At 64.8% G+C, this 57,671-nt stretch carries 51 protein-coding genes; 26 read left to right on the forward strand and 25 right to left on the reverse strand.

Annotation, left to right across the window (positions count from 1 at the left end; all coding sequences use genetic code 11):
• The first annotated feature begins 56 nt into the window (after nt 1-56).
• The gene (gene trmB / locus AC1DRP_RS03965; protein WP_476767838.1) at nt 57-761 is read left to right on the forward strand and encodes a tRNA (guanine(46)-N(7))-methyltransferase TrmB; all 705 of its coding nucleotides are present in this window, start codon (nt 57-59) and stop codon (nt 759-761) included.
• On the opposite strand, the gene AC1DRP_RS03970 is transcribed toward trmB, so the two are convergent.
• The gene (locus AC1DRP_RS03970) at nt 736-1,824 is read right to left on the reverse strand and encodes a DUF2336 domain-containing protein (RefSeq protein WP_476767839.1); all 1,089 of its coding nucleotides are present in this window, start codon (nt 1,822-1,824) and stop codon (nt 736-738) included. The genes trmB and AC1DRP_RS03970 overlap by 26 nt on opposite strands.
• A 297-nt stretch (nt 1,825-2,121) precedes the next feature.
• On the opposite strand from AC1DRP_RS03970, the gene rimP reads away from it, so the two are divergent.
• The 6 genes from rimP to truB all read left to right on the forward strand — a co-directional run bounded on the left by rimP (nt 2,122) and on the right by truB (nt 9,498).
• The gene (gene rimP / locus AC1DRP_RS03975; RefSeq protein ID WP_441492022.1) at nt 2,122-2,802 is read left to right on the forward strand and encodes a ribosome maturation factor RimP; all 681 of its coding nucleotides are present in this window, start codon (nt 2,122-2,124) and stop codon (nt 2,800-2,802) included.
• Nucleotides 2,803-2,807: 5 nt separating this feature from the next.
• Nucleotides 2,808-4,397 carry a transcription termination factor NusA gene (nusA, locus tag AC1DRP_RS03980; RefSeq protein ID WP_476767840.1) on the forward strand — a complete coding sequence of 530 codons (1,590 nt, stop codon included), beginning with the start codon at nt 2,808-2,810 and terminating at the stop codon, nt 4,395-4,397.
• A 14-nt stretch (nt 4,398-4,411) separates the two neighbouring features.
• Nucleotides 4,412-5,140 carry an RNA-binding protein gene (locus AC1DRP_RS03985; RefSeq protein ID WP_441492023.1) on the forward strand — a complete coding sequence of 243 codons (729 nt, stop codon included), beginning with the start codon at nt 4,412-4,414 and terminating at the stop codon, nt 5,138-5,140.
• On the forward strand, nt 5,137-7,995 hold the full coding sequence (infB, locus tag AC1DRP_RS03990; RefSeq protein ID WP_476767841.1) for a translation initiation factor IF-2: 2,859 nt from the start codon (nt 5,137-5,139) through the stop codon (nt 7,993-7,995). The genes AC1DRP_RS03985 and infB overlap by 4 nt, the downstream gene beginning before the upstream one ends.
• A gap of 146 nt (nt 7,996-8,141) precedes the next feature.
• A complete protein-coding gene (gene rbfA / locus AC1DRP_RS03995; protein WP_441492025.1) occupies nt 8,142-8,573 on the forward strand; it encodes a 30S ribosome-binding factor RbfA in 432 nt (143 codons plus the stop codon).
• Entirely contained in the window at nt 8,560-9,498 is a 939-nt protein-coding gene (truB, locus tag AC1DRP_RS04000; protein WP_476767842.1) for a tRNA pseudouridine(55) synthase TruB, read from the forward strand. Before rbfA ends, truB begins: the two co-directional genes overlap by 14 nt.
• A 342-nt stretch (nt 9,499-9,840) precedes the next feature.
• Here truB and AC1DRP_RS04005 read toward each other — a convergent pair whose 3' ends face one another.
• Nucleotides 9,841-10,452, reverse strand: coding sequence for an NAD(P)-dependent oxidoreductase (locus AC1DRP_RS04005; protein WP_441505096.1), 612 nt, complete (start codon nt 10,450-10,452; stop codon nt 9,841-9,843).
• Nucleotides 10,453-10,574: 122 nt separating this feature from the next.
• Here AC1DRP_RS04005 and AC1DRP_RS04010 point away from each other — a divergent pair, with 122 nt between their 5' ends.
• From AC1DRP_RS04010 to AC1DRP_RS04025, 4 genes are all read left to right on the forward strand, one after another.
• Entirely contained in the window at nt 10,575-10,961 is a 387-nt protein-coding gene (locus AC1DRP_RS04010) for a winged helix-turn-helix transcriptional regulator (RefSeq protein ID WP_441492028.1), read from the forward strand.
• A gap of 153 nt (nt 10,962-11,114) precedes the next feature.
• Nucleotides 11,115-11,384 carry a 30S ribosomal protein S15 gene (rpsO, locus tag AC1DRP_RS04015; protein WP_043239192.1) on the forward strand — a complete coding sequence of 90 codons (270 nt, stop codon included), beginning with the start codon at nt 11,115-11,117 and terminating at the stop codon, nt 11,382-11,384.
• Between the two features lie 318 nt (nt 11,385-11,702).
• Nucleotides 11,703-13,877, forward strand: a complete 2,175-nt coding sequence (pnp, locus tag AC1DRP_RS04020; protein ID WP_441492029.1) for a polyribonucleotide nucleotidyltransferase — start codon at nt 11,703-11,705, stop codon at nt 13,875-13,877.
• A 134-nt stretch (nt 13,878-14,011) separates the two neighbouring features.
• Nucleotides 14,012-14,647 (forward strand): pyridoxamine 5'-phosphate oxidase family protein, encoded by a 636-nt coding sequence (locus tag AC1DRP_RS04025; protein ID WP_476767872.1) that lies wholly within the window; start codon nt 14,012-14,014, stop codon nt 14,645-14,647.
• Nucleotides 14,648-14,764: 117 nt separating this feature from the next.
• Here the strand turns inward: AC1DRP_RS04025 and AC1DRP_RS04030 are convergent, their stop codons facing one another.
• The 5 genes from AC1DRP_RS04030 to AC1DRP_RS04050 form a co-directional block, all read right to left on the reverse strand.
• Nucleotides 14,765-15,763 carry an adenosine kinase gene (locus AC1DRP_RS04030; RefSeq protein ID WP_441492030.1) on the reverse strand — a complete coding sequence of 333 codons (999 nt, stop codon included), beginning with the start codon at nt 15,761-15,763 and terminating at the stop codon, nt 14,765-14,767.
• A gap of 67 nt (nt 15,764-15,830) precedes the next feature.
• The gene (locus AC1DRP_RS04035) at nt 15,831-16,205 is read right to left on the reverse strand and encodes a helix-turn-helix domain-containing protein (protein WP_113515708.1); all 375 of its coding nucleotides are present in this window, start codon (nt 16,203-16,205) and stop codon (nt 15,831-15,833) included.
• Nucleotides 16,202-16,759: a Smr/MutS family protein gene (locus AC1DRP_RS04040; RefSeq protein WP_441492031.1), complete on the reverse strand. Its 558-nt coding sequence runs from the start codon at nt 16,757-16,759 to the stop codon at nt 16,202-16,204. Before AC1DRP_RS04040 ends, AC1DRP_RS04035 begins: the two co-directional genes overlap by 4 nt.
• A gap of 3 nt (nt 16,760-16,762) precedes the next feature.
• The gene (mltA, locus tag AC1DRP_RS04045; RefSeq protein ID WP_476767843.1) at nt 16,763-17,938 is read right to left on the reverse strand and encodes a murein transglycosylase A; all 1,176 of its coding nucleotides are present in this window, start codon (nt 17,936-17,938) and stop codon (nt 16,763-16,765) included.
• The gene (locus AC1DRP_RS04050; RefSeq protein ID WP_441505102.1) at nt 17,935-18,666 is read right to left on the reverse strand and encodes a Tim44/TimA family putative adaptor protein; all 732 of its coding nucleotides are present in this window, start codon (nt 18,664-18,666) and stop codon (nt 17,935-17,937) included. Before AC1DRP_RS04050 ends, mltA begins: the two co-directional genes overlap by 4 nt.
• 245 nt (nt 18,667-18,911) lie before the next feature.
• On the opposite strand from AC1DRP_RS04050, the gene secB reads away from it, so the two are divergent.
• Both secB and AC1DRP_RS04060 read left to right on the forward strand, forming a co-directional pair.
• A complete protein-coding gene (secB, locus tag AC1DRP_RS04055; RefSeq protein WP_069878580.1) occupies nt 18,912-19,409 on the forward strand; it encodes a protein-export chaperone SecB in 498 nt (165 codons plus the stop codon).
• 183 nt (nt 19,410-19,592) lie between these two features.
• Nucleotides 19,593-20,333, forward strand: a complete 741-nt coding sequence (locus tag AC1DRP_RS04060) for a TerC family protein (RefSeq protein WP_476767844.1) — start codon at nt 19,593-19,595, stop codon at nt 20,331-20,333.
• 30 nt (nt 20,334-20,363) lie between these two features.
• Here AC1DRP_RS04060 and dnaQ read toward each other — a convergent pair whose 3' ends face one another.
• Genes dnaQ through AC1DRP_RS04085 form a run of 5 tightly spaced genes read right to left on the reverse strand, consistent with a single transcriptional unit; the run spans nt 20,364 to nt 24,011 of the window.
• Nucleotides 20,364-21,071, reverse strand: coding sequence for a DNA polymerase III subunit epsilon (gene dnaQ / locus AC1DRP_RS04065; protein WP_476767845.1), 708 nt, complete (start codon nt 21,069-21,071; stop codon nt 20,364-20,366).
• Nucleotides 21,064-21,690: a dephospho-CoA kinase gene (coaE, locus tag AC1DRP_RS04070; RefSeq protein ID WP_476767846.1), complete on the reverse strand. Its 627-nt coding sequence runs from the start codon at nt 21,688-21,690 to the stop codon at nt 21,064-21,066. The genes dnaQ and coaE overlap by 8 nt, the downstream gene beginning before the upstream one ends.
• Nucleotides 21,691-21,705: 15 nt before the next feature.
• Entirely contained in the window at nt 21,706-22,539 is an 834-nt protein-coding gene (locus AC1DRP_RS04075) for a shikimate dehydrogenase (protein ID WP_476767847.1), read from the reverse strand.
• Nucleotides 22,540-22,557: 18 nt separating this feature from the next.
• Nucleotides 22,558-23,184 (reverse strand): Maf family protein, encoded by a 627-nt coding sequence (locus AC1DRP_RS04080; protein ID WP_476767848.1) that lies wholly within the window; start codon nt 23,182-23,184, stop codon nt 22,558-22,560.
• Entirely contained in the window at nt 23,181-24,011 is an 831-nt protein-coding gene (locus AC1DRP_RS04085; protein WP_441492038.1) for a pyruvate, water dikinase regulatory protein, read from the reverse strand. Before AC1DRP_RS04085 ends, AC1DRP_RS04080 begins: the two co-directional genes overlap by 4 nt.
• A 458-nt stretch (nt 24,012-24,469) precedes the next feature.
• On the opposite strand from AC1DRP_RS04085, the gene hemE reads away from it, so the two are divergent.
• From hemE to rho, 3 genes are all read left to right on the forward strand, one after another.
• Nucleotides 24,470-25,501 carry a uroporphyrinogen decarboxylase gene (gene hemE, locus AC1DRP_RS04090; protein WP_476767849.1) on the forward strand — a complete coding sequence of 344 codons (1,032 nt, stop codon included), beginning with the start codon at nt 24,470-24,472 and terminating at the stop codon, nt 25,499-25,501.
• A gap of 13 nt (nt 25,502-25,514) precedes the next feature.
• The gene (gene hemJ, locus AC1DRP_RS04095) at nt 25,515-25,940 is read left to right on the forward strand and encodes a protoporphyrinogen oxidase HemJ (protein ID WP_476767850.1); all 426 of its coding nucleotides are present in this window, start codon (nt 25,515-25,517) and stop codon (nt 25,938-25,940) included.
• Nucleotides 25,941-26,164: 224 nt separating this feature from the next.
• Nucleotides 26,165-27,430 carry a transcription termination factor Rho gene (rho, locus tag AC1DRP_RS04100; RefSeq protein WP_069878589.1) on the forward strand — a complete coding sequence of 422 codons (1,266 nt, stop codon included), beginning with the start codon at nt 26,165-26,167 and terminating at the stop codon, nt 27,428-27,430.
• A 110-nt stretch (nt 27,431-27,540) separates the two neighbouring features.
• Here the strand turns inward: rho and AC1DRP_RS04105 are convergent, their stop codons facing one another.
• A complete protein-coding gene (locus tag AC1DRP_RS04105) occupies nt 27,541-29,544 on the reverse strand; it encodes a thioredoxin domain-containing protein (protein WP_476767851.1) in 2,004 nt (667 codons plus the stop codon).
• 50 nt (nt 29,545-29,594) lie between these two features.
• On the opposite strand from AC1DRP_RS04105, the gene mnmE reads away from it, so the two are divergent.
• The 5 genes from mnmE to AC1DRP_RS04130 all read left to right on the forward strand — a co-directional run bounded on the left by mnmE (nt 29,595) and on the right by AC1DRP_RS04130 (nt 35,287).
• The gene (gene mnmE / locus AC1DRP_RS04110) at nt 29,595-30,911 is read left to right on the forward strand and encodes a tRNA uridine-5-carboxymethylaminomethyl(34) synthesis GTPase MnmE (RefSeq protein ID WP_441492042.1); all 1,317 of its coding nucleotides are present in this window, start codon (nt 29,595-29,597) and stop codon (nt 30,909-30,911) included.
• A gap of 92 nt (nt 30,912-31,003) precedes the next feature.
• The gene (gene mnmG / locus AC1DRP_RS04115; RefSeq protein ID WP_441505110.1) at nt 31,004-32,893 is read left to right on the forward strand and encodes a tRNA uridine-5-carboxymethylaminomethyl(34) synthesis enzyme MnmG; all 1,890 of its coding nucleotides are present in this window, start codon (nt 31,004-31,006) and stop codon (nt 32,891-32,893) included.
• Between the two features lie 3 nt (nt 32,894-32,896).
• The gene (gene rsmG / locus AC1DRP_RS04120; protein WP_441492044.1) at nt 32,897-33,544 is read left to right on the forward strand and encodes a 16S rRNA (guanine(527)-N(7))-methyltransferase RsmG; all 648 of its coding nucleotides are present in this window, start codon (nt 32,897-32,899) and stop codon (nt 33,542-33,544) included.
• Nucleotides 33,541-34,374 (forward strand): ParA family protein, encoded by an 834-nt coding sequence (locus tag AC1DRP_RS04125; protein ID WP_441505111.1) that lies wholly within the window; start codon nt 33,541-33,543, stop codon nt 34,372-34,374. Before rsmG ends, AC1DRP_RS04125 begins: the two co-directional genes overlap by 4 nt.
• A 34-nt stretch (nt 34,375-34,408) precedes the next feature.
• Nucleotides 34,409-35,287 (forward strand): ParB/RepB/Spo0J family partition protein, encoded by an 879-nt coding sequence (locus tag AC1DRP_RS04130; RefSeq protein ID WP_476767852.1) that lies wholly within the window; start codon nt 34,409-34,411, stop codon nt 35,285-35,287.
• Nucleotides 35,288-35,309: 22 nt separating this feature from the next.
• On the opposite strand, the gene holA is transcribed toward AC1DRP_RS04130, so the two are convergent.
• From holA to leuS, 3 genes are read right to left on the reverse strand one after another with little or no spacing between them, the layout of a single operon-like run.
• Entirely contained in the window at nt 35,310-36,341 is a 1,032-nt protein-coding gene (holA, locus tag AC1DRP_RS04135; RefSeq protein ID WP_476767853.1) for a DNA polymerase III subunit delta, read from the reverse strand.
• A 15-nt stretch (nt 36,342-36,356) separates the two neighbouring features.
• Complete coding sequence (locus AC1DRP_RS04140) at nt 36,357-36,923, reverse strand: hypothetical protein (protein WP_476767854.1); 567 nt, start codon at nt 36,921-36,923, stop codon at nt 36,357-36,359.
• Nucleotides 36,910-39,534: a leucine--tRNA ligase gene (leuS, locus tag AC1DRP_RS04145; protein ID WP_476767855.1), complete on the reverse strand. Its 2,625-nt coding sequence runs from the start codon at nt 39,532-39,534 to the stop codon at nt 36,910-36,912. Before leuS ends, AC1DRP_RS04140 begins: the two co-directional genes overlap by 14 nt.
• A 204-nt stretch (nt 39,535-39,738) precedes the next feature.
• On the opposite strand from leuS, the gene AC1DRP_RS04150 reads away from it, so the two are divergent.
• Complete coding sequence (locus tag AC1DRP_RS04150) at nt 39,739-40,404, forward strand: YggS family pyridoxal phosphate-dependent enzyme (protein WP_441492049.1); 666 nt, start codon at nt 39,739-39,741, stop codon at nt 40,402-40,404.
• Between the two features lie 90 nt (nt 40,405-40,494).
• On the opposite strand, the gene AC1DRP_RS04155 is transcribed toward AC1DRP_RS04150, so the two are convergent.
• Entirely contained in the window at nt 40,495-41,163 is a 669-nt protein-coding gene (locus AC1DRP_RS04155) for a L,D-transpeptidase family protein (protein ID WP_476767856.1), read from the reverse strand.
• Here AC1DRP_RS04155 and AC1DRP_RS04160 point away from each other — a divergent pair.
• Both AC1DRP_RS04160 and AC1DRP_RS04165 read left to right on the forward strand, forming a co-directional pair.
• Complete coding sequence (locus AC1DRP_RS04160) at nt 41,146-41,832, forward strand: response regulator transcription factor (RefSeq protein ID WP_069882335.1); 687 nt, start codon at nt 41,146-41,148, stop codon at nt 41,830-41,832. The genes AC1DRP_RS04155 and AC1DRP_RS04160 overlap by 18 nt on opposite strands.
• Before the next feature lie 6 nt (nt 41,833-41,838).
• Nucleotides 41,839-42,303: a cyclic nucleotide-binding domain-containing protein gene (locus tag AC1DRP_RS04165; protein ID WP_476767857.1), complete on the forward strand. Its 465-nt coding sequence runs from the start codon at nt 41,839-41,841 to the stop codon at nt 42,301-42,303.
• Between the two features lie 9 nt (nt 42,304-42,312).
• Here the strand turns inward: AC1DRP_RS04165 and xth are convergent, their stop codons facing one another.
• The 6 genes from xth to tesB all read right to left on the reverse strand — a co-directional run bounded on the left by xth (nt 42,313) and on the right by tesB (nt 50,034).
• Entirely contained in the window at nt 42,313-43,128 is an 816-nt protein-coding gene (gene xth, locus AC1DRP_RS04170) for an exodeoxyribonuclease III (RefSeq protein WP_441492052.1), read from the reverse strand.
• A 155-nt stretch (nt 43,129-43,283) separates the two neighbouring features.
• Nucleotides 43,284-44,114: an outer-membrane lipoprotein carrier protein LolA gene (locus tag AC1DRP_RS04175; RefSeq protein ID WP_476767858.1), complete on the reverse strand. Its 831-nt coding sequence runs from the start codon at nt 44,112-44,114 to the stop codon at nt 43,284-43,286.
• A gap of 178 nt (nt 44,115-44,292) precedes the next feature.
• Nucleotides 44,293-46,866 carry an FtsK/SpoIIIE family DNA translocase gene (locus tag AC1DRP_RS04180; RefSeq protein WP_476767859.1) on the reverse strand — a complete coding sequence of 858 codons (2,574 nt, stop codon included), beginning with the start codon at nt 46,864-46,866 and terminating at the stop codon, nt 44,293-44,295.
• 211 nt (nt 46,867-47,077) lie between these two features.
• Nucleotides 47,078-48,556, reverse strand: a complete 1,479-nt coding sequence (locus AC1DRP_RS04185) for an ammonium transporter (protein WP_441493289.1) — start codon at nt 48,554-48,556, stop codon at nt 47,078-47,080.
• Nucleotides 48,557-48,590: 34 nt separating this feature from the next.
• Entirely contained in the window at nt 48,591-48,929 is a 339-nt protein-coding gene (locus AC1DRP_RS04190) for a P-II family nitrogen regulator (protein ID WP_043236992.1), read from the reverse strand.
• 238 nt (nt 48,930-49,167) lie between these two features.
• Entirely contained in the window at nt 49,168-50,034 is an 867-nt protein-coding gene (tesB, locus tag AC1DRP_RS04195) for an acyl-CoA thioesterase II (RefSeq protein ID WP_441509090.1), read from the reverse strand.
• A 150-nt stretch (nt 50,035-50,184) separates the two neighbouring features.
• Here tesB and AC1DRP_RS04200 point away from each other — a divergent pair, with 150 nt between their 5' ends.
• A complete protein-coding gene (locus AC1DRP_RS04200) occupies nt 50,185-51,435 on the forward strand; it encodes a ubiquinone biosynthesis hydroxylase (protein ID WP_441509089.1) in 1,251 nt (416 codons plus the stop codon).
• A gap of 172 nt (nt 51,436-51,607) precedes the next feature.
• On the opposite strand, the gene AC1DRP_RS04205 is transcribed toward AC1DRP_RS04200, so the two are convergent.
• Nucleotides 51,608-51,811 (reverse strand): Trm112 family protein, encoded by a 204-nt coding sequence (locus AC1DRP_RS04205; RefSeq protein ID WP_441493292.1) that lies wholly within the window; start codon nt 51,809-51,811, stop codon nt 51,608-51,610.
• Between the two features lie 9 nt (nt 51,812-51,820).
• Nucleotides 51,821-56,665, reverse strand: a complete 4,845-nt coding sequence (locus tag AC1DRP_RS04210; protein WP_476767860.1) for an NAD-glutamate dehydrogenase — start codon at nt 56,663-56,665, stop codon at nt 51,821-51,823.
• Nucleotides 56,666-56,889: 224 nt separating this feature from the next.
• On the opposite strand from AC1DRP_RS04210, the gene AC1DRP_RS04215 reads away from it, so the two are divergent.
• Entirely contained in the window at nt 56,890-57,438 is a 549-nt protein-coding gene (locus AC1DRP_RS04215; protein WP_476767873.1) for a peroxidase-related enzyme, read from the forward strand.
• The last annotated feature ends 233 nt before the right edge of the window (nt 57,439-57,671 follow it).

Raw genomic sequence — 57,671 nt, forward strand, 5'->3', positions numbered from 1 at the left:
TCTCGCTTCTCGCTCCGGCCTTTTGCTTTCGCCGGTGACGACGGGGTTTTGGGATCATGAGCGAAGAACGAGACCTGGAGAGAGATCTCGAACGAGCCTTCTTCGGCCGGCGCAAGGGCAAGCCTCTACGCGAAGGTCAGAGCGTGCTGATCGAGGGCACCCTGCCACGGCTGCGCCTGCCCGAAGGCGCGATCCTGGATCTGAAGGCATTGTTTCCCAAGCCGGTCGAGGCGGTGCGGCTGGAGATCGGCTTTGGCGGCGGCGAGCATCTGCTCTCCCGCATGCGAGAGAGTCCGGAGATCGGCTTCATCGGCTGCGAGCCCTTCGTCAATGGCATGGCGAAGTTCCTGGCGGTGATCGAGCGGGAAGGCCTCACCAACGTCCGGCTCTGGGATGGCGATGCCGCGCTGATGCTGCCGCGCCTGCCGGAAGGCGGCCTCGATGCGATCGACCTGCTCTATCCCGATCCCTGGCCGAAGCGCAGGCAACGCAAGCGCCGTTTCGTCTCGGAGCGGACGCTCGCCCTGTTCGCGCGGGCGCTGAGGAAGGGTGGGCGTTTCCGCTTCGCCAGCGATATCGACGACTATGTCGGCTGGACCTTGTCGCGGCTGCTGCACTCACCGGATTTCGACTGGGCCGATGAGCGCGCCGACGACTGGCGCCAACCCTATCCGGGCTGGATCCGCACGCGTTACGAGGCCAAGGCCATCGCTGCCGGGCGCGTACCGAGCTATCTCACTGCACGCCGTCGCGCATCCTGAGGAAGCCGAGCACCCGCTGCGCCGTCACCGGCGTCAGGTTGCGGAAGTTCTGGCGGGCCCGCTCGACCGCAGGTGCCGATTTGCCATCGCCCTTGCGCAGGGTGATCAGGGCGCGAGTAGTCTCCCAGGACCAGCCAAGCCCCCGGCCGACGAGCAGCACCGCGTCGCGATCCGGGCCGAGGATGATCTGCTCCGTCGCCTGCAGGCCGAGCCTCGCCAGGATGGCGACGCCGCAGATGGCGTGTTCGATTGCGCCCGAAGCGGCGAGCTCGGCGACCTTGGCCTCGTCGAGTCTGCCCACATCATGGAAGGCCTTGATATCGGCCAGCGCAGCGCTGAACTTGCCGAGATCGTCCTGAAGCTGGTCTTGTGCGGCGACCGCATCGGCGCTGCGCTCCACCGCGCGGTCGACGGCTCCGCCCATTGCCGGCTCGAACGTCGCAGCGAGCCTGCGACGCGCCGAATTCTTCGCAGCCAACGTCAATTGCTCGACCAGCTCTGCCGGGATGTCGCTCCGGGTTCCCAGCGTCGCCTGCAAGCCGTCATCCTGGACCGCACGCATCACCAGCACGCCCATGCCATGCCGCGAGAAGCGGGCGGATTGGTTGGCCGCAACCGCGTGGGTCACGACACGACCGCCCCGCAGGATCAGGAAATCAGTCACCGGCTCGGCGAGATACGGACGCTCGGTGATCGCGAGCATATGGTCGCGCCCCTTTGCGGCGGAGATCGCAACCAGATCCTGATCGGACAGCACGGGTGAGCCCACCAGAACCGGCCGCGCAACCGCGATCTCGTCGAGCGCAAGCTGGCGCACCACGCCGCCTGGCGCATTCGGCACGATGGACAGCCGCTCGGACAATTCGACCCGCGCGCGGGTTTCAATGGCGCGGGCAAGCCTGCCGATCACCACGTCGAAGACGCTGATCTGGTCATCGCCCATCGTCGCGGCCGTGCTGACGAAGAGATCGGTCAGACGCATCAGGATCTGGACGCGCTCATCGCCCKAGCCTCGCGACATCGTCGCTTCAAGATCACGCAACAGCGCGCTGACCGAACTCATTACGCAACCTCTTTACGCACCATTGGCCGACGCTAGACGAGAAGAATGACCAGCCGGTTAGCGCAATTGCATAAAGCCGGGCGCGGAATGGAAGCACCATTGCCGTTACATGGCGTTCCTTTCGACACCCTGCTCCCTGCCAGGGCAGCTTTGATCTTGCATGCCCGGCCGTTGCGGACTAAATAGCGACGCAACAGCTCTGGTTTCGGTGTAAGCCGATGATCAAGAGCGGGCCGGCCGGCCCGCTCTTTTTTGTTGGCCGCAAGCCCTGCCGGAGCGAAGGCAGGCAGTCCGAACATGAACGAGCCGACAGCAGCAGATCAGGACAGGCGCGTAGTGACCGAAAGCGGTGTGGCCGCGCGTGTCGCTGCCATCATCGAGCCGGCGATCATCGATCTCGGCTACAGGCTGGTGCGCGTGCGCGTCTCCGGCCAGAACGGTTGCACCGTGCAGATCATGGCCGAACTCCCGGACGGCACGATGACCGTCGAGGGTTGCGAGGCGGTGAGCCAGGCGGTTTCGCCGGCGCTCGACGTCGACGATCCCATCCAGGCCGCGTATCATCTCGAGGTGTCGTCGCCGGGGATCGACCGGCCGCTGGTGCGCCCGAGCGATTTTGCGCGCTGGTCCGGTCACCTTGCCAAGATCGACACGCACGAGCTGGTCGGCGGCCGCAAGCGCTTCCGCGGCATCCTGCGCGGCGTCGAGGGCGATACGGCCCTGCTCTCGCGCGACGATGCGAAGACCGAGGAAGAGCGCGACGTCGCGATTCCGATGAACGCCATTGGCGAAGCGCGGCTTGTTCTGACCGACGCCCTGGTCACCGAATCACTGCGGCGGGGCAAGTCTGGCCTGCCGCCCGAGATGCCGCCGGCGGACGAGATCGCCAGCCCGAAGAAGGGCAGGGGCAAATCACTGGGACCGCGCCCGGGCACACAGCCCAAGCCGGCTCCGCAGAACGACAACGAAGAGGAGTGAGCGTCATGGCTGTTAGCGCCAACAGGCTCGAACTGCTGCAGATCGCGGATGCCGTCGCCCGCGAGAAATCGATCGATCGGCAGATCGTCGTCGACGCGATGCAGGACGCCATCGCCAAGGCCGCTCGCTCGCGCTACGGCGCCGAGACCGACGTTCATGCCGAGATCAACACCAAGTCGGGCGAACTTCGCCTGGCGCGCCACCTGCAGGTCGTTGAGCAGGTCGAGAACACCTCGACCGAGATCACGCTCGCCGAAGCCAAGCGCCACAATCCGGCAGCCCAGGTCGGCGACGTCATCTCCGATCCGCTGCCGCCCTTCGATTTCGGCCRCATCGCCGCTCAATCGGCCAAGCAGGTCATCGTGCAGAAGGTGCGCGAGGCCGAGCGCGATCGCCAGTATGACGAGTACAAGGATCGCATCGGCGAGATCGTCAACGGCGCAGTGAAGCGCGTCGAGTACGGCAATGTCTTCGTCGATCTCGGCCGCGGTGAAGCCATCATCCGTCGCGACGAGATGATCCCGCGCGAGACCTTCAAGGTCGGCGACCGCGCACGCGCCTATGTCTACGACGTGCGCCGCGAGCCGCGTGGCCCGCAGATCTTCCTGTCGCGCACGCATCCGCAGTTCATGGCCAAGCTGTTCGGCCAGGAAGTGCCGGAGATCTATGACGGCATCGTCGAGGTGAAGGCTGTCGCCCGCGACCCAGGCTCGCGTGCCAAGATCGCCGTGATCAGCCGCGATTCCTCGATCGATCCCGTCGGCGCCTGCGTCGGCATGAGGGGCTCGCGCGTGCAGGCCGTCGTCGGCGAGCTGCAGGGCGAGAAGATCGACATCATTCCGTGGTCGCCGGATGTCGCGACATTTGTCGTCAATGCACTGCAGCCGGCTGAAGTCGCGAAGGTCGTGCTCGACGAAGAGGCCGACAAGATCGAGGTCGTGGTTCCCGACGAGCAGCTCTCGCTCGCCATCGGCCGCCGCGGTCAGAATGTTCGCCTCGCCTCGCAGCTGACCGGCTGGGATATCGACATCCTGACCGAGGCCGAGGAATCGGAGCGCCGCCAGAAGGAATTCCTGCAGCGCACCGAGACCTTCATGAACGCGCTGAATGTCGACGAGACCGTCGGCCAGCTGCTGGCCTCGGAAGGCTTCCGTTCGGTCGAGGAGGTCGCTTACGTCGACCTCGCCGAACTGGCCACGATCGAAGGCTTCGACGAGGAAACGGCGGGCGAGATCCAGTCGCGCGCTCAGGAATACCTGGCGACGGTCGAAGCCGAGCTCGACGACAAGCGTCGTGCTCTGGGTGTCGAGGACGCATTGCGCGAAGTCGAGGGCATCACCACATCGATGATGGTCGCGCTCGGCGAGAACGATGTGAAGTCCGTCGAGGATCTGGCGGGCTGCGCGACTGACGATCTCGTCGGCTGGACCGAACGCAAGGATGGCGAGAGCACACGCCATTCCGGCTATCTCGACGGGTTCGACCTGTCGCGCCAGGATGCAGAGGCCATCATCATGGCCGCGCGCATCAAGGCGGGCTGGGTCGAAGCTCCCGCTGAGGAGCCCGAGGCCGACAGCGAAGCGGCCGAGGCCTGAGTCAGGCGCGCGTGATGAAAAGGCCGGAATCGGCGCGGCCCGCGCACAAGGACGGCCCTGAGCGCAGCTGCGTCGTGACCCGCATGGTCAAGGCGCCGGAGGATCTGATCCGGTTCGTGGTCAGCCCCGACGGGGTTCTCACGCCGGATTTGCGCCGCAAGCTTCCGGGCCGCGGCGTCTGGACGAGCCTCAGCGCGGCCACGGTCGCCGAGGCGATCAAGCGCAAGGCCTTCGAGCGCTCGCTCAAGACCAAGGTCATGATACCGCCTGATCTTGCGGCTATGATCGATGGCTTGATGCATCGCGATGCAGTCCAGGCGCTGGCCATGGCCAACAAGGCGGGACTGGTTTCGTCCGGCTTTGCCAAGGTCGAGGCTTCTATCGGATCGGGGCGTCTCGCCGCGGTGATCGAAGCCAGCGATGGCGCCGAGGATGGCCGACGCAAGATAGGACAGGCTCTCAAGCGGGTTGCGGCAGCGCGAGCCGAGGATGGGCTGAAGGTCCGAAACACACCTGTCGTCGCGGAATTCGCGGCGGCTGATTTGGAATTGGCGTTGGGGCGGTCACATGTGATACATGCGGCCCTTGCTCCGGGACCGGCGGCCGAGGGTTTCCTCTCCCGCTGGCGTCGGCTCGTCCGTTACCGGATGGGCGATGCCGGTGCGTTGGGCCCGGAAAGCCCGACGGATTTCGACGAGACAGACGAACACACGACCGAACCGGCAGGACCGAAAGCGGAATGAGCGATACCAAAAACCCGGGCGACAAGACTTTGACGGTCAGCCCTCCGAAGACCCTAACGCTGAAGCGGCCGATTGAGCAGAGCACGGTTCGGCAAAGCTTCTCGCATGGGCGCTCGAAGCAGGTCGTCGTCGAGGTCAAGCGCCGCGTCGGTGGGCCCGAAGTCAAGGAAGCGCCGGTGGCTCGTGCGCCGCAGCCCGCGGTGCAGCCCGCTGCCCCGCGTCCGGTCGTACCCCAGCCGGCTCCCGCAGCTCCGAAGCCAGGCGGCATGCTGCTGCGCACCCTCTCGGACGACGAGAAGGATGCGCGTCAGCGCGCCCTGTCCGACTCGCGAGCCCGTGAGCTCGACGAGCGCCGTCAGGCCGAAGAGGAAGCCCGCCAGCGTGCGCTTGTTGCAGAACGCGAACGGGCCGAGCGCGAGGCAGCTCTTGCTCGCCAGCGCGAGGAAGAAGAGCGCCGTCGTCAAGAAGACGAGCAGAAGCGTCGCGCCGAAGTCGCCGCTCGTCAGCGCGATGATGCCCAGGCCGCCCGTCCGGCAGCCCCCCAGCAGCCGCGTGAGCAGGTCTCGGCCCCGGCTCCATCCGCTCCGCCGCAGCAGCAGGCGCAGCCGTCCCAGCCTTCAACCTATGCTCCCGCCGCACGGCCCGCATCCGGTCCGCGCGAGTTCGGTGGCGCACGTCCGCAGATGCGCGACGTCGGTGCACGTCCGCCGCGGCTCGACTCGCGTCCTGCCCGGGTCGACGCACCGCGTCCCCCCCGTGCCGGTGATCCGAGCGCTCCCGCAGAGCCGGCCGTCGTCCGCCCGGCCCGTCAGGCCCCTTCGGCCGGCGCCCCGCGCAGCCGCCCCGATGATGGTGAGGCCAGGCCCGCGTTCCGTCGCCCCGGCGGCGCTCCCGGCGCTGCCAATCGCGGCGCGCCGACTCCCGCCCCGAAGACGCCCAAGGCCGGTGAGAAGCCGCGTGGCCGCCTGACGCTCTCGACCGCTACCGGCGGTGATGACGAGCGGACACGGTCGGTTGCAGCCTTCCGCCGTCGCGTCCAGCGCATGACCGGGCACCGTGCCTCGGACGTCGCCAAGGAACGCGTGATGCGCGAGGTGATCATCCCCGAGACGATCACCATCCAGGAACTCGCCAACCGCATGACCGAGCGTGGCGTCGACGTCATCCGCCTGCTGATGAAGCAGGGCGCGATGCACAAGATCACCGACGTGATCGACGCCGACACTGCTCAGCTCGTGGCCGAGGAAATGGGCCACACCGTCAAGCGCGTCGCCGAATCCGACGTCGAAGAAGGCCTGTTCGATACGCCCGACACCGATGAGATGCTGATCCAGCGTCCCCCGGTCGTGACCATCATGGGCCATGTCGACCACGGCAAGACCTCGCTGCTCGATGCGATCCGCCAGACCCATGTCGTGACCGGCGAGGCCGGTGGCATCACCCAGCATATCGGCGCCTATCAGGTGACGACGCCGACCGGCTCGAAGGTGACCTTCATCGATACCCCGGGCCACGCCGCCTTCACGGCGATGCGTGCCCGTGGTGCCAAGGTGACGGAYATCGTCRTYCTCGTGGTGGCGGCCGACGACGGCGTGATGCCGCAGACGGTCGAGGCCATCAACCACGCCAAGGCGGCCAAGGTCCCGCTGATCGTGGCGATCAACAAGATCGACAAGCCCGACGCCAACCCGGACCGCGTGCGGTCCGAGCTGCTGCAATACGAGATCCAGGTCGAGACGCTGGGCGGCGAGACGCTGGAAATCGAGGTTTCGGCCAAGACCGGCCAGAACCTCGACAAGCTTCTCGAGGCTATCTCCCTGCAGGCTGAACTGCTCGATCTCAAGGCCAATCCCGATCGCGCTGCCGAAGGCACCGTGATCGAGGCGAAGCTCGATCGCGGCCGCGGCCCGGTCGCGACCGTGCTCGTCCAGCGCGGCACGCTGCGCACCGGCGACATCGTCGTGGCGGGCTCGGAATGGGGCCGGGTGCGCGCCCTGATCGGCGACACCGGTGCCCAGATCAAGGAGGCGCCCCCGTCGCTGCCGGTCGAGGTTCTCGGATTCAACGGCACGCCTGAGGCCGGCGACCGCGTCGCGGTTGTCGAATCCGAAGCGCGTGCCCGCGAGGTCACCGATTACCGTGAGCGTCAGAAGCGCGACCGGATCGCAGCTCGTGGCGGTGGATCGGCAGCGGGCCGCTCGCTCGCGGAGATGATGCGCGACCTCAAGGAAGGCGCTGGCCGCAAGGAATTCCCGCTCGTCGTCAAGGGCGACGTGCAGGGTTCGGTCGAGGCCATCGTCGGCACGCTCGAGAAGGTCGGCAACGACGAGGTGCGCGCACGCGTGCTGCAGTCGGGTGTCGGCGGCATCACCGAATCCGATATCACGCTCGCCCAGGCTTCCGGCGCGGCTGTGATCGGCTTCAACGTGCGTGCCCACAAGGAAGCGCGCGAGGCGGCCGAACGGGCCGGCGTCGAAATCCGCTACTACAACATCATCTACAACCTCGTGGATGACGTGAAGGCGGCGATGTCGGGCCTGCTGGCTCCGACCCTGCGCGAGACGATGCTCGGCAATGCCCAGATCCTCGAGATCTTCAACGTCTCGAAGGTCGGCAAGATCGCCGGCTGCCGCGTCACCGACGGCACGATCGAACGCGGCGCCAATGTCCGCCTGATCCGCGACAATGTCGTGGTCCACGAGGGCAAGCTCTCGCAGCTCAAGCGCTTCAAGGACGACGCCAAGGAAGTGGTTGCCGGCCAGGAATGCGGCATGTCCTTCGAGAATTATCAGGACATGCGCGCTGGCGACGTGATCGAGTGCTATCGCGTCGAGGAGATCAAGCGGACGCTGTGATCCGTCGCGGCCGGGCTTGTCCCGACCGCCTGACGATCACGAGCGCCCGCTCCTTCGCAGAACCTTGACGTCATGGCCGGGCCAAGCCCGGCCATGACGTTTCTACGATCCACGCTCATCCGGTCCGAGTCCGGAGATCGAGAACCATGGCAAGACCAGCAAAACCCAGCGGCCCCTCGCAGCGACAATTGCGCGTCGGCGAACTCATCCGTCACGCACTGGCCGAGATGCTCGCCCGCGGCGACATTCACGACGACGTGCTGGCGAAGCATGTCATCACCGTGCCGGAGGTGCGCCTCTCGCCCGATCTCAAGCTCGCGACGGCCTACATCATGCCGCTCGGCGGCAATGACATCGCGCCGGTCCTGAAGGCGCTCGATGGCCACAAGCGCTATATCCGGGGCGAGATCGCCCATCGGGTGAACCTGAAATACGCGCCCGATATCCGCTTCCGCCAGGATGAGAGCTTCTCGGAGGCCGAACGCATCGATGCGCTGCTCGATTCCGATTCGGTGCGCCGCGACACGCTGCGCCAGCCCCTGAAGATCGACCAAGACGACCATCATGACGACGAATAGCGAGACAGTGGCGCCTCCGCACGCGCAGCAGCCCCGCCCGAAGAAGCGCGACGTGCATGGTTGGGTGGTGCTCGACAAGCCCGTCGGCATGACCTCGACCCATGCGGTCAGCGTGGTGAAGCGCGCCTTCAGCGCCAAGAAGGCCGGCCATGCCGGCACGCTCGACCCCCTCGCTTCAGGCCTGCTGCCGATCGCGCTGGGCGAGGCGACCAAGACAGTCCCCTTCGTCATGGATGGCCGGAAGGCCTATCAGTTTACCGTCGCCTGGGGCTCGCAGACCGAGACCGACGATACCGAAGGCCGTGTGATTGCGACCTCGGAGCTACGCCCGCAGGAATACGCCATCGCGGCCCTGCTGCCGCGCTTCACGGGCACGATCCTGCAAACGCCCCCCAAATACTCAGCCATCAAGATCGCCGGCGAGCGCGCCTATGACCTCGCCCGGGATGGCGAAGAGGTGGTGCTGCAGCCCCGCCCGGTCGAGATCGATGCGCTGTCGATCGTCAGCCATGACGGCGCGACGACGACGTTCGAGGCCGAATGTGGCAAGGGCACCTATGTACGCGCCATCGCCCGCGATCTCGGCGTTGCGCTCGGCTGCCTCGGGCATGTCGCCCATCTCAGGCGCACCCGCGTCGGCCCCTTCACGGTGACCGAGGCGACGACCGTCGAGACGTTGCGCAGCAGCCAGGAAGAGGCCGAGGGCGCACTCCGGCCGGTCGCAGCAGCGCTTGAGCTCATTCCGGAGATCGTGGTCCATCGCGATGCGGCCCTGCGGCTGAAGCGTGGCCAGAGCGCACTATTGCGCGGTCGCGATGCGCCGATCGAAGCCGAGGCTGTCTATGCGACCAGCGGCGGCGTGCTCATCGCCACTGGCTCGATCAGCAATGGCGAGCTGGTGCCGCACCGGGTCTTCAATCTCTAATCCATGCGGTCGGATCCCGTATCCAATCCCATGATTCAACCCCCTGGGTTTGCGTCGGCCTTTCCGAAAGCCGCAATCCACTTTTCGGGCCGATGCTTCAGGCCGGGACGAGACTGAACTGCGTGGCGCGCAAGCGTGCAGCGTCACGCAGGGGCGGTGCTCCGAACAGGCGACTTGTACTTCCAGCTGAACTGCGGCGGGCTTTCATAGCCCGCCCTGAAGCCCGCCAAGGCGGCATCGAACAACTCCGGCCTAGCCGGGTCCGGCATCATGCCGGAGCCAGGCGGCGGCCTGCATCTCGGCCGCCGCCGCTACCAGAAAGCCTGAATTGCTCGCGATGGTTCAGTAACCGACCGTGAAGCGCTGGCGCGAGTGGGCAGGCTTCTCCAGTTCGTCGACCAATGCGATCGCGTAGTCCTCGGCCGAAATCGCGCTCTTGCCCTGCGCATCGACCAGAAGCTGATCCCTGCCGAGGCGGAACTTGCCGGTGCGCTGGCCGGGCTGGATCAGCGCCGAGGGTGACAGGAACGTCCAGTCCAGTTGGCTCTCACCCTTGAGCAGCTCGAGGAAGGCGCCGCCCTTCTTCGCCTCTGCCAGATAGATCGCCGGGAACTCCGGCGTGTCGAACAGCTGCTTGCCTGGCGCGACCTCGAGACTGCCCGCGCCACCGACGACGAGATAGCGCTTCACGCCGGATTGCTTGACGGCGGCCAGCAGAACCGCCGGGTCGCTCGCGGTGAAATGCACGGCACTGATCACCGCGTCATGGCCAGCGAGCACGCTGGCCAGCCCGTCGCGATCGAAGACGTCGCCTTTCAACGGCGTCACACCAGTCGCCGCTGCGACCTTTCCGGGGTTGCGGGTGATCGCCGAAACCGCGTGTTCGCGGGCGGACAGCTCGGCCAGCAGGCGCGAGCCGATGAAGCCGGTAGCGCCGATGAGAGCGATTTTCATGAGATCTGCCTTTGGCTAGTATCTTTCAGGAACCAACATCCTGTGCGATACTAGATGGAGGCAGCGTGGAGCCTCGTAAAGAAGGCACTTTCACGCGACATGGTCACCTGAGGGAAACCACGATGCTGCAACGCCCGGACGCCTTCAACGCCCAATGCCCGACCCGCCAGGTCCTCGACCGCATCGGCGATAAATGGGCGGTGCTGATCCTGATTCTGCTCGGAGAGGGGACGTTGCGCTTCAACGAGCTGCGCCGACGCATCGACAACATCTCGCAGAAGATGCTGTCGCAGACATTGCGGAGCCTGGAGCGCGATGGGTTGATCAGCCGCGAGGCGTTCCCCACCGTGCCCGTAACTGTCGAGTATTCGCTGACCGAACTCGGCCGCACGCTTGCAGCAACCGTGCACGGATTGACGCGCTGGGCCGAGACCCATATCGGCGAGGTCGAGGAAGCGCAGAGGCGCTACGACCACGGTCTGCCCCGGCCTGCCTCGTCGCCGCGCTAGCGTTTTACCCAGATTCGTGTATATCCCGCGCCAACCGGCCTTGCGGCTGGCTGCGCATCTCCTCCGTGATGAGGTGGATTGCGGGTTCCGGACCTTGCTGGACGACATCCCGGCCTGGCCCGCCAGATCAACATTCAACTGAAGGATCACACGATGTCGATTACGCCGGAGCGCAAGACCGCGCTCGTGAAGGAACATGCCACCAAGCCGAATGACACCGGTTCGCCGGAGGTCCAGGTCGCGATCCTGACGGAGCGCATCAACAACCTGACCGGTCACTTCAAGTCGCATGTCAAGGACAACCACTCGCGTCGCGGCCTGCTGAAGCTGGTTTCGCAGCGCCGTTCGTTGCTCGACTATCTCAAGGGCAAGAGCGAAGCGCGCTACAGGACGCTGATCGAGAAGCTCGGCATCCGCCGCTGATCGATCGCAAGAGCTTCCCGCCCGGCACCGATCGGTTCCGGGCGGTTTTTCCAGAGCATGATGCCGAAAGGTGGGAACCATCTTTCGGGCGACATGATGCTCCTACTCCAGGGTCTGGCCGCAATGGTGCGGCGCCCTGACTCCAACGCGGCGGCCGCATGGGTGGCTTAGCCGCAGGCCTCCGCCGGACGCCCCGACGTCCATGGCAGGATCGCCGAGCGCTCGGGCGCAATGCTCACCGTCTCCCGAGCTTTCCGCCGTCTTGCCCATGGGCTTGAGACGTCCGGACGTGTGCCACATCCGATCCGAAAGAGAACCATGTTCGACATCCAAACCGAAGAGCTGATCTGGGGCGGGCGCAAGCTCGTGCTCGAAACCGGCAAGGTCGCCCGCCAGGCCGACGGCGCCGTGCTCGCCACCTATGGTGAGACCGTCGTGCTCGCCACCGTCGTCTCGGCCAAGGAGCCGAAGCCGGGCTTCGACTTCTTCCCGCTGACCGTGAACTACCAGGAAAAGACCTTCGCGGCCGGCCGCATCCCGGGCGGCTACTTCAAGCGCGAAGGCCGCCCGAGCGAGAAGGAGACCCTGGTCTCCCGCCTGATCGACCGGCCGATCCGCCCGCTTTTCGCCGACGGCTACAAGAACGACACCCAGGTGGTCTGCACCGTGCTCCAGCATGACCTGGAGAACGACCCCGACATCGTTGCGATGGTCGCAGCTTCGGCCGCACTGACCCTGTCCGGCGTGCCCTTCATGGGCCCGGTCGGCGCCGCCCGCGTCGGTTATTTCGACGGTGCCTACAAGCTCAACCCGCTGGTCGACGAGATCAAGGAATCGGGCCTCGACCTCGTCGTCGCCGGTACCCAGGACGCCGTCCTGATGGTCGAGTCGGAAGCCAAGGAACTCTCCGAAGAGATCATGCTCGGCGCCGTGATGTTCGGCCACAAGCATTTCCAGCCGGTGATCGACGCCATCATCCGTCTGGCTGAAAAGGCCGCCAAGGAGCCGCGCGACTACCAGCCGGCCGACCAGTCGGCGATCCTCGACGCCGTGCTCAAGGTTGGCGAAGCCGAGCTCCGCGTCGCCTACAAGATCACCGCCAAGGCCGAGCGCTATAAGGCTGTCGACGCCGTCAAGGCGAAGGTCGTCGAGGCGCTGGTCTCGGCCGAGCCGGATGGCGTGAAGACCTTCACCAAGGAACAGGTCGCCGGCCAGTTCAAGGAAGCCCAGGCCAAGATCGTGCGCTGGAACATCCTCGACGACGGCATCCGCATCGACGGTCGCGACGTCAAGACGGTCCGCAAGATCGTGGCGGAAGCTGGCATCCTGCCGCGCACCCACGGCTCGTCGCTGTTCACCCGCGGCGAAACCCAGGCGCTGGTCGTGACCACGCTCGGCACCGGCGACGACGAGCAGTTCATCGACTCGCTGGAAGGCACCTACAAGGAAACCTTCCTGCTGCACTACAACTTCCCTCCCTACTCCGTCGGCGAGACCGGCCGGATGGGTTCGCCCGGCCGCCGCGAGATCGGCCATGGCAAGCTCGCCTGGCGCGCGATCCGTCCGATGCTGCCGGCCAAGGGCGAGTTCCCCTACACGATCCGCGTCGTCTCGGAGATCACCGAGTCGAACGGCTCCTCCTCGATGGCCACCGTCTGCGGCACCTCGCTGGCGCTGATGGATGCCGGCGTGCCGCTGAAGGCTCCGGTTGCGGGCATCGCCATGGGCCTGATCCTGGAAGGTGAGCGCTTCGCGGTGCTCTCCGACATCCTCGGCGACGAGGATCATCTCGGCGACATGGACTTCAAAGTGGCCGGTACCGCTGCGGGCATCACCTCGCTGCAGATGGACATCAAGATCGCCGGCATCACCGAGGAGATCATGCAGGTCGCGCTTGGCCAGGCCAAGGGCGGTCGTGACCACATCCTCGGCGAGATGTCCAAGGCGCTCTCCACCTCGCGCGCCCAGCTCGGCGAATATGCCCCGCGCATCGAGACGATGAAGATCCCGGTCGACAAGATCCGCGAAGTCATCGGTTCGGGCGGCAAGGTCATCCGCGAGATCGTCGAGAAGACCGGCGCCAAGGTGAACATCGAGGACGACGGCACCATCAAGATCGCCTCGGCCGACGGCAAGTCGATCGAAGCCGCGATCAAGTGGATCAAGTCGATCGTCTCGGAAGCCGAGCCGGGCATGATCTATGACGGCACCGTGGTGAAGATCATGGAGTTCGGCGCCTTCGTGAACTTCTTCGGCGCCAAGGACGGCCTCGTTCACATTTCCGAACTGGCCGCCCAGCGTGTCCAGAAGGTCTCGGACGTCGTCAAGGAAGGCGACAAGGTCAAGGTCAAGTTCCTCGGCCAGGATGAGCGGGGCAAGATCCGCCTCTCGATGAAGGTCGTCGACCAGGAGACGGGCGAGGATCTGACCGAGAAGCTCAAGGCTGCCCGCGACGCCGAGAAGGCCCGCGAGAAGCAGCCCGCCAGCGAGTAAGCTCCGGCTTCATCGCCAGACCACAGGCGCCCCGCATCTCACGATGCGGGGCGTTTTCTTTTTTKCGGTGCGAAGGGGCTGGCGCTCACGCCTGTCTCCCAATAGTCTAGACTTATTGGTTCTTGGAGATCGGCATGACCGACCACAGCATCACTTCGCTCGAGACGCTCGCCGCCCGGTATCCGAACMCCGTCGCGCCCGCCTCGGTCGCCAAGGAGATCGACCATGTCGACGAGAACTATGCTGCGCTGATCGCCGCCTCGCCCTTCATGGTGCTCGCGACCAACGGTCCGGAGGGCCTGGATTGTTCGCCGCGCGGGGATCTGCCGGGCTTTGTCACGGTCCGGGACGCGAAAACGCTCCTGATTCCAGACAGAAAAGGCAATAACCGTCTGGATTCATTAAGAAATATTCTGTTCGATCCGAGAATCGGAATGCTCTTCCTGGTCCCCGGATACAGCGAAACCCTGCGGGTGAACGGCACAGCGACGCTTTCGATCGACCCCGAGCTCTGCGCGCGCTTCGAGATGGCGGGAAAGCTGCCGGCCTGCGTGATCGTGGTCGATGTGGAACAAGTCTACTTCCAGTGCTCGCGCGCCGTGGTCCGGGCCGACCTTTGGAACCCGGCCAAACATGCCGACAGGCGTGAGTTGCCAAGCGCCGGACAGATCCTGCGTGACATCACTGCGCGGAACGAGGCGATCGAGACCTTTGACGGTGCTGCCTATGACAAGGCGCTGCCGGAGCGCGTGAAGGCGACGCTGTACTGAATCGTCGTGCGCGGCTGCACTGCCGGGCCGCCGCGTCTTGCGACGCGGCTCGTGAAAAGGCGTGCCATGATCGAGACCCGCCCGACCATGACACGCCGAACCTGAAACCCGATCAGGTCACAGCAAGCCGTTATCGCCCGCCAGCACCTTCAGGTTCACATCCGGCCTTGCACCGACATGGCTGATGATCTCGGCGGCGGCCAGCGCGCCGAGCCGCAGCGAGTCCCGCACCTCGCGGCCCGAGGTCAGGCCGAAGAGGAAGCCCGCGGCGAAGAGGTCGCCCGCGCCGGTTGAATCGACGATGCGCTCCACCGGGAAGACCGGTTCGGCGACGATGCCGTCAGGCGTCACCGCCAGAGCGCCCTTCTCCGAGCGCGTCACCGCCGCAATGATATTCTCCGCGCGCAACGCAGCGAGCGCGCTGTCGAAATCGCCGGTCTGGTAGAGGCTCTTCAGCTCGTGCTCATTGGCGAAGACGATATCGACCAGCCGGTTGCGGATCAGCCCGAGGAACTCGTCGCGATAACGATCCACGCAGAAGGAATCCGACAGGGTGATCGCGACACGGCCGCCAGCTGCATGGGCAAACTCCGAGGCCTTGCGGAAGGCTTCCTTGGCCGCCGGCGGATCCCAGAGATAGCCCTCGAGATAGATGATGTCGGCGTTCTGGACCGTATCCTTGTCGACATCCGCGACAGTGAGGCCCTGGCAGGCGCCGAGATAGGTGTTCATCGTGCGCTCGCCATCAGGCGTGACGAAGATGAAGGAACGGGCGGTCGCCGGACCATCGGCCGCGAAAGCCGTATCGAAGCTGACGCCCTGCGAGGTCAGGTCATGCCGGTAGAGCTTGCCGAGCTCGTCCTGCTTCACCTTGCCGATGAAGGCGCCCTTGCCGCCAAAGGAGGCAAGGCCCGCGATGGTGTTGGCGGCGGAACCACCCGAGATGACCTTGGCCGGGCCCATCGCCGCGTAGAGCGTCTCGGCACGGGGCTCGTCGATCAGCATCATCGCGCCCTTGGTCAGCTCATGCGCGACCAGAAAATCCTCTTCCGCGCGAGCGATGACATCGACGATGGCGTTGCCGAGCGCCAGGACATCATAACGGGCATTTTTCATGAAGGAGTTCCGTGGGTTGGCGAGGATGGGACGAATGATGGGCGTTTCGCATCAGGACCCGATGCGGTCAAGCACGGCCGCGCCGGCGACTGGCCTGGTCAAGCACGGCGCGCAGCGCGGCGAGTTCGTCGGGGCCGAGTTCGGCGATCTCAAGGGCAAGCCGGTTGGCGACCAGCGTCGCCTCCGGTGCCAGTCCCGCAGTATCGACCGTGATGCGGGGGTGGGAGAGCTCGGCGAGACGAACGAGTTCGTCAGCCTCGTCCCAGATCACGCCGAGCAAATGGATCACGCCCTGGATCAGCGCAAAGGTCGGCTGGCCGCGCTTGCCATGCTCAAGGGCCGAGAGATAGGCCGGCGTGACGCCCAGCGCCGCGGCCATTCCGGCCAGCGTCACGCCGCGAGCTGCGCGCAGCTCCCGAACGCGCTGGCCAAAGGGTGTCACGCGCCGCTCTCACGGTGCCGGCGCAGACGGATATAGAGCGCGCCGGCGCCGCCATGGCGCTGCTCGGCCTCCTCGAAGCCGACGACGAAAGGGCGCAGATCAGGTAGCCGCAGCCAGTGCGGCACGCTGCGGCGCAGGACGCCACGCTCTTCGCCGAAAATCGCATCGCCCGCGGCGCCCTTGCCCGTCACGACCAGCGCCAGCCTGGTGCCGCGCGCCTGCTCGCGGCGCAGAAAGGCACATAGCGCCGCATGAGCGGCATCCTGCCGCAGGCCGTGCAGGTCGATCACCGCCTCGACGGATTGGGTTCCGCGACGCAACTGGGTGCGCAGGCGGCGCTCGAGCGGCGCCAGCGGCGGCGGGGTGATCCTGGCCGGTTTGACGGCAACCACCAGAACAGGGGCGGCAGCCTCAGTTGGAGGTGGCGCCGGGGCCGCTGCAGGCTCCTCAGGCGGCGGTGCGGCGCGCCCCCGCAGTGGCGTCACCGAACGTGCAACCTGCCGCCACAGGGCAATCTCGGCCTCCGACAGGGTCTTCTCGCGACGGCGGCGCATTCCTCAGCGCGCCTCCGCCCGCGGCCAGAGCACCGTGAAGTCAAAGGAATGGCGGACCAGCCCGGCGCGATGACCCGCCGCCTGGCCGGAACCGACGAACAGGTCGACCCGCGACGGTCCGACGATGGCGGATCCCGTATCCTGCGCAATCATCAAGCGCGACAGCCGCTCCATGTCGCCGCTGCCGGTGGGAATTGTCGCATCGATCCAGGCCGGCAGTCCGTAGGGCCAGATGGCGCGGTCGACGGCGATGCTACGCAGCGGCGTCAGGGGCAAACCCGCACCACCGATCGGCCCCGACTCGGCCGGCAAGTCGTCCTTGCGGGCGAAGAAGACGAAGGAGCGGTTCAGGCGGATCAGGTCCCGGGCAAAACCGGCATCGGCCTTCAACCGAGCGACCAGCTTGTCCATAGTCATCTCGGCCGGCGGGATGTTCTCGCGCTCGCTGAGCACCCGGCCGAGTGAGGTATAGGCGTGGCCGTTGCGGCCGGAATAGACCAGCCGGACGACCCTGCCGTCCTGCAACCGAACCCGGCCGGAGCCCTGCACCTGCAACACGAAGCGGTCGACCGGATCGCGCAGCCAGGCGATTTCCAGGCCCTGCCCGTCGAGTGCGCCACTCTCGATCGCCGTCCGATCGGGATAGGGCTCTAGGCCCCGGGGAGTGCGGCGGGCGGCGGACAAGGCAGGTTCCAGCCCTGGCCAAGCGTCGCCTGCAAGGCGCGTCACCAGATCGGCAGGGCGGGCATAGAGCGGCGTTGGGAACTGGACGGAGGGGGTGAGCGAGCCTTCGAACTCCGGCTCGAAATAGCCGGTCATGAAGCCGCCCTCGGCGCCGCTCGGCCGGATGCGCCAGAAACTGAAACGCTCCTCGAAGAAGCGACGCGCCGCCGTCCGATCGACCGGCCCGCGAGCCGTCAGCCTGCCGGCTTCGGCGCAGACAGCGGTGAGCGCAGGGGGGATCGGGGCGCCTTGCCGAAGCGGGGGGTTGGCAGCGCAGCCAGCTGCGAAAATCGTCAGCGCAATGCGGTGATCGTCATCCGGCCATCCCGCTATTGCGCCGGGAGAGATGACCTCTGCGCGGGCGCCGGGCGGCAAGCTCGGACCGGCGGGCGCTTGTGTCATTGCAGCGGACAACATGGCGGCCACCAGCGCAATGCGCCCGAGGCCACGGGTCACGCGCCGGCTTCGGTCGCGACCAAAAGCCAATTCGGGTCGCGGCTGCCGAGCTGACGCGAGAAGGTCCAGATATCGTTGACCTCCGAAACCGCCTCGGCGCTGCCGTCGACCACGACGCCCTGTGCATCACGGACAACACTGATCAGCTGCGAAACGAATGCGATCGTCACCTGAGCGGTCTTGCCCTTGACGTCGACGGCGGTGATCTCGGCCTTGTCGATCGAGACGAAGGAGGATTCCGCCTTCTCGCCGCGCTTCTCGCGGTCGGTAATCGCCTGCTCGAAGCCATCATAGACTTCCTTGGCGAGGAGGCCCTTCAGGACCTTGCGGTCGCCGCGGGCGAAGGCGGTGACGATGGTCTCGTAAGCGGATTTCGCACCCTGCAGGAAACCCTTCGGGTCGAAATCCTGCTCCTGGCGAACGATGGCCTCGATGCCGGCAAGGATCGGCGAATCCGCAGGCGCAATGTCCTTCCAGCGCTCGGCCGCAGGAACGGCTGTCGCAGCGGGATCATTGGCTGCGCCCGGCAGGCGAATGACATTGTCGCGCTTGGCCTCGGGAGCGCCGGCCTGATCAGGTCGCATCGGCGGCGTCTCACGCCGCGCGAAGGGATCCTTTGGCGGCTGCTCGCTGCCGGTCTTCTGGCCAAGCACGGAGCGAAGCTTCCAGGCGACGAAAACGGCCAGAGCCAGGAAGACCAAAGTCGTCATGTCGAAGGAATTTTGCATCGAACGCTGATCCGGAACCCCAGTGACCGCCTCGCATCAACGGCGGCGGTCGGCCGGCCGCCGCATGCGATATGGTGATCAAGGCTCGTAACATCCACCCCCGAGCTTGTGAAGGCGGCTTCTTGTGCCTGAGGAAGCTCCATGATAGCCGACGCAAGCATTGCACCGGGGAGCGGTGCGCAGTCCCGGGCGCCGGCAAGGCGTGGGATTTCCCGATTAAAGCCTGCCAGACGATGATGGGACCGATGGCCAACGACATCCCCAACGGCAACGGCGCGAGCGAGGCGAACGCTCAGCCGAGCATGAATGCCCTGATCCAGTACACCAAGGACTTCTCCTTCGAGAATCCGAAGGCGCCCCGCGCCCTCGGCCAGCAGAACGAGCAGGGCCCGCAGATGTCCCTGCAGGTCAACGTCTCGACCACCGCGCTGTCGGAGACCGATTACGAGACCGTGCTCCAGCTCGAGGGCAAGGCCGTCCTGAACAACGAGACGCTGTTTGCGTTCGATCTCAGCTATGCTGGCGTGTTCCGGCTGCTGAACATCCCGCAGGAGCATATTCACCCCGTTCTGGTGATCGACTGCGCGCGGCTGCTGTTCCCGTTCGCCCGCCAGATCATCGCGGACGCGGTCCAGACCGGCGGCTTCCCGCCTTTCTATGTTCCGCAGATCGATTTCGCGATGCTGTATCAACAGCGCATGCAGGAGCTTCAGGCCCAGCAGCCGCAGGCGCCTAACGCCTGAGCGAGCCTGCCGCCTCCGCAAGCCGACGATATCGAAAGGGCCCTCGCGGGCCCTTTCTTGCATTTCAATCAATAATCGCGCGCATTTCGCAACGCCTTGCGCATCGGCAAGGCAAACTCCATCTCCCACATTCATTGAAGCGGGCGCCAATCCGGCGTCCGCATTTTGTTATGTGGAGACCCGATGGACCATCTGATGACGCTTGCTGCCGACCCCGCCGTATGGGCGGCTCTCGGGGCACTGATCGCCATGGAGGTTGTCCTCGGCATCGACAATCTGATCTTCATCTCGATCCTGACCAACAAGCTGCCTGAGGAGCAACGTTCGCTCGGCCGCAAGATCGGCATCGGGCTTGCCCTGTTCATGCGGCTCGCGCTGCTCGGTACCGTCGCCTTCATCGTGCAATTGACGGAGCCGATCGTCTCGCTCTTCGGCAAGGCCTTCTCCTGGCGCGATTTCATCCTGATCGCCGGCGGCCTTTTTCTGGTCTGGAAGGCGACGACCGAAATCCATCACAAGGTCGACGTCAATCACGGGCCCGATGTGTTCGACGGCGGCCGTGCGGCAACCGTGACCTTCGGCGCTGCGATCTTCCAGATCCTGCTGCTCGATCTGGTCTTCTCGATCGACAGCATCATCACGGCCGTCGGCATGACCGAGCATGTCCCGGTGATGATGATTGCGGTGATCGTCGCCGTGCTGGTGATGCTGCTGGCCGCCGACCCGCTGGCGAAGTTCATCGAAAAGAACCCGACGATCGTGATGCTGGCCCTCGGCTTCCTGCTGATGATCGGCGCCACGCTGATCGGCGAGGGTTTCGGCGCCCATATCCCGAAGGGCTACATCTACGCCGCCATGGCCTTCTCGGCGCTGATCGAGGGTCTCAACATGATGTCCCGGCGCGCCGATCGTAGCCGCGGCTGACCGACCCGAAGCTGAGCCGCCACAAGCGGCTCAGCTTTCCTTGGCCAGACCGAGATAGCCGCTCCAGAGCGGTGTCTTCAGGGTCAGGATGAAGCTCTCATGAGCGGCCATTGCCGCCTCGTCGAGGCAGGGGGCGAGCGGGCGCTGGCGCTGCGGCCGCTCGGAAAGATCGGCGAGACCGTTGCCGGGACCGGAAGCGCTGACCACGCCAAGTCCGAGATCGGCCTGTTTGCCTCCGATCAGCTCGATATAGACCTCGGCGAGAATCTCCGAATCGAGCAGCGCGCCGTGCTGGGTGCGCCTCGTATTGTCGATGCCGTAGCGCTGGCAGAGCGCATCGAGACTGTTCGAGGCTCCGGGATGCTTGCGTCGCGCCATCGCCAGCGTATCGACGACCAGCGATGGATCGATCGGGCCACGGCCGACACGCTTCATCTCCATGTTCAGGAAGCCGACGTCGAAGGACGCGTTGTGGATGACGAGCCGCGCGCCATCGATGAAGGCTGCAAACTCCTCGGCAATGGCCGCGAAGACGGGCTTGTCCGCCAGGAAGGCATCGGACAGTCCGTGGACCTTGAAGGCGCCTTCCGCCATCGCCCGCTCGGGGYTGATGTATTGATGGAAGGTACGGCCGGATGGGCAGTGATTGACCAGTTCGACGCAGCCGATTTCAACGACGCGATCGCCGCCATTGGCTTCGACGCCGGTCGTCTCGGTATCGAGAACGATCTCACGCATGCCTGGACGCCTTTTCTTGCCGGCTCCGGCCAGGACGGCCGGCCAATGCCTGGAGGATAGAGCGGACCTGCCTCTGTGCCACCAGCAAGCCATGCGAGGTGTCCACAAGGAAGTGAGCGTGCCGGCGCTTCTCGGCATCCGGCATCTGGCGCGCAAGGATCGCGTCCAGCTTCTCCGCCGTCATCTCCGGACGCGCCAAAACGCGGGCGCGCTGCACTTCGGCTGATGCCGTGATCACGACGACGGCGTCACAGCGATACCCTCCTCCAACCTCAAGCAGGAGCGGCACATCGAGGACCCCGATATCGCTCCCCGCTGCAATGCAGTTCTTGATGAAAGCGATCTCCTCCTCCCGCACCAGAGGATGAATGATCGCCTCCAGCGCGCGCAGGGCTTCGGGCTTGCCCACAACCATCGAGGAGAGTCGGGCACGATCCACGGCCCCATTTACTACAGTCTCCGGAAAGGCTGCCGCGATCGGTGCGACCGCCCTGCCCCGGTAGAGCGCATGGACGGTGGCATCGGCATCATGGACAGGCACGCCGTGGGCCCGGAACATCTCCGAGGTGGTCGACTTTCCCATGCCGATCGAGCCGGTCAGTCCCAGGATGAAGGTCATGCGGCACCCAGCGAATCAGGCGCCCAGGATATCGGCTTCGAGCCGGGCCCGCAGCGCCGGCGTGACCTTCGGGGTCACACCGAACCAGCGCGCGAAACCGGGGGCGGCCTGATGCAGCAGCATGCCGAGGCCATCGACCGGAACACCGCCGCGACGTTCCGCCTCTTCGAGCAGGGGCGTCCGCAACGGCACGTACACGATGTCGTCAACGATCGTGCCGGGGCGGAGCCTGGTGAGATCGAGATCGAGCGGCGGCTTGCCGTTCATCCCAAGCGCCGTCGTGTTGACGATCAGATCGGCCGATTCGACCAGCTCATGACGCCTTGACCAGTCCCGCGCCTCGACCGGAGCTCCAAGTGCCCGGGCAAGTTCCATGGCTCGGTCCGCGCTGCGGTTGACGAGGATGATCCGCTCGAGGCCGCGCGCCTTCAGTCCAAAACCGATCGCCCGCGCCGCGCCGCCCGAGCCAAGAATGAGAGCCGTTGCGACCCGCTCGCTCCAGCCGGGAACGCTGGCGTCGAGATGGGCGAGGAAGCCGGCAGCATCGGTGTTGTCGCCGAACAGGCGACCATCGTCACGCCAGATCGTATTCACCGCACCCATCGCGCGGGCGACGGGGCTGAGTTCATCGACCAGCAGCAGCGACGCCTCCTTGTGGGGAACTGTGACGTTGCCGCCCACGAATTCGCCGCTCCGCACCCGGGCCATGAACGACGAGAGTGCAGCCGGTGCGACATCGATGCGTTCATAGGATCCATCGAGCCCATGCTCGGCGATCCAGCTGCCGTGAATGAGCGGCGAGCGTGAATGGGCGATCGGGTGACCGATGACGAAACAGCGACGGGTCATGGAATTCAGATGTCCGGATCAATCGACGAGAGCGCCCTGCTCGCGCAGGGCCTCGAGTACGGCAAGGAGCGGGAGGCCGAGAATGGTGAAATGGTCGCCCTCGACGGCAGCGAAGAGCTGGGAACCAAGGCCCTCGAGCTGGTAGCCGCCAACGCTGGTCAGGATCGCCGGGCCAGCAAGTTCGACATAGGTCGCGATGAAATCGAGCTCGAGCCGCCGCATCGTCAGTCGTGCGGTCTGCCCGCCTTCAGCCAGGATCTCGCCGTCGCGCGCCAGCACAAAGGCGGAATGAAGCTCATGCGTGCGCCCAGCCAATGTCGCGATCTGCGCGGCGGCGCCAGGGAGATTCTCGGGCTTGTGAAAGATCTGGCCCTCGCAGGTCAACGTCTGGTCGGCGCCGAGCACGAAGCGGCCGGGCTTCATCACGGAGACATGCAGCGCCTTCGCGCAGGCAAGCGCGGTCGCGATCGCCTCGCCTTCGACACCATGTGCGAGGAGCGGCGCCTCGGCGGCTCGCTCGTCGATGTCGGGCTTCAGGGTGTCCACCGGGATCCCGGCTGCGCGTAGCATCCCAGCCCGGGTCGTACTGCCGGAAGCAAGCAGCAGCGGCGCCGCTGCACGCCAGAGAGAGGGCCTCTTCGTCATGTCGCGATGAACTTCATGCGATGGTCGCGCAGCAGGTCGAGGATCGCTGCCGCCGTCTCCTCGATCGAGCGCCGGGTGACATCGATCACCGGCCAACCCCTGCGGGCGCAAAGCTTGCGCGACTGCGCGATCTCGTCGGCCACGGCTGTAGGGTCGACATAGGGCGTCTCATCATCCGCCTTCATCGAGAGCAACCGGTTCTGTCGAATCTGGACGATGCGCTCAGCGCTGGCGACCAGCCCGACGATCAACGGCTTTCTCAGCCGTTCAAGTTCGACCGGCAAAGGCACATGGGGGACCAGCGGTACGTTGGCGGTCTTGATACCGCGATTGGCGAGATAGATGCTGGTCGGTGTCTTCGAGGTTCGGCTGATGCCGACGAGGATGATATCCGCGCTTTCCAGATCGCCTCCAAGCTGCCCGTCATCATGCATCAGCGTGTAGTTCATCGCGTCGATGCGGCGGAAATATTCGGCGTTGAGGACATGCTGCGCGCCCGGCCGCGGCGACCCCGCCTGGCCGAGATAGGACTGGAACAGGGACAGCACCGGGTTCAGCACCGACAGACAGGGGCAGCCGAGCTCCTGGCAGAATTTCTCGAGCCGCTCGGCCCATTCCGCTTCGACGAGCGTGTAGAGCACGACCCCGGGCGAGGATTCGATCTCCGCCAGGACCCGGGCAAGCTGCGCCTCGGAGCGGACCAGCGGATAGACATGCTCGATGGCCGAGACCGATTCATATTGGGCGGCGGCGGCCCGGCTGACCGCAATCAGGGTCTCGCCGGTGGCATCGGACACCAGATGCAAATGAAAATAGTTGCGCGCCACGTGGGCTCCCGGGGCTTAACGAAGTTGCAACCTCTAGCGCGCCATATCGGCAATGCAAATTGTCGTCCTGGACCGGGACCCCCAGCGCTGACCGCGATGAGGGGTCACGCTGGTCATGGGGACTGCTGTGGACAACCGTACATCCGAGCGGAGCGCGGGACCGCGACTGTATAACTCCCTCTTTCCATCAACAGGCTGGCCCCTGGGGACACGTGGAGCGATGTTTCACGTGAATCATTTTAACGATCGGCAGCCCCGGCCGCGATTCTGATTTCTTACTAATCAGTTAAGGCGCCCCACCCCCCGGGCGATTCCACCCTGCGACATCGGCTCGCCCTGTGGACCGGTTGTGGACAAAGTTGGGCCGGGCTATTTGCCCCTGACCAAGAGTCAAAACAAAAGAATATCTCTCTAAGATTCTTTTAAGATTCAGACCTGAACGGCTGACCGGAGTGGGCATGGCGAACGAAGATCCGGTTTTCCTGCGGAGCCTTTCGGGCGAGGTGATGGCAAGGCCGCCGATCTGGCTGATGCGCCAGGCCGGACGCTATCTGCCGGAGTACCGCGAGGTCCGGGCCAAGGCAGGTGGCTTTCTCGAGCTCTGCTACAATCCGGCCTTTGCTACCGAAGTGACCCTTCAGCCAATCCGCCGTTTCGGTTTCGATGCAGCGATCCTGTTCTGCGACATCCTCGTCGTGCCGCATGCGCTTGGCCAGAAGCTCTGGTTCGTCCAGGGCGAAGGTCCGCGGTTGGAGCCCGTGGGCGATGCGAAGAGGCTAGGCGAGATCCACGAGGAGATCGACCGGGACGTGCTGGCGCCGGTCTACGAAACGGTTGGCAAGGTCAAGGCTGCCCTGCCAGGCAACACCGCCTTCATCGGCTTCTGCGGGGCGCCTTGGACGGTCGCGACCTACATGGTGGCTGGGCGGGGCACGCCGGATCAGGGTCCCGCGAAGGAACTCTTCACACGAGACCCGGAGCTGTTCGCCCGGCTGATCGACCGGATCGTGATGGCGTCCATCGCTCATCTCAACGCTCAGCTCGATGGCGGCGTCGATGCGGTGCAGATTTTCGACAGCTGGGCTGGCTCGCTTGGCGAAGATGATTTCATGCGTTGGTGCATTGCGCCGACCAAGCGGATCGTCGACGGAGTGCGGGCGCGTCATCCCAAGGCAAAGGTCATCGGCTTTCCCCGGGGGGCCGGCCGCCTGATTCCGAGCTATGTCAAAGCGACCGGGGTTGATGCTGTCGGGCTCGAGACGGACATCGATCGCGAATTTGCGCGGACGCAGATCCAGTCGCTGGCGCCGATCCAGGGTCACCTTGACCCGCAACTTCTCCGGGCAGGTGGTACCGAGCTGGAACGGGAGGTCGCCGCGATCCGTACCTCCTTCGGCGCCGGTCCCTTCGTCTTCAATCTCGGGCATGGCATCCTGCCGGATACGCCGATCGCTCATGTCGAACGCTTGATTGCGGCCGTCAGGTCATGATGAGGATGCAGTGATGCTGATCGACTGGATCAAGGCTTTTCACGTGATGGCGGTCATCTCCTGGATGGCCGGCATGCTCTATTTGCCCAGGCTGATGGTTTATCACGCGGAGGCGCAGACCGGCTCGGTGCAGTCCGAAACCTTCAAGATCATGGAACGCCGGYTCCTCAAGGGCATCATCAATCCGGCGATGATCGTGACCTGGGTGCTGGGTCTGTACCTCGCCTGGGCGATCTATGGCTTCAAGGGTGGCTGGCTGCACGGCAAGATTCTGCTCGTGGTCATCCTCTCCGCCATCCATGGCATCCTGGTCGGACGGGTCAGGGCCTTTGCCGAAGATCGCAACGACAAGTCGGCGCGCTATTACCGGATCATCAACGAAGTGCCGGCACTGCTGATGGTCGGAATCGTGATCCTGGTCGTCGTCAAACCGTTCTGAGCGACGCCGACGTTTCCGGCTTGAGAGTCCACGGGAAACCAGCTATCAAGCGCAACGCGACTTTTTGCGTCCTCCCTGTTGTCGATGGTTCGTGAGCTGGCTGCCGGTGCAGACGCTCATGGTGCGCATCCCCTGCGCACTGGTCCTTCCAGGCCCTGTCGAGCCCTCCACTGAGTCCCTGACCTCCGCCATTCGTGTGGGGGCGTTTACGATCCGGGTGCCCCATGCGGGAAATCAAGCTTCACGAACTCAAGGTCAAATCGCCGACCGAGCTTCTTGCCTTCGCCGAAGGCATGGAGGTCGAGAACGCCAGCACGATGCGCAAGCAGGAGCTGATGTTCGCCATCCTCAAGCAGTTGGCCGCCAAGGAAACCGAGATTCTCGGCGAGGGCGTGGTCGAGGTGCTGCAGGACGGGTTCGGCTTCCTGCGCTCCTCCGACTCGAACTATCTGCCGGGTCCCGACGACATCTACGTTTCGCCGTCGCAGATCCGCAAGTTCGGCCTGCGCACGGGTGATACGGTTGAAGGGCCGATCCGTGGACCCAAGGATGGCGAGCGCTATTTTGCGCTGCTCAAGGTCAACACGATCAATTTTGAGGACCCGGAGAAGATCCGGCACAAGATCCATTTCGACAACCTGACGCCGCTGTATCCGGACGAGCGTCTGCGGCTGGAAGTTCAGGATCCGACCAAGAAGGACTTCTCGCCCCGCGTCATCGACATCGTCGCTCCGATCGGCAAAGGCCAGCGCGCCCTGATCGTGGCGCCGCCGCGCACCGGTAAGACGGTTCTGCTGCAGAACATCGCGCAGTCGATCACCAACAATCATCCCGAGTGCTATCTGATCGTGCTGCTGATCGACGAGCGGCCCGAGGAAGTCACCGACATGCAGCGTTCGGTGAAGGGTGAGGTTGTGTCCTCGACCTTCGACGAGCCGGCCACGCGCCACGTCCAGGTCGCGGAGATGGTCATCGAGAAGGCCAAGCGCCTGGTGGAGCATGGCCGCGATGTCGTGATCCTGCTCGACTCGATTACGCGCCTCGGCCGTGCCTACAACACCGTGGTCCCCTCTTCCGGCAAGGTGCTGACCGGTGGTGTCGATGCCAACGCGCTGCAGCGGCCGAAGCGCTTCTTCGGCGCGGCCCGCAATATCGAGGAAGGCGGCTCGCTGACCATCGTCGCGACTGCGTTGATCGATACCGGCAGCCGCATGGACGAAGTCATCTTCGAAGAGTTCAAGGGCACCGGTAACTCGGAAATCGTGCTTGACCGCAAGGTGGCCGACAAGCGCATCTTCCCGGCGATCGACATCCTGAAGTCGGGCACCCGCAAGGAAGAGCTGATCACGCCGAAGGATGTGCTGCAGAAGACCTATGTGCTGCGCCGCATCCTGAATCCAATGGGACCGCAGGATGCGATCGAGTTCCTGATCGACAAGCTGCGGCAGACCAAGCAGAACTCCGAGTTCTTCGACTCGATGAACACCTGATCGGATCGGGAATCGCGACGCCGCACGAAGCTGCAGCGTCGGAGATCCAATACTTTCAGCGAGGCGGATCGGCAGTCATGCCGACCCGCCTTTCTTGTTTGGATCCGGGGTCACCGGCCAGCAGAAACGGCATCCTGCAATTGATTCGGATCCGTTACGGGAGGCAGGCAACGCCCGGCGAAACAGATGAAGGCGGCACCGCTGCCTGCAAGACGCGCCATGGAAGCGGCTGGGTGGTCCGATGGTAGCGCGCTGGGATCGGGGCAGTCGACGATCATCGTCGTCGTGTAGGGCAATGCCAGCGCAGCCGCGCGAAGACGTTCGCGTTCGGGTCCAGCCAGGATGATCTCGATGCCGTGCCGCGCCAGATGATAAGCATTGAGTACGGAGCCATGGGCGACCGGCGCGCGCTCGGCAGCGGCCAATGCTGCTGCGAGAAACCGTTCGGCCTGGGCCCTATCGGTCGGGGCTCCGCTCTTGGCCGCCAGACGAAGCAGGTTCCCTGCATGCACGCCATTAGCGTTCGGGACTGCGTCGTCGTGAGTCGGCCTCGGTACGACCGGAAGAACGGCGCTATCGCGTTGAGTCATACCAAGTAGACTCGTATCGACGTGGCGGTAGTACCGCCAGAGATGGGCGGACCAGCGCAGGGCGTGGTCAAGGAAATGCCGTTCCGATGTGGCGTCGTGGAGTGCCAGGGCCGCTTCGATCATCGCCGCGTGATCGAGGGCAAAGCCCGGGGTGATCAACCGGCCCGCGCGGTAGGAGTGAGCGAGGCCGTCGCCATGCTTCATTGATTCGGCGACGAAATGGTAGGCTCGCCGAGCAAGGGCCAGCCAGGCGGGCTCCGCGAGTAGACCGGAGGCTCGCACGAGCGCCGCGATCATCAGCCCATTCCAGTCGGCCAGGATTTTGTCGTCGCGGGCCGGAGGAACCCGGCGAGCGCGCAACGCCAGGAGATCCCGCCGGATGTTGGCCAATTGCTGCTCGAATGCCGGATCCGGATCGGGCGTGTCGAGCCGGTTGAGGATTGTGACGCCTTCCCAGTTGCCATGGGCGGTGACGTCATAGTGCCGGGCGAAGAGTTCTGCGTCGGCTGGCGTGAGATGGCTGGCCAGCTCCGATGCAGTCCAGACATAGAATTTGCCTTCGACCCCCTCGGAATCGGCATCGAGGCTGGAGGCGAAAGCGCCCTCCTGTAGCAGCATGTCCCGCTCAAGCCAGGTGACGATGCCCTGGGCCGCGCTGTGCGCCAGTGGATTGCCGCTGCGCTTCGCCTCGAGCGCATAGAGCCCGAGTAGCTGGGCATTGTCATAAAGCATCTTCTCGAAATGCGGCACGAGCCAGCGCTCGTCGACCGAGTATCGGGCGAAGCCGCCGCCGAGGTGATCTTGAATGCCGCCACGCGCCATGCGTTCCAGGGTGCGGGTCGCCGGCAGGAGTGTGGTCGCGTTCCCAGTGCGGCTGCCGTGACGCCAGAGCAGCTCGATCAGGCCAGGATTGGGGAATTTTGGTGCGCCGCGCAGCCCGCCATGCTGCGGATCGAAGGATTGGGCGATCTCGCTGGCGATCTGGTCGAGGTCAGGTTTGTATCGGGCTTCCGGGCTTGCTGCAGCCTCACTCTGCTCGAGTGCAGCCTTGATCGCGGCGGCATTGCGCGCGACCCGCTCGGGCTCTTTTGCGTGGACGGCCGCGATCTGCTGCAGCACCTGGCTGAAGGAGGGCCGTCCATAGCGCGCCGTTGGCGGAAAATAGGTGCCGCCCCAGAATGGCTGACGGTCGGCGGTGAGGAACATGGTCAGCGGCCAGCCCCCCTGTTCGCCCAGGCTGTGCAGCGCGTTCATGTAGACCTGATCGATATCGGGTCGCTCCTCCCGGTCGACCTTGATGTTGACGAAGCGCGCGTTCATCAGCGCCGCGGTTGCCAAGTCCTCAAAGCTCTCATGGGCCATGACATGGCACCAGTGGCAGGCGGCATAGCCGACCGAGAGCAGGACCGGGCGACCGCTTGACTTTGCCTCGGCAAAGGCTTCCTCGCTCCATTCCCACCAATGGACGGGGTTGTCCTTGTGCTGCAGGAGATAGGGGCTGGCGGCGGCCCCGAGACGATTCATCGACGGATCTCCCAGGCGGATCAGCGTCGCAACGGAAAGATGTGCTGCCTATGACGACCGGACAGGATTACCCAACGATTGTGGCGCTATCGTCGGCCAATGGCCGCGCCGGGGTGGCTGTCCTGCGGGTGTCCGGGCCGCAAGTTCGATTCGTCCTCGAAACAATTTCGGGCGTTATCCCCAACCCGCGGCATGCGGTGCTTCGACACCTGCGCCACCCCGTCTCCCACGAGGTGATCGATTCGGCTCTGGTCCTGTTCTTCCCGGGACCAGCGAGCTTCACCGGCGAGGATGTCGCCGAGTTCCATGTCCATGGTTCGCGTGCGGTGATGGCGGCCCTGCTCTCGGCATTGACCGGGCTACCAGGGCTTCGATTGGCGGAGGCCGGCGAATTCACCCGGCGGGCCTTTGAGGCGGGAAAGCTGGATCTTGCAGCGGTCGAGGGCCTGGCTGACCTGATCGATTCGGAGACGGAATGGCAGCGTCGACAGGCGCTCCGGCAGATGGAGGGAGCGCTTGGTCATGCGGCCGGGCTGTGGCGAGATCAGTTGATCGGCGCCATGTCGCTGTTGGAGGCCGAGATCGATTTCTCGGATGAAGGCGATGTTTCCGGAGCGCTTGTGGAGAACGCCATTGTGTCCGTCACGGACGTGCTGACGAGCCTGCGCGATGCCCTTGGATCGTTTCGGATGGGCGAGCGCGTTCGTGAGGGATTTGTCGTCGTGCTGGCGGGACCGCCCAATGCGGGAAAGTCGAGTCTGCTGAACGCCCTCGCCCGCCGCGACGTGGCGATCGTCTCGCCGCAACCTGGTACGACCCGCGACATGATTGAGGTCCGGCTTGATCTCGCCGGTTTCCCGGTGACGTTGATCGATACGGCGGGTTTGCGCGAGAGTGTCGATCCGATCGAGGCAGAGGGTGTCCGCCGGGCGACGGCTCTGGCCGAGAAGGCGGATCTGGTGCTGAGACTTCGTGCAGTCGATTCGTCTCCGAACCGAGCGTCCGTTGAACCGCAGGATCTGATGGTTGCCACCAAGTGCGACTTGCCCGGGCAAGTTGGCGCCGGTGAACTGGCGGTCTCCGTGCAAAGCGGTGTCGGACTCGATACGCTGTTGAGGAGCGTTTCGGAGCGGCTCGGTGCGCTGACCAATCCAGAGCCCGCATTGCTGACCCGCGAGCGACAGCGCGTAGCGGTTACGGACGCGGTGGCGGCTCTGCAGCGGGCAGCGGGTTCCGGGCACGGACAGGTCGAGCTGCTGGCTGAAGACATCAGGATCGCCGTGCGCGCGCTCGAACGGCTCGTGGGGCGGATCGACGTCGAGGATGTGCTGGACCGGCTGTTTGCAGGCTTCTGCATCGGAAAGTAGAGAACCCGCTGCGCGGCGTTTCACGTGAAACCTTCAGCTGAGAGATCACAAGAATCTTGACCCTCGGCACGGGGTTGGCTAGCGACATGCGCATGTCCCATTCCATTGCCACAGATCGCTATGACGTCATCGTCGTAGGTGGCGGCCATGCCGGCGCCGAGGCGGCGGCCGCTGCTGCGCGTCTTGGCGCGCGCACGGCGCTGTTGACCCATCAGCGCGAGACGATTGGTGTGATGTCCTGCAATCCTGCGATCGGCGGATTGGGCAAGGGCCATCTGGTGCGTGAGATCGATGCGCTCGACGGTATCATGGCCCGCGCAGCTGACCGTGCTGGCATCCAGTTCCGGATGCTGAACCGCCGCAAGGGCCCGGCCGTTCGCGGCCCGCGCGCGCAGGCAGACCGGAAACTCTATCGGAGTGCGGTTCAGGATTTGCTCGCCGAGCTTGAGCATCTCGAGATCGTGGTCGGTGAGGCCTTTGACCTCGATATAGTGAATGGCGCGGTTCAAGGCGTCATTCTGTCCGACGGGCGTCGATTCGCTTGCGGAACGGTTGTCCTGACGACTGGTACCTTTCTGCGTGGATTGATCCATATCGGCGAGAAGACAATTCCGGCAGGACGCGTTGGGGAAGCCCCGTCGCTTGGTCTATCGGCCACGCTGGAGCGTCACGCGCTTCCGCTTGGTCGCCTCAAGACGGGTACGCCACCACGGCTGGATGGGCGCACGATCGCCTGGTCCACGCTGGAGATGCAAGCCGGCGACGAGCCGCCGGAGCCGTTCTCCGCGCTGACCGATGCGATCACGACGCCTCAGATTTCCTGCGGCATTACCCGCACCACGCTGGCTTCGCACGAACTGATCCGCGCCAACCTCCATCGGGCGCCGATGTTTTCGGGCCAGATCGAGGGCCGAGGACCACGCTACTGCCCATCGATCGAGGATAAGGTCGGCCGGTTCGGGGATCGCGACGGCCACCAGATCTTTCTGGAGCCGGAGGGGCTCGATGATCCCACCGTCTATCCCAACGGTATCTCGACCTCCTTGCCGGAAGATGTGCAGCTCGGCTTGCTGAAGACGATTCCTGGGCTTGAAGATGCAGCCATGCTGCGTCCTGGCTATGCGATCGAGTATGATTTCGTCGATCCGCGCGCCTTGAAGAACTCGCTCGAAACGCGCGCGATCGCCGGTCTGTTTCTCGCGGGCCAGATCAACGGAACGACCGGTTATGAGGAGGCGGCTGCCCAGGGGCTCTTTGCGGGCCTCAATGCGGCGCGGCGTGCCGGTGGTGCAGAGCCGATCGCGATGGATCGGACGACCTCCTATATCGGCGTACTGGTTGATGACCTCGTGACGCGTGGGGTGACAGAGCCATATCGGATGTTCACGTCGCGTGCAGAGTTCCGGCTGTCATTGCGTGTCGATAACGCCGACGAGCGGCTGACCCCGTTGGGTATCGAGCTCGGCTTGGTCGGAGGCGAGCGTGAACGCCGGTTTCAGGCCAAGGCCGCGCAAATCGACGGTTTGCGGGTGCAATTGAAGAACCTCCGGCTGACACCGCAACAGGCCGACCAGGTCGGCCTGCAATTGAACCGCGATGGCGTGCGTCGGAGCGCTTATCAACTCCTCTCTTATCCAGACATCAGCTTCGAGCAGCTGGCAGCGATTTGGCCGGAGCTCAACGCCCACCCGGCCTCCGTTGCGTCGCGCGTTACTGCGGATGCGACTTATGCTGTCTATCTCGACCGACAGGCTGCCGAGATCGGGGCCTATCAGCGTGACCAAGCTCTGGAGGTCCCGGCCGATCTCGACCTTGATGGTATTTCCGGGCTCTCGAATGAATTGAGAGCGAAGCTGTCGCAGCAGCGCCCGGCCAATCTCGCGCAAGCATCACGGATCGAAGGCATGACTCCTGCTGCACTGACCTTACTGGCGGCCCATGCGCGGCGGGATCGCAAGCGCGCGACGCAAACGGCGGCCTGAGTCGTGGCTGTTGACAATGATGACCGCGCCCGCGCTCTGCGCTTGACTCCTGTTTCACGTGAAACACAGGAGCGGCTCGCGCTGCTGGTCGCAGAGCTGGTCAAGTGGCAAAATGCGAAGAACCTGGTCTCTTCGACGACGCTTTCGGATGTCTGGACGCGGCACGTCGCTGATTCGCTCCAGCTCTTCGCATTGGCGCCTGACGCCAGAACCTGGCTCGATCTCGGCTCAGGCGGTGGATTTCCCGGACTTGTGATCGGGATCTGTCTTGCCGAACAGGGGCAAGGCCGAATCCATCTGGTCGAGAGCAATGCGCGCAAATGCGCCTTTTTGCGCCACGCGGCCCGGGTGACCGGTGCGCCTGTGACGGTTCATGCCTCGCGGATCGAGGATATCGTTGGGGAGTTCACAGAAAAAGTCGACGTCGTGACGGCCCGGGCGCTCGCACCGCTCCCGATTCTGCTAGGATGGTGCAAGGAGTTGTTGAGAACCGGGACACTTGGGCTCTTTCCCAAGGGACAATATCTAGATGCTGAATTGACCGAAGCGTCTAAATATTGGAAGATTCAGGCCTCGACAGTTGTCTCCGTGACAGATCCGGCAGCTCGCATTCTGTTGATTCGCGAGGCCGAGCAGCGGGCTGATACATGACCGATCTGACTCCCATTACCCTTCCCCCCCGCCGGCCACGTGTGCTGGTGCTCGCCAATCAGAAGGGCGGCGTCGGCAAGACGACGACGGCCATCAATCTCGGCACGGCGCTCGCCGCGATCGGTGAGAAGGTGATGATCGTCGATCTCGATCCGCAGGGGAATGCCTCGACCGGGCTCGGCGTTGACCGGAAGAGCCGGCAATCCTCGACCTATGATGTGCTCTGCGGCGATATCGGCCTTGGTCAGGCGCTGCAGGAAACCGCTGTACCTGGTTTGTTCATCGCGCCGTCGACGCTCGATCTGCTTGGTGTCGAGCTCGAGATCGCCAGTGCCAAGGATCGCACCCAGCGCCTCAAGAAGGCGATCGACGAAATTTCCGACGATCAGCGCTGTGCGGACCTGACCTATATTCTGATCGACTGCCCGCCTTCGCTCAGCCTGATCACCATCAATGCGATGACGGCAGCCGACGCCGTGCTTGTGCCGCTGCAATGCGAGTTCTTCGCGCTGGAGGGCCTCAGCCAGCTGCTCAAGACGGTCGAGCAGGTTCGCAATGGGCTCAATCCGCGCCTGATCATTCAGGGCGTGGTCCTGACCATGTTCGACCCGCGCAACAATCTCTCCGGTCAGGTCATGGCCGACGTTCGCGAGTTTTTGGGCGACAAGGTCTATGAGACCGTGATCCCGCGCAATGTCCGGGTTTCGGAAGCCCCGTCCTACGGCAAGCCCGCCCTGCTCTACGATCTCCGCTGTGCCGGCTCGCAGGCCTATTTGCGGCTGGCATCCGAAGTCATCAGGCGGGAGCGTGCGCTGCGCGCCGCTGCCTGAACTCATTTCGTATTTAGTATCAAGAGGTTGAATTATGGCCGAGGAACAGGGACGTTCACGTCTTGGCCGGGGTCTCGCCGCTCTGATTGGAGATGTCGGCGACGAGATCGGAGCGCTCGAGCGTGCCAGAGGCCAGCGTCGGGTTCCAGTCGAGTTCCTGCGGCCGAGCGCGCGGAATCCGCGGCGCAGTTTCGCGGATGACGAGCTCGAGGATCTGACGGCTTCCGTGCGCGAGCGCGGGATCCTGCAGCCGATCATCGTGCGCCCGCTCAAGGGCATGGCCGACGCCTATGAGATCATCGCCGGCGAACGGCGTTGGCGTGCCGCGCAGCGCGCCGGCCTGCATGAGGTTCCCGTCATCCAGGTCGAGGCTGACGACCGCGAGGCGCTGGAAATCGCCATCGTCGAGAACGTCCAGCGCAGCGACCTGAACGCGATCGAAGAGGCCGCCGGGTACGAGCGCCTGATTGCCGAATTCAGCTATACCCAGAACGATCTGRCCCGCGTCATCGGCAAGAGCCGAAGCCATGTCGCGAATACGCTGCGCCTTTCAAAACTGCCGGAGCCTGTCCGGCGGATGGTGGCTGAGGGCGCCGTTTCGGCGGGCCACGCGCGCGCGCTGCTCTCGGTCGCGGATCCTGAGCTGATGGCGCGCAAGATCGTCGATGAGGGCCTCAGCGTCCGCGACATCGAACGGTTGGTGCAGGAAGAGGCGCGGGGTGAGAGCAGGAGCTCCCCTGGCAAGCCGAAACTCGACAAGGATCCGGACACCCGCGCGTTGGAAAAGGCGCTCGAGGAGGTTCTCGGGCTATCAGTGTCGATCCAGCACCGTCCGAGCGGCGGAGGCGACATGAAGATCGGCTACAAGACGCTCGATCAGCTCGATGCCCTGTGTCGGCGCCTGAAAGCCTGATCAGGCCCCTTGCGCTTACTCGCTAGGAACCGCGCCCGCCGCTCTGTGCCAGCCGGGCGAGGGTCCAAAGGGTGCGTGCAGCGGTTGGACGGGCGAGTTCGCCATCGCGCCTGACCGCAAGAGTTGCGGTTCCCAGAATGCCGACCGCTTCGGCGAGCTTCTGCACGGACCATACGTTCAACGCCGCTTCAGCGGCCGCCATGCGGGGAAAGGGCAGCCGCATGCTGGAGACCGCGTCCCGGGCGCTGCGGCCGCCATCGACGCTCTGACGGGCTTTCAGCAGCGTCAGGGCGTGGCGTAGCAAGCCGCCAAGCATCACCCCGGAATCGAGGCCTTCGCTCGACAGCTTCGCGAGCGCCAGATCGAGCACGGCCAGACGGCCGGCGAAGACCGCATCGACGAGYGCAGCCTGCTCGCGTTGTGCCGTATCGCCGACGACCGCCTCGATATGCGCTTCGGTGACGGCTGGATCTGCGCCAACATAGAGCAGAAGCTTTTCGATCTCGCGGCGCGATGTCTGGCGATCGCCGCCCAATAGCCCGGACAGCTGTTCGCGCGTGGTGCGGTCGATCGATTTGCCGGCAGCCCGGACCATTTCATCGATGATACTACCAAGATCGCGCGCCGCATCGCCGTAGCAGGGCACGGCGAGGGCCGTTCGTGCCTTCTCACAGGCCTGGCGCAGGGGATTGGTGCGTTGGAGATCACCCGCTTCGACGATGACGATCGCGTCCTGCGATGGCGTTGACAGCAGCGGCTCGACCGCCGCGAGCAGCAGCTTCGATGTCGGTGACACGCGAATGGCACGCCGGCCGCCGAACAGGCCGATCGTATTGGCTTCGTCTACCAGCTTGAGGGGATCGGCAGCGACATCATCGCCATCCATGCGAATGAGCTGGAAGGCATCGTTGATATCGTCGACGCTGGCGCGTGCGAGCGCTGTCGCCCGCTCGGAGACAAGGCCGGAATCGGGTCCATAGATCAGGATGAGGCGCCAGGCCGGGTCCAGCTTGGTCAGGGCCCGGTCGGCCTCATGCGCCTTGATGGCGACCATTGCCTGTCGTCCGGCTCAGCCGCCGACGAGATCGGCGGCGATCTGCCCTTGGATCAGGGTTGCCAGCGACTTGCCGGCTCGAATCTGGGCATCTCGTGCTGCGCGGACCGTGGAAAAACGCTGCTGGGAGCRTTCATAGGGCGCGCGCGTTATGGTCGTGCCGGAGGATACGACCTCTCCTGTACCTTCCCGGACGAGCGACCAGGTGGCTGTCGCGACGAGAACGGCGGAGTCGGCGCGGCCACTGACGTAGTCGACGGTGACGACTTCGATCGATTCCCGGATCGAGGCCTGGAGCTTCAGGCGCTTCGGACCAGTGGCCTCTCCGGCTCCGCCGCCGTCGAGTTCGAAGACGAGTTCGTTCCGCAGGTAATGCCCGACCAGGCCCTTGATCTCGGGGACCTCGATATTCCTGAGCGCCGCCTTGACGCTGCCGCCGACGGTGCTGGTGGTATTCTCGGCATAGAGCGGGCGCAGGCACCCACCAGCAAGCGCGGCGGCGCCGAGTGCGGCGGCCAGCATGAGGCGGCGGGTAGGCACACCGCGACCAGGTCGGCAGCGGTGCGAATCAGACGACGACATTCACAATTCTCCCCGGCACCACGATGATCTTCCGGATCGGGCGATCGTCCAGGGCTTTGATGACGGCCTGGGATGACCGAACGATGGCTTCGACGGAGACCGTATCCGCATCGGCCGGCACGGTCACCTCTGCGCGCTTCTTGCCGTTGATCTGGACCGGCAGCGTGACGCTGTCGTCACGGAGCAGTTCGGCGTCAGCCACCGGCCAGGAGGCTTCGCCAACGAGGCCGGGTTGGCCGAGCGCGTGCCAGCACTCCTCGGCAAGATGCGGCATCATCGGCGCGACAAGCTGCGTGACGATGGCGGCCGCCTCGTGCAGCGCAAACGCCATATCGCTGGCAAGCGCGGGATCCTCGGCAGCTCCGTCGAGCGCCTTCGCGATGGCGTTTGTCAGCGTGTAGATATGAGCGACGCACCGGTTGAAGCCGAGGCGCTCGATATCGGCGCCGACGGCGTGCAGGGCACGATGGCTGGCCTTGCGCAAGGTGAGGGCCGCCTCACCGAATTCCGCGGCAGCACCCGCTGAATTGCCGGTCCGCTCGGCGATCTCGCCGATCAGCCGCCATAGGCGCTGCACGAAGCGGGCTGCGCCCTGAACGCCTTCGTCCGTCCAGATCACATCGCGATCCGGTGGCGAGTCCGAAAGCATGAACCAGCGGGCGGTGTCGGCGCCGTAGGAGGCGATGATGTCGTCGGGGTCGACCACATTCTTCTTCGACTTCGACATCTTCTCGATGGAGCCGATCTCGATTGGCGCCCCGGTCTCGACATGGAAGCCACGACGCTCGCTGCCATTGGCCTCGATACGGACATCGCCGGGCTCGACCCAGGTTCCATCCTCGGCTCGGTAGGTCTCATGGACCACCATGCCCTGGGTGAAGAGGCCAGCAAAAGGCTCGTCCAACCCGGCATGGCCGGTTGCCTTCATCGCGCGGGTGAAGAAGCGCGAATAGAGCAGGTGCAGGATCGCATGCTCGACGCCGCCGATATACTGGTCAACGGGAAGGAAGCGGTCGACGACCTTGCGATCGGTCGGGCTCTCGGTGCGCCAGGGATCGGTGAAACGGGCAAAATACCACGAGGAATCGACGAAGGTATCCATCGTGTCGGTTTCACGACGGGCCGGCTTGCCGCAATTGGGGCAGGCGACATGCTTCCAGCTCGGATGATGGTCGAGCGGGTTGCCGGGCTTCTCGAAGGAGACGTCATCCGGCAGCTTGACCGGCAGGTCGGCATCCGGGACCGGCACGGTACCGCAATCGGCACAGTGGATGATCGGGATCGGGCAGCCCCAGTAGCGCTGGCGCGAGATGCCCCAATCGCGCAGACGGAAATTCACCTTGCGCGTGCCAACGGGCTGATTGCCGCGTGTCTCGCTCTCCAGCCGGCGGGCCACCTCTTCTTTCGCTTCCGGAATGGTCATGCCATCCAGGAAACGCGAATTGATCATGCGGCCATCCTCGACATAGGCCGTGTCCGTGATGACGAAGCTTTCGGGGTCGACACCCTCGGGGCAGACGACCGGGGTGTTGCCGAGCCCGTATTTGTTGACGAAGTCGAGGTCGCGCTGGTCATGGGCCGGGCAGCCGAAAATGGCACCGGTGCCGTATTCCATGAGGATGAAGTTCGCGACATAGACCGGCAAAGTCCATGATGGATCAAAGGGATGGACCGCGCGCAGGCCGGTATCGAAGCCGAGCTTCTCGGCCTTGTCGATCGCTTCCTGCGCCGTGCCGGTGCGCTTGCACTCCTCGATGAAGGCCTGCAGTTCCGGGTTCCTGGCTGCGGCGGCCTTGGCGAGCGGGTGATCGGGCGCGATCGCCATGAACTTCGCGCCGAACAGCGTGTCCGGGCGTGTCGTATAGATCTCCAAGTCGGATTGGCCGAAGGCATTCGATTCGAGTGCGAAWCGAATCAGCAGCCCTTCCGAGCGGCCGATCCAGTTCTTCTGCATCAGCCGCACCTTCTCCGGCCAGCGCGTCAGCCCTTCCAGGGCGTCATGCAGCTCCTGACCGTAATCGGTGATCTTGAAGAACCACTKGGTCAGCTCGCGAATCTCGACGAGAGCGCCGGAGCGCCAGCCACGGCCGTCGATGACCTGCTCATTGGCGAGCACGGTCTCGTCGACTGGATCCCAGTTGACCTTGGCGGTCTTGCGATCGACCAGCCCGGACTTGAGGAAGTCCAGGAACATCTTCTGCTGGTGGCGATAATAGCTCGGGTCGCAGGTAGCGAGTTCGCGGCTCCAATCCAGCGACAGCCCCATCGACTGGAGCTGCGTGCGCATCGTCGCGATGTTGGCGTAGGTCCATTCGCGCGGATGGATCTTGTTGGCCTTGGCAGCGTTCTCGGCCGGCAGGCCGAACGCATCCCAGCCCATCGGGTGGAGAACGGAAAAGCCCTTGGCCCGCTTGTAGCGCGCAACGACGTCGCCCATCGCATAGTTGCGAACATGGCCCATATGGATGCGCCCCGACGGATAGGGGAACATCTCGAGCACGTAGTAGCTCGGGCGCGTATCGTCATTGCGTGTCTCGAAGAGCTTGCGCTCATTCCAGACCTGACGCCATTTCGGCTCGGATTCCTTGGGATTGTAACGTTCGACGGCCATGATGCGCGGGCAATTCTTGGATAAGCGGAGCCTGCCGGCCGCTCCCTAGGAAATCGCTGGGCGCTTTCAGAGGAAACAGAAGGCCGTTTCCGCAGTTAGAGCGGGATTCGGGCGGAAAACCGGTTCCGGCTTTTCCACATCATGTTCTAGGACACCATTGCACGCACGCGGTCAACGTCGCGCGCGAGATGGAAGGGTTTCACGATGAACGATACGGTTACGCGGCTGGCCGCCACGCAAGCGGCGATTGCACGCGCCGCGCGTGATTTCGAGCGCCGCCCAGCAGATGTGACGCTGATCGCCGTTTCGAAGACCATGCCGGAGGAGGCGATCCTTCCTGCCCTKGAAGCAGGACAGCGCGTCTTCGGCGAGAACTACGTCCAGGAGGCCAAGGCGAAATGGCCGGGCCTGCGCGAGCGCTTTCCCGATGTCGAACTGCACATGATCGGCCCGCTGCAGTCGAACAAGGCACGGGACGCGGTCGCCCTGTTCGATGCGATCCATACGCTCGACCGGGAGGGCCTGGCGAAGGAACTTGCCCGCGAGATCGCGAGGGCCGGCCGGGCACCGAAACTCTTCGTGCAGGTGAATACCGGCGAGGAACCGCAGAAGGGAGGCATCAATCCGGGCGAGGCCGACGCGTTCATCGCGCTCTGCCGCACGCATCACGGTTTAGTGATCGAGGGGTTGATGTGCATTCCGCCAGCCGAGGAGCCGCCCTCGCCGCATTTCGCGCTGCTGGCCAAGATCGCTCTGCGCAACGGGATTGGCGGACTCTCGATGGGAATGAGCGCCGACTACGAGGCCGCGATCCAGCTCGGTGCTACCCATGTTCGTGTCGGTAGCGCGATCTTTGGGGCCAGGGCGTAGGGAGCTCCCTGTTTGCACGCCGGCAGCGGGTCGACCCGGCGGTAGTGCCGAGTCGACCCCAAGGCCTACTGATCGCGCTGAATGCGGATCCTACCGGATTTCCATGACGCAGCGCCGGGCGAGGCGCGGCAGCAGCTTCTCAAAAACATGCCGCTCGACAGCGACGCAACCCGCCGTCGGAGTGAAGCCAGGCCGGGCCAGGTGCCAGAAAATCGCACTTCCGCGGCCGCGAATCACCGGGGCGTCGTTCCAGCCCATTTCGACGATGACGTCGTAGAGATGGTCCTCGCGTGTAAGACGCTCCTCGGCTTCGCCGGGCGGGCGGTCGATCAGTCGATTGTAGCGCCGGTCGCTCCTATCGTCGCACCAGGCATCGCGAGGTGCGATCCTGCGCAACGGCAAGCTGGTCTGGGGGCGGGGCAAGCGGTCGGCGCGATAGAAGATGCGCCGCAGCGGCAATGTGGCGCGGGGAGTGCCGCCATCGCCTTCCCGCTTGGCGACAATGATGCCGGAGCGGCCAAGTGCACAGGGAAAACAGGCGCCGCCGGCGATCAGAAATCCCTTGCGGCGATCATGCACGGAGCGGACGACCCGCAACCGGGTAAGGCCTCGCCGCACCTCACCTGGACCGGCACCGTCGGCCTGATCACATTTTCTCACGGATATTCCACCCCACCTGACTTGCAGTCGCGATTCAGCGGGCTCATGGTGCCGGAATCGCAAACCGTTCAAATGATTGCCATGCCCGCCGTCCATCATATTCTTCTGGTCGACGACGACCAGACGTTGCGTGACGCGCTCGCGGAGCAGCTCGCGCTTTATGACGAGTTCCGGATCTCGACGGCTGCGACGGCATCCGCCGGCGTGAAGGCCGTTCAGGCGGAACGGGTCGATCTCGCCGTCATGGATGTCGGGCTTCCCGACATGGATGGTCGCGAGGCGGTGAAGGTGATGCGCCGCAACGGCTTCAAGAGCCCGGTGATCATGCTGACCGGGCAGGGCTCGGACGCCGATACCGTGCTCGGACTGGAAGCCGGCGCCAATGATTATGTGGTGAAGCCGTTCAAGTTCGCGGTGCTGCTGGCGCGTATCCGCGCCCATTTGCGGCAGTACGAAGCGAGCGAGGATGCCGTCTTCCAGGTCGGCCCCTATACCTTTCACCCAGGATCGAAGCTGCTTGTCAGCGAGAAGGGGTCGAAGACCAAGCTCACGGAGAAAGAGACCGCGATCCTGCGCTTTCTCTATCGTGCCGGCCGCAAGCCGATTGCCCGCGAGATCCTGCTTCAGGAGGTCTGGGGCTATAATTCACAGGTCACCACCCACACGCTGGAGACCCATATCTATCGTCTGCGCCAGAAGATCGAGCCCGATCCGGCCAATGCGCGACTATTGGTGACGGATGCGGGCGGCTATCGCCTGAATCCTTGAGATTTCATGGCGCTTAACGACGACATCGCATTCCTGGCCAAACAGCCGCTGCTGGGTCTCATGGACCATGACGCCTTGCGGCTCGTGGCCTTTGCCGCCGAGAACCGCATCCTGCGCGCCGGTGATGTGCTCTTCCGCCGCAACGACGGTTCGGATGGGGCCTATCTCGTCGTCTCGGGTGCGATTGCGCTCATGAGCCGGGATGACGGCCAACCCGCCGACGAGGTGGTGGGTCCAGGCGGGTTGATCGGGGAGCTGGCGCTGTTCGCCTCGATCAAACGGCCGGTGACGGCCGTTGCGCGCGAGCCCACGCAACTGATGAAGCTCTCGCGCAGCGTGATGCRCCGGGTGCTCGGCGAATCCCCGCAATCGGCTCAGGCGATCGCGGCTGCGATCGGAGAGAGGCTGCAAGGCTTCATGGGCGAATTGTCGCAGGTTCGCGATGCGCTGATAGCGATCGATCGAAGCTAGAGCGCTCGATCAGAGCTCCAATGTCACCGTGACGGGAACGTGGTCCGAGGGCCGCTCCCAACCGCGTGCTTCACGCAGGAAGGTGACGTCGCGCAGGGTCGGCTTCAATCCGTCAGAGAGCCAGATATGGTCGAGCCGGCGACCCTTGTTCGAGGCAGCCCAGTCGGCGGCACGGTAGCTCCACCAGCTATAGAGCTTCTCGGGTTCGGGCCGCAGCGTGCGCGCGGCATCGCTCCAGCCAAGCTCGGTGCGCAGCGTCTCGAGCGTCGTGGTTTCGATGGGTGTATGGCTGACCACGTCGAGAAGCTGCTTATGGCTCCAGACATCGTGCTCATAGGGCGCGATATTGAGGTCGCCGAGCAGGATGCTTGGCCGGTCGGTTGGTCGTTTGGCGATTCCCCAGGCGCCGAGTTCGTCGAGAAAGGCGAGCTTGTGGGCGAACTTGTCGTTCAGGTTCGGATCCGGGATGTCGCCTCCGGCCGGAATGTAGAAATTATGGATGGCGACGCCCGCGGCAGCGCCAGCTCCCTTGTCGAGTACGACCGTCATATGGCGGGCATCATTGCGTCCGCACATCGCCATGGCGTCCTTCTCGCTGAAGGGCAGGCGTGAGACGATCGCGACGCCATTATAGCCCTTCTGGCCGATGAAGGCCTGATGGACATAGCCGATCTTCTCGAAGGCCTTGGCGGGAAACTGCTCGTCAGGAGTCTTGGTCTCCTGCAGGCACAGTACGTCCGGCGCGGTGGTGGTCAGGAATTCCGTCACCATGCCGATGCGCAGGCGCACCGAATTGATGTTCCAGCTCGTAACGGTCAGATTCACGCAGTGTTTCCGGATCGAAAGGGAGCCGGAAACTGGGTCTTGGCAGCGGAAAAAGCAAGCTGTTCCGAAGCCTGACGGCGTTGCGGCCGCCGCCTCGTCTCGCAAGCAAGCCCGGCGCTCGATATCGCTTGGAGGGCCGCCCCTTCAGCGCGTGCTCAGAGCATGCGCTCGTAGTTGATCACGAAATTCTTCGGATCGGGACGCCGCTGCGTATCGAGGTTGTAGAGCGAGACCGATGTCTCGTAGCCCTGGGGATCGATGACCACCCACTGCCTGAGCTCGTTGGCCGCCATGTCATAGTTCAGGGTGATCTTCGACGTACCGCCAAGGGTCGAACGATCCTCGACGCTGACCGACAGGATGTCGCCCTTGGTGCTGACCTTGGTGATGGTCGAATCTCGGGCAAGGTCCATGCGCTCCTTGACCAGGAACTTCAGTGGCGTCTGGCCGATCGAGTAGAGATCTTGGGTCGCGAGCTTCTTGTCGCGGATCGCCACCGAGGTGCCGTCGGCGATGACTTCCATGGTCACGGGCGGCCGATACTCGAAGCGCATCTTGCCTGGGCGCTGGATATAGAGCTTGCCTTCGAAGCGGCGGCCGTCAGAGGTGAACTGGATGAAGTCTCCCTGCAACGTCGCAAAGCCATTGAAATAGGCATTGAGACGCTCGACAGCTTCCTGCTGTGTGAGCGGGGCTGAATGCTTGCTGGTGGTCGACTTGACCGGGACGGCAGCCGGACGGGGCTGTTCGGCGGCGACCGTGGTGATGACCGGAGCGGAGGTTGCCTCCGCGGTCCGCGGCAGGCCAAGCCCCGGCGGTCGCATGGGCGGCAGCGGGATCGCGCGGGGAGCTGCCGGCTTTGCGGCCGGCGCTGCGGGTTTGGCCTGAAGATCAAGCGGCTGGGCCGCGAGCGGGCCAGACGCAATGGCGAGCCCAAGCGCGACAAAGGCGCCGAGCGAAGCCTGCATTGGCGAAACGCGTGTCATGAGCAAAGCTGCTCCGATGCTGGGGCCATATCGGCCTGGATGTTCGCGTCATTGCCTGATGCGGGCAATGACTGGAGGCGGGCGAAATGGCCCGCCGCCTCAGGTAAACGCATCAACCACCGTATGAGTTGCACTTCAGCGTGGCAATTTGAGGACCTGCCGTCTCTCTGCCGTCCGCTCAATCCTCGTCTTCCCTGGCGCGGCTGGCCTCGACGAGGATCTCTCGCTTGCCGGCGTGGTTGGCGGGGCCGACGATGCCCTCGTTCTCCATGCGCTCCATGATCGAGGCGGCGCGGTTGTAGCCGATCTGCAGGCGGCGCTGGATATACGAGGTCGAGGCCTTCTTGTCGCGCAGCACGACCGCGACCGCCTGGTCGTAGGGATCCTCGCTCTCGGCCTGGCCCATGCCGCTCTTGTCGAAGACGGCGCCGCCATCCTCGTCATCGCTGCCGGCCTCCTCCTCGGCGGTGACCGCGTCGAGATAGTCCGGCCGGCCTTGCGTCTTCAGATGCGCCACGACCTTCTCGACCTCGGCATCCGAGACGAACGGCCCGTGCACGCGGGTGATGCGGCCGCCRCCGGCCATGTAGAGCATGTCGCCCTGGCCGAGCAGCTGCTCGGCGCCCATCTCGCCGAGAATGGTGCGGCTGTCGATCTTCGAGGTGACCTGGAACGAGATGCGGGTCGGGAAATTGGCYTTGATCGTGCCGGTGATGACGTCGACCGAGGGCCGCTGGGTCGCCAGCACGACATGGATGCCGGCGGCGCGCGCCATCTGCGCCAGGCGCTGGATCGTGCCCTCGATYTCCTTGCCGGCGACCATCATCAGGTCGGCCATCTCGTCGACGATGACGACGATATAGGGCAGGGGCCCCAGATCCATCACCTCTTCTTCGTAGATCGCCTCGCCGGAATGCTTGTCGAAGCCGGTCTGCACGGTGCGYGTGATGATCTCGCCGGCAGCCAGCGCCTCGCCGACCCGGACATTGAAGCCGTCGATGTTGCGCACRCCGAGCYTCGACATCTTCTTGTAGCGCTCCTCCATCTCGCGCACCGCCCATTTCAGCGCGACCACCGCCTTCTTCGGGTCGGTGACGACGGGGGTGAGCAGATGCGGGATGCCGTCATAGACGGAGAGCTCGAGCATCTTGGGRTCGACCATGATCAGCCGGCACTGYKCGGGSKTSAGCCGGTAGAGGATCGACAGGATCATGGTGTTGATCGCGACCGACTTGCCCGAGCCGGTGGTGCCGGCGACGAGCAGATGCGGCATGCGGGCAAGATCGGCGATCACCGGCTCGCCGCCGATGGTCTTGCCGAGGCAGAGCGCCAGCTTGTGCTTGGTCGATTCGAAATCCTGGCTGGCGAGCAGCTCGCGCAGGAAGACGGTCTCGCGCTTGGCATTGGGCAGTTCGATGCCGATCGCGTTCTTGCCCTGGACGACGGCGACACGTGCCGAGATCGCGCTCATCGAGCGCGCGATGTCGTCGGCCAGCGAGATCACCCGCGACGACTTGGTCCCCGGCGCCGGCTCGAGCTCGTAGAGCGTCACGACAGGGCCCGGGCGAACCTGGCTGATCTCGCCGCGCACGCCAAAGTCCTCGAGCACCCCCTCGAGCAGGGTCGCATTCTGCTCCAGCGCATCCGTCGAGATGGCTGTCGAGGGGACCTTCTTCGGTTCGGCAAGATAGGTCAGCGGCGGCAGCTCGAAATGATCGCGATCGAGCAGGGACGGCTGGGCCTCGCGCGACAGACGCTTGCCAGGCTTGGGAGCAGCGGGCCGGGCGGTGACGCGCGGAGCATTGAGATCGCGCAGGTCCTGCGGTTCATGATCATCGTCGATATCGCCATCGGGAAAGTCGACGACGCGACTGGCCGGACGCGGGCTGGGCAACGGCTCGGGGGCGAAGACTGGAGGGGCAGCGCGGGCCGCAGCTTCGTTGAACTGCGGTTCGCGGCGTACGCGGCTGACGGGCTGGTTGCCAGCGGAGCCAGTGGCGCTGACGGCCGGTTCCGGCGGGTGCGGCAGGCGACGCAGGATCGCGCCCTTGAGCGCCATTGCGCCATGGGCAAGCCAGCCGACAAGGATGACGGCGAAACCGGGCTCGTCGTCGCGACGCTCCTCGGTCTCGGCCCAGGACTCGTCTTCGTCGTCGCTGTCATTGACCGGATCTTCGTCGGTGACGAAGCCGAAGCCCGCGGCGGCGGTCACGGCGAGAATTGCTATACCGGCATAGAGAAAAGCGACAAGGCCGCCGAGGGCGCTGCCTGCGATGCCGACGAGATTGCGCGTCCCAAACAGCAGGCCGTCGCCGATCACGCCGCCCATCCCGGTGGGCAAGGGCCAGCGCGGCGTCGCCGGAAGGGCGCTCGCGACGGCCGCCGTCGCGACGATACCGACAACCCAGAGACCGAGCTTGAGCGCGCCGCGATCGAACAGGTGGAAGCGTATCAGGCGCAGCGCCCAGATCAGCGGCGGGAAGAGCATGGCGATGACGCCGAGCCCGATCATCTGCATGGTCAGATCGGCGATCATCGCACCCGGGCGCCCGAGCAGGTTGTTGACGGCGCCGCCGGTGGCGTTGTTGAGGCTGGGGTCTTCAGCGGCCCAGGTCGCAAGCGCGAGTGCGATGGCCGCTGTCAGCGCCAGCAGCCCGAGCCCGACCATCTCCGACGTCCGTCGCGACAGGAATTCCCGCGCGGGATCGGGCAGGCGATCGATCAGGGATGAGGAGCGTCGGATTGTTCGCATGCCGGCCGGGCCGCCTTCCACAGGACTACAGGCCGCATCATACCGGCCTCCAGCGATCAGGGTATGAAGGTCAGGTTAAGACCCGCTTAACCTTGAAGGGGAGCGCCTCGCCGGCGGATCGATCGGCCTGCTTCTGCGGGCGCAGTTACCATGAGAAAGGCCCCGGCGGGAGACCGCCGAGGCCTGTTTCACGTGAAGCGGCCGGAGGCGCTTACATGCTGTAGGCGCGCTCGCCGTGCTCGGCGATGTCGAGGCCTTCGCGCTCCTGATCCGTGGTGACGCGCAGACCGACGACGACGTCGACGATCTTGTAGAGGATCAGTGAGCCGACGCCGCTGAAGACGAGCGTGAAGAGAACGGCCTTGGCCTGAGCCACGAATGCCGGCCCGAATTCATAGGCCGCGGTGACGAGCTCGCCCGGCTTGGAGACATAGTCCGGGATGCCGCCGCCGCCGAGCGCCTGATTGACCAGGATGCCGGTGGCCAGGGCGCCGATGATGCCGCCGACGCAGTGGATGCCGAACACGTCGAGCGAATCGTCGTAGCCGAGCGCATTCTTGACGGTGGAGCAGAAGACGAAGCAGACGGCGCCAGCGACGAGGCCGAGCACGATCGAGCCCATCGGGCCTGCGAAGCCAGCGGCCGGCGTGACGGCGACGAGACCGGCAACCGCGCCCGAGACCATGCCGAGCAGCGAGGGTTTGCCCTTGGCCGCCCATTCGACGAAGAGCCAGCCGAGCGCGGCTGCCGCCGTGGCGACGAAGGTGTTCATCATGGCAAGCGCGGCGGTGCCGTTGGCCTCGAGATTCGAGCCGGCATTGAAGCCGAACCAGCCGACCCAGAGCAGGGCTGCGCCGATCAGCGTCATGGTCAGCGAGTGCGGGGCCATCAGTTCCTTACCGTAGCCGACGCGCTTGCCGAGCAGCATGCAGCCGACGAGGCCGGCGATGCCCGCGTTGATGTGGACGACGGTGCCGCCGGCGAAGTCGAGCGCACCCCATTTGAAGAGCATGCCGGCATCGGCGTTGACCGCGTCGAGCGCCGCGGTTGCGGCCGCCTTGGCATCGGGGCCCGCCTCAGCGACAGCCTTGGCCGCATTGCCGACGGCATCGGGACCGCCCCAGTACCAGACCATATGGGCCATCGGGAAATAGATGAAGGTCACCCAGAGGGCGGTGAACAGCATCAGCGCCGAGAACTTGATGCGCTCGGCGAAGGCGCCAACGATCAGGGCCGGCGTGATGCAGGCGAAGGTCATCTGAAAGCAGATGTAGACGTATTCGGGGATGACGACGCCGTTCGAGAAGGTCGCCGCGACCGAGTTGCCGTCGACGCCGCGCAGGAAGGCTTTCGAGAAGCCGCCGACGAAATCGTTCAGGCCGCCGCCGTGGGTGAAGGCGAGGGAGTAGCCGTAGATCACCCAGAGCAGGCTGACCATGCAGACGATGGCGAAGACCTGGGTCAGCACCGAGAGCATGTTCTTGCTGCGCACCAGGCCGCCATAGAACAGGGCGAGGCCGGGAATCGTCATCAGCAGCACGAGCACGGTCGAGCTCATCATGAAGGCGGTATCGCCCTTGTTCGGTACCGGCGCGGCGGGAGCCGCCGCTGTCTGGGCCAGCGCGACCGCCGTGGTCGCGGCGAGCACCGCTCCGACCAGCCCGGCCCGCAATGGGGTCTTGAAATTCATCGGTTGAAACTCCTGGACTGAAGGATCGAGAGGATCAGAGGGCGTCGCCGTCGGTCTCGCCTGTGCGGATGCGGACGGCCTTCTCGATCGACGAGACGAAGATCTTGCCGTCGCCGATCTGGCCGGTACGGGCTGCGGCGGTGATCGCCTCGATCACCTTGCCGACGAGCTCGTCCGAGACGGCGACTTCGATCTTGATCTTCGGCAGGAAGCTCACGGCATATTCGGCACCGCGATAAATCTCGGTATGGCCCTTCTGCCGGCCATATCCCTTCACCTCGGTCACGGTCAGGCCATGCACGCCGATGGCGGTGAGCCCGTCGCGCACCTCCTCCAGCTTGAACGGCTTGATGACAGCCATCACGATTTTCATGCTTGGGTTTCCCCGTTTCCGCCGCCCGGATGTCAGCCCCGGCGATCGCGTTGCGCTCCGCGCGCGCCGGGAGCCCGACACACGTCACGGCCGGTCAATTCAAGGCCCGTGCCAACTGCCGGAGGGGGATCATGAGGGGATGACGCAAGGAAAAACGCCCCGTCGCACCACTCGGTGCGGGGTGATTGCCTAATAAACAGGCAAATGCTTGGTTGCTGTGCTTCTGCTTAGAAAGCGCTCATTCGCGGTCCGGACGCGGCCGGATCAGGCCTTCCTGCGCCACGGACGCGACGAGCTTGCCATGGCGATCGAAAACAAGGCCGCGGGAGAACCCGCGCGCGCCCGAGGTCGAGGGGCTGTCCTGAGCATAGAGCAGCCAGTCATCGGCGCGGAAGGGGCGATGAAACCAGAGCGCATGATCGAGGCTCGCGCCCTGGATCTGCTTGTCGAACACGGTCTTGCCATGCGCGATGAGGCTCGAATCGAGCAGCATCAGATCCGAAGCATAGGCAAGCACGCTTTGATGAACCGCCGGATCGTCGGGCAAAGGCTGCATCGAGCGGATCCAGACATTGAACTTCGGCTCCATCTTCTCGCCTGTGACGTAGCGCTGGAGCTCGACGGGCCGAATCTCGATCGGCCGCTCGCGCTGGTAATAGGCGCGCACGGCTTCGGGCATATGCGGCAGCACGCTGCGCTGCATCTCCTCCCGGTTCGGCAGTTCCTCCGGCATCGGCACGTCCGGCATCGGCATCTGATGCTCATAGCCGGGTTCTTCAGCCTGGAACGAGGCGGACATCGAGAAGATCGCCTCGCCATGCTGGATCGCCAGCACGCGCCGCGTCGTAAACGAGCGGCCGTCGCGGAGCCTTTCGACCTCGTAAATGATCGGAGTCTCGGGGTCGCCCGGCAGCAGGAAATAGGCGTGCAGCGAGTGCGGCTGGCGGCCTTCCACTGTCTGGCAGGCGGCGTAGAGGGCCTGCCCGATGACCTGCCCGCCGAAGACCCGCTGCCAGCCGATCTTGGGGCTGCGACCGCGGAACAGATTGCGCTCGAGCCGCTCGAGGTCGAGGATCGACATCAGGGAGTCGCTGATCTGGGACATGGTTCTTCAGGCTCGACTGGCGGGCGGATTGACGGGCGGGCCGGCTGAGCCGAAGACGGTTCCGCCGTATCCTCCGCATCAGCACCGACGCACCGGGCGTCGTCAAGCGCTGGTCCAGGCGTGGTCGGCATGAGGCGCAGGAGCAGGACGATGGGGCAGCAGACCGGCCATTCCGGAAGGCGGATCGTGATCGCGGGTGGCGGCATCGCCGGGCTTTCGCTGGCGCTGGCGCTGAAACGGGCGCTCGGCGAGGCTTATGCAATCGTCCTGGCGGACCCGGCGCTTGCGGCACCGCCGCGTCAGGACAACCGCGCCTACGCCGTGGCGGCGGCTGCACGCAACATGCTGGAGGTGCTGGGCGTCTGGGAGGCCGTTGCAGGCAGTTCTGCCGCGATGACCGAAATGGTGGTGACCGACAGCCGCAATCCAGACGTGGTGCGTCCGGTCTTCCTGACCTTTGACGGCGAGATCGAGCCCGGACAATCCTTCGCCCATATGGTCGAGAACATGGCGCTGATGACGGCGCTGTTGAGCGCCTGCCGTGAAGCGAATGTCGAGATGCGGCCGGAAGGCGTTCGCGGTTTCGATGCGCAGGACGATACCATCGAGATCACCTATGCGGGCGGCGAGCGCATTGGGGCGTTACTGCTCGTGGCTGCGGATGGCGCGCGGTCGCGGCTCCGCGAACGCGCCGGCATCGGTTGGGTCGGCTGGTCCTACCACCAGTCCGGGCTGGTTGCGACGCTGAGCCATGAGCGGCCGCATGACGGGCGGGCCGTCGAACATTTCCTGCCATCCGGGCCCTTTGCGATCCTCCCGCTCAGCGACGGCGGCAGGCTCGGCCACCGCTCTTCGATCGTCTGGACGGAGCGCGAGGAGAATGTCGCGGCGCTGCTCTCGCTCGACGAGGCCGATATGCTCGACGAGATCGAGCGGCGCTTCGGACTGGAGCTTGGGGAGCTTGCACTGGAGAGCAAGGTCACGGCGATGCCGCTCGGCTTTGGCGTGGCGCGACGCTTCGTCGGCGACAGGCTGGCGCTGCTTGGTGACGCCGCTCACCTGATCCATCCGATTGCCGGCCAGGGGCTCAATCTCGGGCTGAAGGATGTCGCGGCCCTGGCTGAGGCCATCGTCGATGCCGCGCGGCTTGGGCTCGATCCAGGCAGCGCCGACGTTCTCGAAGGTTATGAAAGCGCCCGGCGTTTCGACACGGTTGCGATGGGCGCGGTGACGGACGGGCTCAATCGGCTGTTTTCAAATGACGTGACGCCATTTCGCCTGGCTCGCGATTTCGGGCTCGGGCTGGTCGATCGGATGCCAGGGCTGAAGCGCTTCTTCATCCGCGAGGCGGCGGGACTGGCAGGGGACCCGCCGCGCCTGCTCAGAGGCGAGGCGCTCTAGATCATCGGACCGGATATCGTATCCACTCCGATGATCTAACCCTTTGTCTTTGCATCGGCCTTCCCGAACACCGCAATCCACTTTTCGGGCCGATGCTTTAAGGAGAGGCGTCATGGTCGGACAGGCCCGACCATGACACCGATCGCTCCGAAGTGGGCCTCGAGAGCGGGGTCTATCCCTCGATCTGCCGTGCCTCTTCCGGCAGCATGATCGGAATGCCGTCGCGGATCGGATAGGCGAGCTTGGCAGGGCGGCTGATCAGCTCCTGCTTTGCTGCGTCGTATTCGAGCGTGCTCTTGGTCACCGGGCAGACCAGGATCTCGAGCAGTTTCGGGTCGATCCGGGTGGCGGGCATGTCGCGTTCGGTCTCGGTCATGATCTCGTCTCAGTGCTTTCTCGGAAGATCGGCGAGCATGCCGGCTGCGACCATCAATTTCGGCAGGGACAGGCCCGACATCGTGATGGCCGAGACCGTCGCGCGGGTGCGATCGGCCTCCGCGCCACGCTCGGCCAGCCAGCCATCGAGGGTGTCGGATCCGGTTGCGCCCGAGGCGATCTCCTGAGTCAACCCGGCATGAGCATCGACCAGCGTTTCGATGGCGCGGTCGCGGGCCAGGCGCTCATAATCGTCGGTCGCCGGTACGGCTGCTGCTGCTGCCGCCAGGCTGGACAGGCCGAAGACCGAATCGGCGCCGAAATGAATCCGCGCCAACTCGGAAATCGACCGTTTGGTCCGGTCGGCGATGTCGACGATGTCGGTCGCCTGGGCAAGTGCGGGCAGGCTGGCAATCCGCGCAGCGAGGGTTTCGGGCACTGATTCCGAGACGAGAACGGCGATGCGGGCCGTACGCGCCTGGGCGGCTGCCTCGGGCAGCAGGCTGTCGAGTTCGCCGGCGAGTGCGGAGACGCCCCTCGCGTAATGCGCAACCGTTTGCTCGATGGAGCCCGGTTTGGCGACGCCCCGACGCAGGAACCAGCTCATCCGATCGGTGACGAGTTCCTGGGCCGCGGCATAGAGACCGATCTGGGTCTTGCCCGGGATCTTGGCGTCGAGCGCATCGATCGCCCCGTTCAGGGCGATCAGATCGAAGGAGTCACGCGCAATGGCGTAAGCCGCGGCGATCGCCGGTGCGTCGGCGCGTGTCTGGCCGGCCAGGGTCGAGACGATGGCCGGGCCGCCACGGTTGATGATGGCATTGGCGAGCTGGGTTGCGACGATCTCGCGACGCAGCTTGTGGCTGGCAATCTCGGCGCCGTATTTGTCGCGCAGCGCCTTCGGGAAATAACGGGCGAGCTCGTTGTTGAGATAGAGATCGTCCGGAATGGCCGATTCGAGCAAGGCATCGTGCAGCGCGAGCTTGGCATAGGCCAGCAGCACGGCAAGCTCCGGCCGGGTCAGGCCCTCGCCGCGCTTCTCGCGCTCGGCCAGCACCATATCGGTCGGCAGGAACTCGACCGAGCGATCGAGACGGCCCTGGGCTTCCAGCGTCAGCATCAGGCGACGCAGCGCGGGCGTTGCCGTCGCGCCCTGAGCCTCGGTCAGCGAAAGCGCCAGCGTCTGCAGGTAGTTGTTGCGCAGGACGAGGAGGCCGACCTCATCGGTCATGTCGACGAGCAGGGCGTTGCGCTTCTTCTCAGGCAGGCGCCCGTCGCGGACAGGGCCCGCGAGTGCGATCTTGATATTGACCTCGACGTCGGAGGTGTTGACGCCGGCGGAGTTGTCGATGGCATCGGTGTTGATCCTGATGCCGTTGCGGGCGGCTTCGATGCGGCCGCGCTGGGTGCAGCCCAGATTGGCGCCTTCGCCGACGACACGGGCCCGCAGATCGGCGCCCGCAATCCGGATCGCGTCATTGGCGCGGTCGCCGACCTGGGCATCGGTCTCGTCGGTGGCTCGGATATAGGTGCCGATGCCGCCGAACCAGAGCAGGTCGACCCGCGCCTTGAGGATTGCGGTCATCAGTTCGGGCGGGGTGACTTCCGCCTTGTCGAGATCAAGCAGCGCGCGCAGCACCGGGGAGAGTGGGATGCTCTTGGCCTGGCGCGAGAATACGCCGCCGCCCTTGGAGATCAGCGACTTGTCGTAGTCCTGCCACGAGGAGCGGGGCAGCGCGAACAGGCGCTGGCGTTCGGCGTGTGACGCTGCCAGATCGGGCTCCGGATCGAGGAAGATGTCGCGGTGGTCGAAGGCGGCCACAAGCCTGATCGCCGGCGAGAGCAGCATGCCGTTGCCGAAGACGTCGCCCGACATGTCGCCGACACCCGCCACCGAGAAGGGGGTCGACTGGATGTCGATGTCGATCTCGCGAAAATGCCGCTTCACGGCCTCCCAGGCGCCACGTGCGGTGATGCCCATCTTCTTGTGGTCATAGCCCTGGCTGCCGCCAGAGGCGAAGGCATCGCCGAGCCAATGTCCCTTCTCGATCGAAAGCGCGTTCGCGATATCGGAGAAGGTTGCGGTGCCCTTGTCGGCGGCGACGACGAGATAGGGATCATCGCCATCATGGCGCACGGTGTCGGCCGGCGGAATGACCGTCTCGCCGTCGAGATTGTCGGTGAGCTCCAGCAGGGTGCGGACGAAGATGCGGTAGCTCTCGGTGCCTTCCGCGATCCAGGCCTGGCGATCACTCGCCGGCGGCAACTGCTTGGGGAAGAAGCCGCCCTTGGCGCCGACCGGAACGATCACGGCGTTCTTCACCTGCTGAGCCTTGACCAGGCCCAGCACCTCGGTGCGGAAATCCTGCGGCCGGTCGGACCAGCGCAGGCCGCCGCGCGCGACCTTGCCGAAGCGCAGGTGCACACCCTCGACGCGGGGCGAATAGACGAAGATCTCGTAGAGCGGATGCGGCAGCGGCAGATCGTCGAGCCTGGCGCATTCGAATTTCAGCGAGATCGTGCTGCGCGGATAGCCATCCGGGCCGATCTGGAAGAAATTGGTGCGCAGCGCCGCTTCGATCAGGTTGACCAGGCGCCGCAGAATGCGGTCCTCGTCCAGGCTGGTGACGTCGTTGAGCGCGGCTTCGATGCTGTCACGCTCGGCCTGCATCGCCTTCTCGCGCTTGCTCGCATCGAAATGCGGGTCGAATTTGGCGACGAAATAGGCGATCAGCTTCGAGGCGATGCCGGGGTGTCGGGTCAGCGCATCGGCGATGTAGTCCTGGGCGTAGGGCGCGCCGACCTGCCTGAGATAGCGCCCGAGCGCACGCAGCAGCGCCGCCTCGCGCCAGGCGATTCCGGCGGCAAGGACGAGCTGGTCAAAACGGTCCGATTCCGCCAGCCCACGGAACTGGGCCATCAGCGCTGCTTCGATCGTCGGATCGAGGCGGGCGACATCGATTTCGCCTCCGCCGGCACGCTCAAGCGTCATGTCGTGCAGCCAGACACGGGCGGCCTCAGGCGCTTCAACTCCATTGGCTGCCGGCGTCAGGTTGAAGGTCCGCTCGTTGACGACGCGGAAGCCCATGTTCTCGAGCACCGGCACGCGGGCGGAGAGGGAGATCGGCGAACCACTCGAGAAGACCTTGAGATTGGCCCGCGCCGCGGTATCGCCCTCGCGGCGATAGAGATTGACCGCGCGCGACCGCTCCGGGGTGAGCTTCTGCAGCATGTCGATGTCTTCGAGCGCATCGGTTGCCGAGAAGCGCTCGCGATAGGCCGCGCCAAAGGCCTCGGCATAGCGCTCGGTCAGCGACCGCGCTGCCGGGCCCGCCTTCTGCTCGTCGAGAACGTCCTTGAGGCCATCCGCCCAGGTTCGGACGATCGCAGCAATGCCGGCTTCCAGCGTGGCGCGATCGACCCTTGGTGTGCGGCCTTCGTCGCGGCCGATGATGTAATGGGTGCGGGACAGCGGGCCTTCCGGATAGGCCGGGTAAGCGGCCGACAGGCGCCCCTCATAGATCCGCGCCAGGAATTCGCCGACGCGACGGCGGACCTGCGTGTCGTAGCGATCCTTCGGAATGAAGACGAGGATCGAGACGAAGCGGTCGAACTCGTCGACCCGGGCCAGCGCGCGGATGCGCGGGCGCTCGGTCAGCTGCAGGATATCGAGCGCGAAGCGTTCGAGTGTCTCGCCGTCGATCTGGAAAAGCTCGTCGCGCGGAAAGGCATCGAGCACGTTGAGCAGCGCGCGGCCGGAATAGCTCGCCGCGTCGAAGCCCGTGTTCTTGGYGACGCGCGCGACCTTGAGCCGCAGATAGGGAATGGCGCGGGCGCTGCCCGTATAGGCATTGGAGGTCAGCAGGCCGACGATGCGCATCTCGCCGTCGAGATGGCCATCAGGTGTGAACAGCTTGACGCCGATATAGTCGAGATGGACGCGGCGATGCACGCGGCTCTTGACGTTGGCCTTGGTGATGATCAGCGCCTGCGGTTTGGCGAGGAAGGCGCGAATCTCCGGCGTCATCACCACCATTTCGCGATTCTTGCGCAGCATGCGCACGGAGGGATCGCGCAGGATGCCGAGACCCGAGCTGTCGATCGGGTCGGCAGCCGCATCACCGCCCGGGAAACGGTAGGCTCGAATGCCGAGAAGCGTGAAATTGTCGCCGGCGATCCATTCGAGGAATTGCAGAGCCTCAGCGACCTCGTCCTCGGCAAGCGGGGGCGGGTTGGAGCGATAGGCTTGAATCACCTCGGTGATTCGCCCGCGCATGGCCGCCCAATCGTCGACCGCTAGRCCGACATCGACATAGACCCGCTCAAGACCGGTCTTCAGGCGCTCGCGCGCCTCGGGCGTGTCGATACGGTCGAGATGGATATGGATCAGGCTTTCGCGGCGAGCGCCTTCCGGAGCCCGTCCGGTCGCTTCGCCTGCAAGCGAGTGAAAAGCGCCGTCGGCATCGCGCACGACCGCCAGGATGGGGTGGGCGACGAGGCGAGGCTCGTAACCCTGCTCGGTCAGCTCAGCCAGCGTCGAATCGAGCAGGAAAGCCTTGTTATCGTTCACGACCTCGAGAATCGTGATCTGGCGTTCGCGGCCATGCTCGCTGAACGCCTCGTCCCGGAAACGCAGATTCGGCGTGCCGGGCCGGCGCTTCGCGGTCAGATGCTTGTAGGCGGCGGCAGCGGCACGGGCGAGGAGATCCGGCGGGAGTGCGACGATATCTTCGGCAACGACGCGGCCATAGAGCAGCTTCGGAAACTCCGCCGGCATGCCGGTTCCGCTCTGGGAGGCTGCGGCCTCGACCGCGGCCAGAGCCTCGATCGTTGCATTCGTCACTCGTTTAACCATCCCCAGAACCCTCAGTTATTTTGCCGCAGCGATGACATAGGCTGCGGCGCCTTTCAACTTTCGTCGCATCATGCACACGAACAAGGGCGCCCGTGCGAACATCGCGGCAGATCCTGTCGAAAGTTCAACCCCGCCGACACATCAGGAAACGGACCATGTCGAACAAGCATGACAAATCGAAGGTCGGAGAGCTTCCGACTCGGCAGGATGAGTCGCCAAGGGTGATGGCGCTGGCGTTGCCGGAAGTCGAACTGTCGCCCGAGAATCGGGCCTATTTCGCCAAATGCCAGGAGAAGCTCGGCTTCGTGCCGTATGTGCTGCTGGCCTACGCCCATGACGATGCCAAGCTCACGGCCTTCGCCGCGTTCTACAACGACCTGATGCTCGGCCCTTCGGGTCTCTCCAAGCTCGAGCGCGAAATGATCGCCGTCGCCGTGTCGAGCGTGAACCGGTGCTATTACTGCCTGACGGCACATGGCGCCGCGGTCCGTCAGCTCTCGGGGGATCCGGTGCTCGGCGAGCTGATGGCCATGAACTATCGCGCTGCCTCGCTCTCGCCCCGCCATCGTTCGATGCTCGATTTTGCGGTGAAGCTGAGCGAGACGCCCTATCTCGTCGAGGAAGGTGATCGCGAGGCGTTGCGGGCGGCGGGATTCGGCGAACGTGACATCTGGGATGTCGGTGCGGTCGCTTCGTTCTTCAACATGTCGAACAGGATGGCCTCGGCCGTCGATATGCGGCCAAATGCCCAGTATCACGGACAAAACCGCTGAAGAGCCTGCATTTTCGCCAAAAGAAAACGGCCAGCGGAAACCGCCAGCCGTTGAGGTAGCCTCGAACCGATAGGCCCGACCTCACCAAGCCCGGGGGGCTGGGGGGCTGACGTATCCGGAACTCAATGAGGCCGGGCCGTCGAGGCAACGAGGAGAGTTGAGCCCGGCAACTTGGCCATCGCTTGGCGCGTTCGCGGCGAAAATGCGGCGTGGCTGACGAAGGCGTGATTCTT

The organism is Allobosea sp. 01N443 (genome assembly GCF_056399325.1).

Coding starts and splice junctions, on each gene's coding strand:
- trmB (WP_476767838.1), top strand. CDS start 57: ATGAGCGAAGAACGAGACCTGGAGAGAGATCTCGAACGAGCCTTCTTC.
- rimP (WP_441492022.1), top strand. CDS start 2,122: ATGAACGAGCCGACAGCAGCAGATCAGGACAGGCGCGTAGTGACCGAA.
- AC1DRP_RS03985 (WP_441492023.1), top strand. CDS start 4,412: ATGAAAAGGCCGGAATCGGCGCGGCCCGCGCACAAGGACGGCCCTGAG.
- rbfA (WP_441492025.1), top strand. CDS start 8,142: ATGGCAAGACCAGCAAAACCCAGCGGCCCCTCGCAGCGACAATTGCGC.
- truB (WP_476767842.1), top strand. CDS start 8,560: ATGACGACGAATAGCGAGACAGTGGCGCCTCCGCACGCGCAGCAGCCC.
- AC1DRP_RS04005 (WP_441505096.1), bottom strand. CDS start 10,452: ATGAAAATCGCTCTCATCGGCGCTACCGGCTTCATCGGCTCGCGCCTG.
- AC1DRP_RS04010 (WP_441492028.1), top strand. CDS start 10,575: ATGCTGCAACGCCCGGACGCCTTCAACGCCCAATGCCCGACCCGCCAG.
- rpsO (WP_043239192.1), top strand. CDS start 11,115: ATGTCGATTACGCCGGAGCGCAAGACCGCGCTCGTGAAGGAACATGCC.
- pnp (WP_441492029.1), top strand. CDS start 11,703: ATGTTCGACATCCAAACCGAAGAGCTGATCTGGGGCGGGCGCAAGCTC.
- AC1DRP_RS04030 (WP_441492030.1), bottom strand. CDS start 15,763: ATGAAAAATGCCCGTTATGATGTCCTGGCGCTCGGCAACGCCATCGTC.
- AC1DRP_RS04040 (WP_441492031.1), bottom strand. CDS start 16,759: ATGCGCCGCCGTCGCGAGAAGACCCTGTCGGAGGCCGAGATTGCCCTG.
- AC1DRP_RS04050 (WP_441505102.1), bottom strand. CDS start 18,666: ATGCAAAATTCCTTCGACATGACGACTTTGGTCTTCCTGGCTCTGGCC.
- secB (WP_069878580.1), top strand. CDS start 18,912: ATGGCCAACGACATCCCCAACGGCAACGGCGCGAGCGAGGCGAACGCT.
- AC1DRP_RS04060 (WP_476767844.1), top strand. CDS start 19,593: ATGGACCATCTGATGACGCTTGCTGCCGACCCCGCCGTATGGGCGGCT.
- coaE (WP_476767846.1), bottom strand. CDS start 21,690: ATGACCTTCATCCTGGGACTGACCGGCTCGATCGGCATGGGAAAGTCG.
- AC1DRP_RS04075 (WP_476767847.1), bottom strand. CDS start 22,539: ATGACCCGTCGCTGTTTCGTCATCGGTCACCCGATCGCCCATTCACGC.
- AC1DRP_RS04080 (WP_476767848.1), bottom strand. CDS start 23,184: ATGACGAAGAGGCCCTCTCTCTGGCGTGCAGCGGCGCCGCTGCTGCTT.
- hemE (WP_476767849.1), top strand. CDS start 24,470: ATGGCGAACGAAGATCCGGTTTTCCTGCGGAGCCTTTCGGGCGAGGTG.
- rho (WP_069878589.1), top strand. CDS start 26,165: ATGCGGGAAATCAAGCTTCACGAACTCAAGGTCAAATCGCCGACCGAG.
- AC1DRP_RS04105 (WP_476767851.1), bottom strand. CDS start 29,544: ATGAATCGTCTCGGGGCCGCCGCCAGCCCCTATCTCCTGCAGCACAAG.
- mnmE (WP_441492042.1), top strand. CDS start 29,595: ATGACGACCGGACAGGATTACCCAACGATTGTGGCGCTATCGTCGGCC.
- mnmG (WP_441505110.1), top strand. CDS start 31,004: ATGTCCCATTCCATTGCCACAGATCGCTATGACGTCATCGTCGTAGGT.
- AC1DRP_RS04125 (WP_441505111.1), top strand. CDS start 33,541: ATGACCGATCTGACTCCCATTACCCTTCCCCCCCGCCGGCCACGTGTG.
- AC1DRP_RS04160 (WP_069882335.1), top strand. CDS start 41,146: ATGCCCGCCGTCCATCATATTCTTCTGGTCGACGACGACCAGACGTTG.
- AC1DRP_RS04155 (WP_476767856.1), bottom strand. CDS start 41,163: ATGATGGACGGCGGGCATGGCAATCATTTGAACGGTTTGCGATTCCGG.
- AC1DRP_RS04175 (WP_476767858.1), bottom strand. CDS start 44,114: ATGACACGCGTTTCGCCAATGCAGGCTTCGCTCGGCGCCTTTGTCGCG.
- AC1DRP_RS04185 (WP_441493289.1), bottom strand. CDS start 48,556: ATGAATTTCAAGACCCCATTGCGGGCCGGGCTGGTCGGAGCGGTGCTC.
- AC1DRP_RS04190 (WP_043236992.1), bottom strand. CDS start 48,929: ATGAAAATCGTGATGGCTGTCATCAAGCCGTTCAAGCTGGAGGAGGTG.
- tesB (WP_441509090.1), bottom strand. CDS start 50,034: ATGTCCCAGATCAGCGACTCCCTGATGTCGATCCTCGACCTCGAGCGG.
- AC1DRP_RS04200 (WP_441509089.1), top strand. CDS start 50,185: ATGGGGCAGCAGACCGGCCATTCCGGAAGGCGGATCGTGATCGCGGGT.
- AC1DRP_RS04205 (WP_441493292.1), bottom strand. CDS start 51,811: ATGACCGAGACCGAACGCGACATGCCCGCCACCCGGATCGACCCGAAA.
- AC1DRP_RS04215 (WP_476767873.1), top strand. CDS start 56,890: ATGGCGCTGGCGTTGCCGGAAGTCGAACTGTCGCCCGAGAATCGGGCC.